This window comes from Acinetobacter sp. TSRC1-2 (assembly GCF_049895885.1).
Taxonomy (GTDB): Bacteria; Pseudomonadota; Gammaproteobacteria; order Pseudomonadales; family Moraxellaceae; genus Acinetobacter.
In genome coordinates this window covers 502,780-560,450 of sequence record NZ_JAFCTF010000001.1, presented here as the reverse complement: position 1 = coordinate 560,450, position 57,671 = coordinate 502,780, and the positions used below count along the sequence as shown (strand labels likewise).

Below are 57,671 nucleotides of genomic sequence, written 5' to 3'. Positions count from 1 at the left end.
AAATTTTTTCTACAAAAAAGCGCATTGTTCTGTTGTCAGTTTGGTCAATCGCAGTTAATCTAAAATTAATCTTTTTAAGTATAAATGAATAATATATAAGGAAGGTCTTTGCGTGGGTCAGTTAACTGATGCATCGGTTGTTTTGCGATTGGGCTACCAAGCCATTCGTCGTTCAGGTTTGCCAACTGAAGAAATTTTAACCAAAGCTGGTGTGGCCTTAAATCAGGTCGAAACAAATGATCGTACTCCGCTCAGTGCTCAATATGCCTTTTGGGTAGCTGCTGAGGAGGTAAGTAAAGATCCTGACATTGGTTTGCATTTAGGTGAACACCTACCTTTATATCGCGGACAGGTGATTGAACATCTGTTTATTTCAAGTGAAAACTTTGGTGAAGGGCTAAAACGTGCCTTGGCCTATCAACGACTGATCAGTGATGCATTTCATGCAAAACTGATTATTGAAGATGATCGTTGCTATCTCACCAATGGTGAGCAGGGCGCTTGGGCGGACAACTTGGTCAATCGTCATTTTTCTGAATGTGCGATGTCTGGAATATTACGTTTTTTTAAATTTATTACCGAAGGTCGTTTTCAGCCTATTTACATCGACTTTAATTTTAACCAAGGTGCTTTTGACGAAGAGTATTTCCGGGTTTACGAATGTCCAGTGAGTTTAGGTCAAAAGGAAACACGTTTATATTTTGATCCTGCTATTTTGGATTACCAGTTATGGCAAGCTGAACCGGAGCTGTTGCAGTTGCATGAACAATTGGCGCTTGAAAAGCTGCAAGAGCTCGCGCGCTATGATTTGGTGGGTGAGGTTCGCCGTGCCATTGGTTCAACGCTAGAAAGTGGTGAAACCACTTTGGAAACCGTTGCAACGCATTTGAATATTACGCCACGCCGTTTACGTACCCAGCTCAGTGAAGCCCATACCAGTTTCCAACAGATTCTTTCAGATTATCGTTGTCGTTTGGCAAAAAAATTGTTGGCCAATACTGCGGAAAGTGTGGAACGGATTGTCTATCTCACCGGTTTTTCTGAGCCGAGTACTTTCTATCGTGCCTTTAAGCGTTGGACCAATGAAACGCCTGTAGAATATCGGAAGCGGAAGCAGCGTTAAGTTTTATAAAAGCACCTTCCTAAGTCCCTCCTGAAAGGAGGGATTTTTTCTCATCCATTTTACATGATAGTAAAATCCCCCCTCCTTTGAAAAAGGTGAGAAACACAGCTTCGCAAGAGGGGGAGAATTATAAAATTAAATTATTCCGGCATCTTTAACCAATGTGGGCCAAGCGGTGCTTTGGGTAAATCAAATTGTTCTGGATAATCAGCGTGAATAAAATACAAGCCATCGGGTGGAGCTGTGATGCCCGCCGCTTTACGGTCTTCGGCAGCAAAAATTTTGTCAATATGGTCAATTTCATACATACCCTGACCAATTTCAAGCAAGCATCCCATGATGTTGCGCACCATATGATGTAAAAAACCATCTGCCTGAATATCCAATACTAAATAACAGCCGTGACGGATTAAACGGCAATGGCTAACATGACGGACGGGCTGATTCGATTGACAGGAGGAGGCGCGAAAACTTTCGAAGTTATGTATGCCTTCAAATTTCTTTGCAGCCTCAATCATCTTGTCAGCATCAAGCGGATAATATACATGGGTGACTTGTTTATAAAGTAACGCAGGACGCACCGGATTGTTATACACCACGTAACGATAACGTCGTGCTTGTGCTTTGAAACGGGCATGGAATGCCATATCCATTTCTTTAATCCATTGTATTGAGATGTCTTTAGGGAGTTGGCTATTTGAGCCCATCAGCCAACCATCAATACTGCGGATGGCTTGAGTATCAAAATGCGCCACCATATTGGTAGCATGCACGCCGGCATCGGTACGACCTGCGCCATGTAACAAGATCGGTTCATTTGCTACTTTGGACAGTACTTTTTCGATGGTTTCCTGTAGGCTACGCACGCCGCTTTGCTGAGTTTGCCAACCTCGATACTCAACCCCAGAAAACTCAATACCGACCGCAAAACGCTGCATATTTACCTCTATTTACAATGAATCATGCCAGTGAGCATGCCACTGGTCTACGCTGTCGTATTGTAAATACATTTTCAGTGCTTTTGCATAAAGATCTGCATGTCCCAGGCAATCACTGATCAGGATGTTGGCATGGTGTATCCATTCGCTCACGGCATAGCGCTGGTCAATAATACCGAAAGGCACTTGAGTGGTGAGAATAATGGCACAGCCTTGTGCGCGTATATCTTGAAGTGTGGCAATGAATTCCTGATTCACCGCCAGGTTACCTATACCGAAGCCCTGCAAGATCAGAACATGAGGGAGATGTTGCTGTAAGTTTTTTAAGTTTTTAATTTGTTGCTCTATGGCTATGGGCTGTGCCATTAAACTTAAGCAGTTAAAGGATTGGGCCTTTTCAATATCATGCTCATGTACGACGTAGCTTTGCTGATGTGTTATCAGGTTCTCTTTGGCGTTTAATCCAGCGAATGCATCTAATTCAGTCGTATGTTGTTTTAACGCTGTTTGGGCGTGAATAAGCTGATGATGAAAAGCTAAATATACACCGACAGAACTTGTTGCTACCGCATCGAGGGCAAAATTAAGATTATCGATGGCGTCGGTAAATTCACGGGTATTGGTCCCGCTTATATTGAGTAGCGGATATTGGCTACCGGTCATGACCACATGTGCAGATTGTCCCAGAAATCGAGCAAGTGTTGCACTGGCATAGCTGAGGGTATCAGTGCCATGAATTACGACAAAATGTTGATAATTTTTAAGTTGTAAATTTTGAATTAACTGAATGAGTTGCAGCCAGTCAGTTGCTGTACTGGCACTGCTGTCTTTTATACTGGGTGCGACAAAACATTCGATATTAAGATGTAAAGGAAGAACGCGTTGTAACTGGGGAATAAAATTTTCAGCAGGCATGGGACTAAGTGGCTCGCCAATGCAACCAAATGTTCCCCCCATATAAATTAAAGCTATTTTTTTCATAATAAAAAAGCAGTCAATGATGACTGCTTTATAGTAGATCGAAATACCTTAAGAAGCTATCTGATTACGTAACTGATCCGCTTGTTGACGTTGTTCAGCCGTATATTCAGCTTCTTGCTCTGCTAATAATTCACGTGCCGATTCAAAAGCACCGAGTTGAATATATTGCTGTGCAAGATCTAAATTCAGGCTGATTTCATTGACTTCAATCAGTTCAGGGAAGGATTGAACCAACGGATCATTTTGATCTGCTTTAGATACCGATGAGCTGATATTGGTAATATCAAAATTCACACCTGAAGCTGGTTCTGCAGGCTGTTGTTCAGTTACTGTTACTGGTTCTAAATTGAAGTCTAAATCTAAACTTGGTTTGGTTTCTTCAACCGCAATTTTTACTTCAGTCGGTGTAACAGTTTCTGTCGCTGAGAAATCAAAATTAAATTCAGGTTTCTCATCAAGCACAGGTTCAGCAGTTATAGCAGGATTGGCTATTTGCTCTGTTGCTGGAGTATCCAAACTAAAAGAGAAATCTAAAGGTTTGATTTCTTCTGCTAAAGGAATTGCTTCTTGCTTCGGAGTGACTGCTACAGGACTCGGCTCTAAAGAAAGTGTACTGAAGTCTAAAGGTTTGATTTCTTCAACAGTAGCGGCGGGTACTTCTACTTTTTTTGTATCTAGGGCAAAGGTATTGAAATCTAAGGGCTGGATTTCTTCAACTGCTTCTGTTTGGGCCGAAAACGAGTCCTGCTGTAATTGATCGAAAGATTGATGAGGTGCTGTCGCAGAAGGTGCAGTAGGACTCATCAGTGCATCAAAATCAGCAATATTTTTTTGTTCAATCGTTGCTGTATGAGCAGGTGTTGGAACTGTAGATTCTAATTTGAAATCAATGGTATCTCTAGAACCTTCTGCTTCTTTTTCATGGGCGGATTTTTTAGCGAGCGCCTGTTCTAAAAATTCATCCAGTTCTAATGAACGTAGATGATTAATCAGTTGGCTAATTGCAAACTCATCTTTTTGTAAGATGTGAATATCCAGCAATAATAAATACAACTCATGCTGTGAATTGTCTTTGTTTAATGCTTGATTAATCTGTGCTTCAGCCGAGAAAAAGTTACGCTCACGGATGAGCGCTTCAATTTTATTGTGGACCTCAACAGATAAAGGGGTTGTTTTTTTCTTCTCAACAACAGTACTTGCCACAATTTGAGTTTTTTGCGAGGGCTTTTTTGTTGAGCTTACTTTTTTAGCTTTAGCCTTCGAGGCGGATGTTTGCTCTGCCTGTTTATTTGCGTCACGCTTTTTTAATACAACTGCGATCACTAATAATAATATAAACGGAATCACATAAAGCAGCATGTTGTTACCCCTTACAGGATTGAGTTTTTATCAATGAAACTCATCCAAAAAATCAAATTGTATAACACCTTAGTGTGTTGGCTTTTTCTCTACTTGTTGTGCTTTCAATTGTTGCTGCAATTGGGCAAGACGAGTATTTAATAATTGAATTCTGTGATCCTTGTGACGTAATGCCAATTCTAACTGTGTTACGTTTCTCTGTAATTTAACGGTTTTTTCACGAGATGTCATAACTTTTAATGATAACTCGTTCGATGTTTGATTTTTTTCTGTGTTGTTCTTAGCAGAACCACTGGCTGAATCTTGTTCTTTCTCTGCAACCAGACTCATCTCCGCTTGATTTAGACGGTATTTGGCTTTACCTGATTGGTTAGACGGTGTTTTTGCCAAGTTTGCAACACTGACTTTCTTATCTTCTTTTTGGCTATTGGTGGTGTTTAAATTTAATGCCACGCCACGACGTAAGCGATTCACATCACCTTGAATAAAGGCATGTTCATTATTCGCTTTGATCTGTTTCATGACCTCACCGACCGGGCGATTTTGCTCAGTTGCGACCTGTGAAGCAATGGTCCAAAGAGATTCATTGGATTGCACCACATGTTTGGTGGTTTGTGCGGTAGCCACACTCTCATTGTGTTGTTTGGGTGGCTTATGCGTAGGCGCAGGTACCTCGGGTTTGGTTTTTGCAGTAACTTGTTCTGCTGGTTTACTCGCTATTTTATTTTCGGTTACTTTTTGAGTGGGTGATGCTAGATATTTTTTCACTAATGGGTCTGCAGAAAAACTTGCATTGGATGCGGTTTTGTTCGAAGCAAGCGGAGTGTCTTTGCTCTCATTTTTTGTGGTAATTTGTTCTGGTGTAGGTGTTTTTATTTCAGCTAAAGCAGTTTTATTGGGTTGAGCTGCTGGCATACTCATTGATGAAATGACCACAGGCGCAGCAGTTATGGCATTTAAGCGCGGTGGCGCTGCTTTTTTTACCATTAACGGAGCTTCAAAGGCTTGATAAGCCGCTGGTGCTTTTGCAACCTGATATTGAGTGCTTTCCGGCAAGTGCAAGGCAATATCTTTTTCACTAACAATCGTGATAGGCGTTAAAGGTTTTTCATTGTTTGGAATACGGGCCTGAGTATTTGTGTTACCACGTGGTAGCGGTGTTTTAATATGTTTTAGATGCGTCGTATTGCCTTCTTGAATTTTAATAATAATATTCAGTTCTGCTTCAGTCAGTGGACGGGAAGAGGTAAGAGTAATCACCCCATTACCCGAGCTATCACGACGGATAAAAAAATTAAGATGACCAGGTGGTTGATGGACTACGCCTAAAGTGGTGATGTCCGCTGCACTGGCTAAGCTGGCCTGTATTTGCGAATTAGAATCCGCCTGACGGAAATTCATTTCTGCATAGAGTAATTCGCCCGGTGCAGATTGAATTTGAATAGGATCAATAGTAATCGCATGAATATTCTGTGAAGCAATAATAGCTAAAATGGCAATCTTTAATTTGTTATATGCAGTCATCTTAATTTTTAGCTCGGTCTTATATCGCATTGCGAAAGTTGTAGATTAACGAGATGTTGAATAATTGTAAAATACTAACATAAAGGATACATAAAAAAGCCGGTCAATTGTGACCGGCTTTTTGTTTTCTTAACTTTAAAAATTAAGAATTTTTATATTCAATGAGGATGCGAAGCATACGGCGTAAAGGTTCTGCAGCACCCCAGAGTAATTGGTCACCTACAGTGAAGGCGCCTAAGTATTCTTTGCCCATATTCAATTTACGCAAACGACCCACAGGAACAGTTAAGGTACCTGTTACCGCGACAGGAGTCAGGTCCGTCATTGACGCTTCACGTGTATTTGGAACCACTTTCGCCCATGGGTTAGATTGACGAATCATATCTTCGATTTCATCAAGTGGTACGTCTTTCTTAAGCTTCAAAGTTAAAGCTTGAGAGTGACAACGCATTGCGCCAATACGCACGCAGTGACCATCAATCGGAACGATTTGCTGGTTGCCTAAAATCTTGTTGGTTTCAACTTGCGCTTTCCACTCTTCTTTGGACTGACCATTATCAAGTTGTTTGTCGATATATGGAATCAAAGAACCTGCTAAAGGCACACCAAAGTTGGCAGCAGGGAAGCCTTCACCACGTTGCAAGTCCGCAATTTTAGAGTCGATATCTAGAATTGGGGAACGGGGATCATCTAGCAAGTCTTTGGTATTGTTATATAAATAACCCATACCTGTGATCAGTTCACGCATATTTTGCGCCCCTGCACCCGATGCTGCCTGATACGTCATTGCAGTCATCCACTCGACCAAATTGTTTTGGTAAAGCGCGCCCATGCTCATCAACATCAAGGAAACGGTACAGTTACCGCCCACAAATGTTTTAGTCCCATTGACTAAGCCATCTTTAATCACTTTCATGTTGACTGGATCAAGTACAATGATGGCTTCATCATCCATACGCAGGGTAGATGCTGCATCAATCCAGTAACCGTTCCAATTTTCCGCTTTTAGTTTAGGGAAAACGTCAGAGGTATAATCACCACCTTGGCAGGTAATAATGACATCCATTTGCTTCAGACTGTTAATATCTGATGCATCCATAAGTGCTGGGGCAGTCTTACCACCAAACGCAGGGGCTTCACCACCGGCATTACTGGTAGAAAAATAGAATGGCTCAAAATGAGCAAAATCATTCTCTTCAACCATACGTTGCATGAGGACAGAACCAACCATCCCGCGCCAACCGACCAGACCTACTTTCATGTCACTTTGCCTCGGTGCGTAAAAAAATAAAAGGGGGCTTGAGTGTATCAAAAGAGACCACAACTGCAAGTGCTACATAATCAAAACATCAATATTATTGAGCGGAATATCTTGTTTATGTTACATACAAAATTGATAAACTTTTTTAAATCTAAATAAATTAAAAACATACAAAAGAGTAAATGGCTATGGTTTGGGTGGAAATAATCGCAGTCATTGTGGTTTGGCTGACCTTTTGGTCGCTGATCCCCCGTGATGAATGGTGGATTCGAGGTGCGGATTTTCCACGCTTGCAAATTTTGGTTTTGGGACTGATCGCTTTTGTACTGTTAGTGGTCTGGGATCAGCCGTGGGATTTATGGCGTGAAATCATCTTTATTGCATTGATTGCGGCATTGGCTTATCAACTGAAAATGGTATTGCCTTATACTTTTATTTGGAAAAAGCAGGTCAAAAAAGTTCGTAAGAATCAGCTCAATCCAGAGAAGCAAATCTCTTTGATTGTTTGCAATGTATTGACTCCAAATCATAAATACCACTTGTTGATTGAGCAGATTCAAAAGCATCAACCGGATTTGGTGTTGACATTAGAATCAGATGAGGTCTGGCAAAATGCACTTTCAGTGATTGAAAAAGATTATCCATACCGTGTACCGGTACCATTGGATAATTTATATGGTATGCATCTGTATAGCCGTCTTAAGTTGAAAAATCCCGAAGTGAAATTCATTCTAAGTGATGAAACTCCTTCTATTTATACCACAGTGATTTTACCTTCGGGCCAACCTGTTCAACTCTACTGCTTGCACCCTAAACCGCCCAGCCCAACCGAAGCCAAAGATTCGACCCTCCGAGATGCGGAACTTTTAATGGTGGGTGATCAAATTAAAGGCTTGGATGAAAGCTGTATTGTGATGGGGGATTTGAATGACGTCGCATGGTCAAGAACCACACGATTATTTCAGCGGATTAGTGGTCTGCTTGATCCGCGTGTAGGGCGGCATTATATCAATACTTTCCATGCAGATTATTCGTTGTTACGCTGGTCACTAGATCATGTATTTCATAGTGATGATTTTGCCTTGGTTCATATGGAACGATTGCCTCATGTCGGTTCAGATCATTTTCCTGTATATGTCGTACTACAAACCGGTCGTGTTTTTGAAAAAGTGCAACAAGAATTAGAACAAACCGATGTAGATGAACAGGAAGCCCAAGAGGCGATTCAGGAAGGGATTGAAAAAGCAGAAAAAGAAGAAAAATTAGTCACCGATGAAATTGCACAGGACTATAAAAAAGGCGCGAAAGTGGCTCAAGGTAATTAAAGGAAAAGTGTACGAAATGGCTTACATAGATATAGGTGAATTGCGAATAGTTCTTTTTTCTATTTTTACTTAATCTAGACTCATCAGCCAAGGAGCTGGGAACGGAAAATCCCATTATGGAAGACGATGTTAGGCTGATAGTGAGTCATCATGGACATGATGCAGCAATGGATCGCAATAATATAATAAAAAGATGATTTGAAAAGCACAACCTTATACACCCGAGTTTTGCAGGATGCAGAACTCGGGTTATGCCTTTATAGCAGGTCTTAAAAATAAAAATTCAGCTACGGATTTATCCCAATTCCAAGAATTTAAAATATATATCGTTAACTCTACTGATTTAACACGTGATGCTTTACATCTCTATAGCGTGCTATGACTTTTGAAATATCCACGCATGATCAGGTTCATGAAGCAGAAGTCTTGAAATTTATTGAGCGAATCATGGGTCATCAGCGCAAAAGCCAGTTCAGCTGATGGCAGCATTATATCATTGGCATAGTCTGGTTACAGCCAGGACAGGATGGAGTATTCATTGGTTTGGGAAATATAATCTCTGATGGACATCTATTGGTGTATTTTCCACATTCGTTGGTACATCCCGATTTTCAATATTTAGGGAGGGCGATTAATGATGGAAGCAATGTTATTAAAATATAAAAAATTTTATTAATAGGTTTTGTTGGAGCAGGACAAACCGAGCCGATGTGGATGTATGCAGGAATAGAACATTAATCATTTTTTTGATTGATTTAATTTTATATTTTACCCAGCCCACTTTTATCTTTAACGAAGAAATTAAAAGCGACTGGGATAAATAAACTTAAGTTTATTTCAAAAGCTGTTTATACAAGTTAAGCGTCTGATCACACATCTCTTTTAAACTAAACATCGTGACCGGCTTAACTTTCTGAGGTTCTTCAATATGCTGCTTGACTGCATTTAAAAGCGCAGTTTGATCATCTACTTCAATTAAACCTTGCGGATAAATATTGGATAAAATCTCTGCCACACCGCCACGATTCCAGCCAATCACGGGTGTACCCACCGATAATGCTTCTAATGCCGTACGACCAAAAGTTTCTGCCTGATTGGACAGCGAAAGCACCACATCGCTGAATGCTAGCCATTCCCGAATGTCAGAACGATGTCCAACAAAAGTGATCTTTTCTCTTAAACCCTGGGTTCGAATGCTGTTTTCTAATTCTTCCAAATAAGCCTGTTTTTTCGCATCTGCGCCACCGACCACCACAGCATGTACATGTGGGTACTGCTGTAGGAGCTTGCCCATCAAATCAATCAAGGTTTCATGACCTTTTAAGCGAGTAATTCGTCCAGGAAGGCAAACTAAAAACTTATTTTCCAGTTGAGGAAAATCTTTAAAGGTTTGATTGATCCATTGTGCAGAAGGTTGATAGCCGTGAGGAAATTCTTGCGGTGAAATACCACGATAAATGCGCACAATATTTTCAGGCGGACAGTTTTTATAATGCTCAGTAATGTATTGCACCACACTGTCCGAGACGGCAATGACTTTTTCAGCTTGCGTCATAATGGCACTATAACGATTGGTTGAATAAAAGCCATGTACCGTTGAAATGAGATGTGGACGTTTATCTGCCGGGATGCCTTTTAATGCAAAATGAGTCAGCCATGCAGGGACACGTGAACGAACATGTACGATGTCTGGTTGATGTTGCTCAATCAGTTTACGCAAAGGACGTATTTGCCAAAGACTGGATAATGATTTTTTATGAATAGCTAAAGTGAGATGCTGTGAACCTTCTGCTTCAAGTTGTGCAACCAAACGTCCACCATTTGAAACCACTAACGATTCATGACCATCTGCAATAAGCGCACGGGCAATTTCCAGGGTGCCACGTTCAACACCACCACTGTTCAATTCAGGAAGAAGCTGCATAATTTTCATCGGTATTATCTTCATTATTTTAAAGGGTGGGATGGACTAATAAATCTCGTGATAGCCTTTAGGGCGAGTTTTAAAGCGACGGTGAAACCACATATATTGAGTGGGTGCAATCCGTAGCTGATTTTCAATGATCTTGTTGACGCGAGTGGCATCATCGACTTCATCTTCGCTCGGTAGATTTTCCACCGGGGCTTCAAGCAGTACTTTATATTGTGGATTGGCAATATCACCATCACGATAGAAATACAGCGGAATCGCGGCAGCATGAGTCATTTTTATTAAACGACGATGTGCAGTGACCGTTGCAGCAGGCGTACCAAAAAAGGGTGCCATCACGCCTTGTTTTAGGCCATAGTCTTGGTCAGGACTGTACCAAATAGCACGCCCATTTTTTAAATGACGAATTAAACCGCGCATATCATCATGATCAATTTGATGGGTATAAATAGTGGCGCGGCAGCGGTAGATCAGCATGTCCAGCAGTGGATTATTCTGCGGACGGTAGACCACATCTGGCTCAAAATATTGGGCACACAAATAACCACCGGCATCCAATAATGTGGAATGCGTGCCTAACAGTAAAACGCCTTTTCCGTCAGCTTGTGCTTTTTGGAGATGTTCTAGGCCTTCAATACTGACACGCCCTTTAAACCATTGTGGGCAATACCAGGCATTTAAAGTTTCAAAAATCCCAATCATCTGGTCGACAAAAACTTGTCGGGTATTTTGCTGAACTTGTTCGGCTGTCCATTCTGGAAAACAGAGTTCTAAATTCCGAATCGCTGTGTTACGACGCGATTTAAGCTGATTGAATGCGATATTGCCTAAAAAAGTGGCTAAACGATGCTGAATTGCCCATGGTAAAATTGCCAGAATCATTAAAAATATGATTCCAATCCAAATGCCCCAATATTGTGGAAGAAGGAAAGACCATTGAAACTCGCCCGGTTTGTAGTCTGGCTTTTTACTCATAATGACCGTTTATACCTAAAGTTATTTGCAGTTTAACATGAAGTTATTTTTTAAATAAAAAAGCACCTGCAAAATACTTTACAGGTGCTTTTATAACGCGGCTAAATTAATCGCCTTTGCTAAGATTGTCTAATTCTTCCCAACGTTCTAATTTTTCAAGCAATTGCTCGTCAATTTCCGTAAGGCGATTAGAAAGTTTCATCGCTTGATCAGCATCTGAAGTAAATAAAGAACCATCGGCAAGTTGTGCATTGATGTGGGCTTGTTCTTTCTCAAGTGCTTCCATTTCAGCGGGCAACTGCTCTAAAGCACGTTGATCTTTATAGCTGAGTTTCACTTTTTTCGGTGCTGCCGCGGCAGCCGCTGCATCAGCTTTCGCCAAGGCTTTTTTCACATCACTTTTTTGATCTACAGCAGTTTGATCAGGACGTTGTTCTAGATAATCCTGATAACCGCCGATGTATTCGTCGATATGACCTTTACCATCAAATACCCATGTTGATGTTACGACATTGTCCATAAATGCACGGTCATGCGAGATTAAAAGTAATGTACCGGTATATCCACCCAACATTTCTTCTAATAGCTCTAGGGTCACCATATCCAAGTCATTGGTGGGCTCATCCATAACGATTAAATTCGATGGTTTAAGGAGTAGTTTTGCCAGCAGAATCCGGTTACGCTCACCACCCGACAATGCTTTGACTGGCGTACGTGCACGTTCCGGAGAGAACAGGAAATCCTGAAGATAACTGTAGATATGACGACGACCACCGTTAACATCAACAAAGTCCGAACCTTCAGACACGTTGTCTTTAACCGATTTCTCCAGATCAAGTGCATTACGCAATTGATCGAAATAAGCCACTTCCAGCTGTGTACCGGTTTTTACTGTGCCGCCATGCTCAAGCTCACCCAAAATGGCTTTGATTAAGGTGGTTTTACCGACACCATTATCACCGACCAAGCCAATACGATCACCTCGAAGTACCAAAGCAGAGAAATCTTTGATGATCGGTTCCTGATTGCCGAAAGCAACACTTAAATGTTCAATATCAAAGACAAGCTTGCCAGAGCGATTGGCGTCTTGCGTTGCCATGCTGACTTTGCCCTGTTGCGAGCGACGAGCTTTTGATTCTTCACGTAAATCTTTCAGCGCACGAACACGACCTTCGTTACGGGTACGGCGGGCTTTAATGCCTTGACGAATCCAGACTTCTTCCTCTGCTAGGCGTTTATCAAACAACGCATTTTGCTTTTCTTCCGCTTCCATTTGCTGAGCTTTAAGGTCAAGGTAACGTGTGTAGTTACCTTCATAGCTGCGCAAAGTACCGCGATCAAGTTCAACAATACGCGTGGCAATGCTGTCGACAAATGAACGGTCATGCGAAATAAATAATAAGGTTAAATTATTTTGATCGAGCAGGAATTTTTCTAACCACTCAATACTTTCAACGTCCAAGTGGTTCGTTGGTTCGTCAAGAAGTAATACGTCAGGTTGTGTTAAAAGCGCACGTGCCAAAAGAACACGACGTTTACGACCACCCGATAAGTCGGCTAAATCAGCATCTGGGTCTAACCCCATTTTGCTTAAAATAGAATTTACTTTGGTTTCTAAAGCCCAACCATCGACTTGATCGAGTTTGTGCTGTAGGTTACCCATGCGGTCACAGGCTTCCATATCACCGAGTACGCAAGCATTACTGGCTTCGTGATAGGCTTTGAGTACAGCAGCAGCTTCACCTGCACCATCGGCTACAATGTCAGCGACTTTACCGGAATCCATGGGTACATCTTGAGCAAGCATGGAAATGGTGATGCCATTTTGAATAGAAACTTCACCACGATCTGGCAGTAAACTTCCCTCAATGAGTTTAAGTAAAGTAGACTTACCTTCACCGTTACGGCCAATCAAACACACTCGTTCACCGCGTTCTAAATTGAAGTTCGCGCCGTCGAGCAGGGAAGGTCCGCCAAACGCGAGTTGGACATCCCTTAACGTAATATAGGCCATACTGTTTCCTGAAATCCAAAATGAGGACTTAAAATGACTAAACAAAAAAATCTTAATGATCAGGCGTCATTTTCCGCACCCATAGAAGATTTGCAAGTGCGAATTACATTTTTAGATGATTTAGTTGAACAATTAAATGAACAGGTATCTCTGCAACATGCCGAAATAGCTGATTTGAAAAAACAAATGCAGTTTTTGTATCAACGGATTGAGTCTTCCGATTTATCCGATGGAATTGCCACTTTTGATCCAATAACCAATCGACCACCGCATTATTGAGTCAATGTTCACCGGTCTTTTTACTGAATTGATTTGACCTTTTCATCCATGCTCGTTCTAATGCGGGTTCAAAGTTCCCTTACTTGTCTATTGAGATTATGTCCAACAAAGTCGTTCTTCTTGATCTTGAAAAGAATATGCCCACCGCACAATTGTTGCGTGACATCATTCAACACTACGCTGTAATTTACTTATTTAACTGCCAAGGAAAGTTTGAATACTCACTTGAAGATTTAACCGAGTTTTCAAGTTGGGTCAGTAGTGGACAAGTAGTGATTTTAGAAACCGCAGAGGTCGATCAAAAAGAATTTGAATATGCAGTTGTAGTTGGACAATTGATTGCATTGCTAGACCCTGAAACGACGATTGAAGTCATTTCTGCCATGCCAAGCAGTGAAATCCTGCTCGAGATGATGCAATCCTCAGACATGAACTGTCACTGGATTCAAATTCAGCCGGAAGGCTCTTCTTTAAATTCAAAATATAAACTTCCAAGTGTTGAAACTATTAAGCAAAAACCAGAGTTGTTATTGGTTAAAAAATATTGTGATGTTTTGGGTAAAATGAAGGGTAAACCGAACTCGATTGAGAAACTTAAAAACTCGATCAGTAATATTTTGCAAGTCGAAAGTGATCAGGCACAGCAGCTGATTGGTTTACTGATCAATCTAAAAATTGTGAAACGTTATGATGAGCAAATTAACTTCCGTAAAAAACTGTTGAAACAATGGGTGGAACTTGATTTAGAGCAAGCAATGCCTTTAGAAACAGCAGACAACATTTCCCCATTTTTTGCCCAACTACAAACAGAACCTCCCTTAGATGAAGAACCGGAGCAGTCAAATCCGATTCATCAGGCACAAAAAGATTTATTTAAAAACTTCTCTAAAATTGATCCGGTGCAGGTCATTGTTGCGCGTAAATTGCGTGAATTAAAATCGGACAAACCTAAAGATATTTATGCCTTGCGCGATTTGCTGGAGCAAATGTTCCCGAAATCGGATGTCAGATTATTGCTTAAAGAATTGATTGAAAAGGGATATATTTACTGGAATGGCAGTGAAGTACTGTATAGTCACGAGATGTTCCTGAATTAATTTAATCGTTGCAACTTGCGTTTTATATTCAGCTTATGCAACTCTAATAAAGGAACAGACAAGGTTGTACTATGGAAAATACCGGTATTTGGGTCATTGGCTTCATCATTCTATTTGTTTTGGGTTCAATTATGGGCCTTCGCGTCAGTCCGCGAGAAAAAGCATTAGGCATGATGCGTGAGAAGGCACGCAAGATGGCATTGCACCCGCGTTTGGTGGCAGCTCCCGATTGGACCAAAATTCCTATGGCAACAGAAAGCCGTGCCAGCATGGTGGCCTATTACAGCGTACTTATTCCAGATGCACGCCTGCCTTTAATGCGTGCGCGTGTAGAAGATCAAAAGCTAAAACTTGTGCAGGGCGATGATAAGTTTAACGATTTTCCCATTGCATTAAAGGGCATTTATGCTATTGATATGCAGGCAAACTGTGTAGGACTCTATTGGGATGAAGAATCTGACCTTCGAGCAACACAGTTAGATGACATCAAAACCTATTTACAGTCTTTGGCTGAACTTTAATTTATAAACGAAACAAACAGGATTAACGGTTAACTATGGCGAACGCTCCTCGGTCTACATCCAAAAGCACCACAGCAAAATCACCGAGTGCTGCGAAAAAGCGTGCCTTAGTGATTGTGGAGTCGCCTGCAAAAGCGAAAACAATCAATAAATACCTTGGTTCGGATTACATTGTGAAATCATCCGTCGGTCATGTCCGTGACTTACCGACCGGTGGTTCTAAAAGTACAGAAAAAAAACCTGTATCACGTGCCAAACTCACCGATGAGCAAAAAGCTGAAAAAGCACAGACAGCCTTGGTTAATCGTATGGGCGTCGACCCTGAACACGATTGGAATGCTCACTATGAAGTACTTCCGGGTAAAGAGCATATCGTTGCTGAACTGAAAAAACTGGCATCACAAGTCGATGAAATCTATCTCGCAACGGATATGGACCGTGAAGGGGAAGCCATTGCCTGGCATTTAAAAGAAGTGATTGGTGGAGATGATTCACGTTACCAACGTGTAGTCTTTAACGAAATTACCAAAAATGCGATTCAGGAAGCTTTTAAACAGCCTTCACGTTTAGATATTGATAAGGTCAATGCCCAGCAAGCACGCCGTTTCTTGGACCGTGTGGTGGGCTTTATGATTTCGCCATTGCTGTGGGAAAAAATTGCCCGCGGTTTATCGGCAGGTCGTGTGCAATCGGTTGCCGTAAAACTGGTGGTGGAACGCGAACGTGAGATTCGCGCTTTTATTCCTGAAGAATACTGGCAAGTGTTTGCAGATACCCAATCTTCAAGCGACGACATTCGTTTAGAAGCAGTCAAACAAGCTGGCAAAACCTTAAAACTGCAAAATAAGGCACAAACGGATGCTTTATTAAAAGTCTTGAATAATGCCGAATATAAAGTGTCGACGCGTGAAGATAAGCCGACCAAGGTTAATCCAAGCGCACCTTATATCACCTCGACCTTGCAACAAGCCGCAAGTACCCGTTTAGGTTTTTCTGTAAAGAAAACCATGACGATGGCGCAGCGTCTATATGAAGCAGGTTTTATTACCTATATGCGTACTGACTCAACCTTCTTAAGTGATGATGCAGTCAATATGGTTCGTGGTCATATCGAATCAGAGTTCGGTGGAAAGTACTTGCCTGCTAAGCCAAACCGTTATGGTAATAAAGCCGGTGCGCAAGAAGCCCACGAAGCGATTCGCCCTTCAAATGTGGCGCTGAAAGGTGATCAGTTAGTCGGTGTCGATCGTGATGCACAACGTTTGTATGACCTGATTTGGCGTCAGTTTGTTGCGTGTCAAATGACACCGGCAGAATACCTGTCTTCAACCATTCTAGTTGATGCCAATGGGGTGGAACTTAAAGCCAAAGGTCGTACTTTAGTTTTTGACGGTTTTACCAAAGTCCGCGGTGCCAACAAAGCCGATGATGATATTTTGTTACCGGCAGTTAAAGTGGGTGAAATTCTCCAACTTGAGAAGCTCGATCCATCTCAACATTTCACCAAGCCACCGGCTCGTTTTACTGAAGCTTCACTGGTTAAAGAACTAGAGAAAAAAGGCATCGGTCGTCCATCAACTTATGCAGCAATTATTTCAACCATTCAAGATCGTGGTTATGTAAAGCTCGACAATCGTCGTCTATATGCTGAGAAGATGGGTGAAATCGTGACGGATCGTCTCGATGAAAACTTCAACAACCTGATGAATTACGCTTTTACCGCAGATCTTGAGGGTCAGCTGGATAAAGTGGCTGACGGGCAGCGTAACTGGAAGGAATTACTGGATAACTTCTACGGTGACTTTAAAAACCGCTTAACCACAGCACAGGGTGAAAACGGCATGCGTCGTAATCAACCGATTGAAGTTGAAGCAGTACATTGTCCTGAATGTTCCCGTCCAATGCAGATCCGTACCGGTACCACGGGCGTGTTTTTAGGGTGTTCAGGTTATAACTTGCCGCCAAAAGAGCGTTGCAAGGGAACCTTGAACTTGACGCCTGTAGAGTCACTTGCGGCCTTGTCTGACGATGAGGGAGCAGAAACAGCTGATCTCATGTCGAAAAAACGTTGCCCGATTTGTGAAACGGCAATGGACAGTTATGTGATTGATGGCGGGCGCAAACTGCATGTCTGTGGCAATAATCCAGACTGTGCCGGTTTTGAGCTTGAAGAAGGCGAGTTCAAGATTAAAGGATACGATGGTCCAACCATTCCATGTGACAAATGTGATGGTGAAATGCAACTTAAGACCGGTCGTTTTGGCCCTTACTTTTCATGTACCAGCTGTGACAATACGCGTAAAGTATTAAAGAGTGGCCAGCCTGCACCTCCGCGTGTCGATCCAATCCGAATGGAACATTTACGTTCAACCAAACACGATGACTTCTTTGTCCTTCGTGATGGTGCAGCAGGCTTATTCCTGGCAGCAAGCAAGTTCCCGAAAGTTCGTGAAACGCGTGCACCGAAAGTCGCTGAACTACGTTCTGTAGCTGAACAGCTTGACCCGAAATACCAGTTTATATTGAAAGCACCAGATACAGATCCTGAAGGTAATCCAGCATTGGTGAAATTCAGTCGTAAGAACCAAGCGCAGTATATTGGTTCTGAAAATGCTGAAGGGAAACAAACCAAGTGGAGCCTAGTTTACCAAGATGGGAAATGGGTTGAAGCCTAATTTTAAGAAGTGAAAATAAGACGTGAAAAAATGCTGACGAAAGTCGGCATTTTTTATTTGTTGATATTACGTAGTTCAGCGGAGTCTTCTCGGTATTCAATTTAATGCTTGAAGCTCATCTGTTACTTTGGTTTCGCCCAAATGAGAAGCTTCAAATATATTTTGAGTTCGCAAGAAAGGCATTTGTCATCCGCAAAACTCGTCAGATTCCTTATTTTATCTAAAAATTCGCAGAAACATTATCTATAATAATGCAGTCTGCCTCGGACAGTTGCGGATGACTTTTTGTGTATCCAGTTTTTGGATGGATTTTGAAAATGTTATTGCTTAATAATGAGAAAAATTAATGTGGAAAAAAATTCGAGTACTGTGTTTACTCATCATTTTATTCATCGTGGCAGTCAATGCTTACCGTGATCAAAACCAGAATTGGTCTAAACCCATTATTGTCATGCTGCATCCCATCAATGCAGACGGACAGGCTGCTACCCAAAACTATATTCAATCTTTGAATTTGTCTGAGTTAACAGCTGCACAAGAATATCTCAAATATATGTCTGCACAATACCGCGGACAACCTATCTCTTTGTATTTTCAAATGGGGCGTGAACTCAAAAAAATGCCTCCAAAAGTACCTGAGCATGCAAGTATGCTGGATACTATTCTATGGAGTTTAAAGTTCCGTTTTTATGCATGGAAACAGCATGAAAGTGCAGATGGTTCACCCAGTGTGACGTTATTTTTAAATTATTATGATCCAAAGCACAGCAAAGAATTAAAGCATTCTACAGCCTTACAAAAAGGGCGGATTGGTTCGGTCAATTTATTTGCATCAAAAAAACAGTCGCAACAAAATAAAATTGTACTGGTACATGAATTACTCCATGCTTTCGGTGCGACGGATAAATATGATTTATCTACAGGACAGCCGCTGTATCCGGTGGGTTATGCTTATCCGAATCAACAGCCTTTATTTCCTCAAGCCAAAGCAGAGTTAATGGCAGGGCATCTTCCTGTTTCAAGCGATAAAAGTAAGATGCCGGATAGTTTGCAACAGACATTAATTAATGAAATTACCGCGATTGAATTGGGCTGGAAAAAGTAAAAGATCTGGATAACGTTTAATTTATCCACAGTTTAACGTGCTGATGTGGATAAAAATAACGCATATTCATAACAGAACTCTGTTTTAAAATATTGAAAAATAAACCTGTTCCTCAACAAAAGACTTGAGAAGAAACATGAAAACAGTAGGAAATGATTTAGTTCGACATCAACTGCATGAAAATCGAAAGTGGTATTTAGGGCTTGGCATTCTACTCATCCTATTTGGAATGGTGTTGCTGGCATCTTTACCATTTGCAACTTTGTCTGTGGTTTTCCTGTTTGGTGTACTGATGATGATAGGCGGTGTTCTACACTTCATTGCAGCATTTAAAATTTTTGATGGGGGATGTCGTTGGCTGTGGGCATTGTTCGGTGTGCTGTATCTTGTAGCTGGATATTATGCTTTTACCACTCCAGTAAAAACAGCAATTGTGTTGACCCATCTTTCTCACTTTAGCTTCTTATATCAAACACAATGTGCCCAAAAGTTCTGCTGATGTATAAAGCCCATTTCGACTAAAGAGCGCTATATGCGTTCTTTTTTTATTGTATAAAAGATTTATTCATTCCATTTTTTGAAGATCATGCCTAAAACTTTTGTTCTCGCTCCCGATTCCTTCAAAGAAAGCATGACTGCTGAACAAGCTTGTCAGGCAATGCAACGTGGTATTCAAAAGGTATTTCCAGATGCACATTTTATTCATGTGCCCATGGCAGATGGTGGCGAGGGGACAGTCGATGCGTTAGTTTCTTGCTTAAATGGACAAATAATCGATTGTGAAGTCACAGGACCTTTATCTACTCAAAAAGTAAAAACTTATTTTGGCTTAATTGATAATGGTCAAACTGCTGTGATTGAAATGGCAAAAGCCAATGGCATTCATTTGCTCAAGTCTTCTCAACGAAATCCTTTATTGACTAGCACTTTGGGTACAGGAGAGATGATTAAAGCTGCGCTGAATTTAGGCGTGTCTAACATCATTATTGGCTTGGGTGGCAGTATTACCAATGATGCAGGTGCAGGTATGGCACAAGCTTTAGGTGTAAAATTTTTAGATGAAAATAATAATGACGTTGCAGCAGGTGGCGGGCAACTCGATCAAATTCGAACGATTGATATTTCAGGTTTGGACGCACGTTTAAAGCAGACTGAAATCATGATTGCCAGTGATGTAAATAATCCGCTGACTGGAGTAAACGGGGCATCGTATGTGTTTGGTCCACAAAAAGGTGCAACAGCTGCAATGGTGCAACAGCTTGATCAGAACCTTACATATTTTGCACAACGGGTTGCTCAACAATTAAATATAGATGTTAAAGATATTGCGGGTGCAGGTGCCGCTGGTGGATTAGGTTTTGGCTTGATGGTATTTGCAGGAGCAAAAATTCGTTCAGGTGTAGAGCTTGTCATTGAACAGACCAAATTGACAGAGAAAATTGCTCAGGCGAATTATGTATTTACAGGGGAAGGCTGCATCGACTTTCAAACCAAATTTGGTAAAACGCCGTTTGGTGTGGCACAAGTGGCGAAGCGAATGAATAAGCCTGTGATTGCTTTTGCGGGTGTGATTGGGGATGATATTGATGAGCTTTGTGCGTTGGGATTTACTCAGATTATTGGCATTAACCCGTCAGATTGCACTTTAGAAGACGCGATGCAAAATGCGCAAAGGCATTTAGAGGATGCGGTAGTTACAATGTTAAATAAACTTGAAAAGTGATTATGCTAAATTCTAAAAGTAGAGATACTCATAGCCTTGAAAGGATGTGAATAGATAAATGCTAACGCGTAGGCAAAGTGTCACTTTGACAGGGCAAAGTAACCAAGCCCTCTGTTATTCAGATGATGCGGCCATGCATCACTGAATAACGGCAGCATCCATGCTGCCTGTCACGATGTAAACTCCTTCTAGAATTTTCATAGCAAGTTTTCTATGGAGAGCTCTGTTAAACTATTCGTCTACCGAACACGATGAGACACCATGAGTTTAGCCACCCTGATTGATGAATTAAACCCTCAACAAAAGCAAGCCGCAACCACCGAATCTAAGCATAGTTTGGTACTTGCAGGCGCAGGCTGTGGCAAAACCAAAACTATTGTGGCACGTGCAGCTTATTTGATTGATCAAGGTGTACCAGCCAATCAAATCCAGATTCTGACCTTTACCCGTCGTTCAGCCAGTGAAATTGTGGCACGTGTAGAACTGGCTTTAGGTGAACAGGCCAAAGGGCTTCGAGCATCAACCTTTCATACCTTCTGTATGTACTTGCTGCGCCGCATTCCGAAAGCGTTTGGCTTGGAACAATTCTCGATTATCGACCGTGATGATCAGTTGATGATGTTCCGTCTGATTCGCGGTAAAGACGATAAAAAGAATCCAAATGCCCTTCCAAAACCGAAAGAGTTATGTGATCTCTATTCTTTTGCCCGAAATACGCGGCAAAAATTAAGTCTGGCTTTAGAAAAGCAAATGCCAGAGTTTCTGGAATATAAAGATCAAATTGCAGATATCATGAAAGAGTACGAAGCCCGAAAACAGGCACGTAGCTTTCTGGATTATGACGATATCTTGGCCGTGGTGGCTTCAGCTCTGGCACAATCAGAAGGCTTGGTGGATTACGTTTCATCGATCTGTCAGCACATGCTGGTGGATGAAATGCAGGATACCAATCCTTTGCAATGGGCTTTGCTTGACCCCCTGAAAGATAAAACCAGTCTGTTCTGTGTTGGTGATGATGCGCAGTCCATTTACGGTTTTCGTGGTGCCGACTTTGAAAATATTCACCATTTTAAAGAACGTGTACCCAATGCACAGATCTTTAAACTGGAAAAAAATTACCGTTCTACGCAAGAAATTCTAGATCTATCCAACTGGTTGCTCGATCAAAGTCCGATTCAATATGACAAGCATTTAGAGGCTTATCGTGGTGATGGTGTTAAACCACGCATGCATATTTTCCCGAACGAATTTGATGAAGCCAAATGGATTGCCATCGACATTAAAGAGCGGCATTTACTGCAGGGTTCGGCATGGCATGAACACATGGTATTGGTGCGTTCGAGTTTTGCTGCACGGCATATTGAAGCGGCATTCATTCAGGCCAATGTGCCTTACCGTTTTATTGGTGGCATGAAGCTGCTTGAAACCGCGCATGTAAAAGATTTGCTGAGTCTATTACGTGTGATTGCCAATCCATTGGATGATATTGCCTGGATGCGCTTCCTGACACTTTGGAATGGTGTGGGTGATGTCGGCGCAAGTAAGCTGGCTCAACAGTTATTACTTGAACCTGAAACTGAGCATATTTTTGAAAAGTTAGAAAAATTTGGTCGTATTCCAGACAATACTTTGCTGATCATGAAGCAAATGCTGGTATTGAAAGATCAAGTACAAGCCTGTGTATCGCTGGGCATTGAAGCGCTAAAAGATCAGCTTGAAGAAAACTATGCCAAAAAGGACTGGTCAAAACGCTTGGGTGATTTTGATCTGGTCAAACAGTTGGCTTCGAAACATGATCAACTGAGTGAGTTTTTGGAAGAATATGTGCTCGATCCCGTGTCGATTAGTGAAATAGAACGTCAGTCGCAGGATGATGTAGTCACACTCATCACCATCCATTCTGCCAAAGGAACCGAACAGAAAGTCTGTTATGTGGCGAATGTCTCGGCGGGACAATATCCACATGCACGGGCGCAGGGTAATTTCGATGAAGTCGAGGAAGAACGTCGTGTGTTGTATGTGGCATTGACCCGTGCCAAAAATGAATTGATTTTAACCAAGCAGAATCTGACTTTATGGGCGCGCGATCAGGTTGATGATCAGGGTCGCAAGATTGAAAGTTATTTTCTCAATGAATTAACCCGTCATTTGTGTATTAGCGAAACCCATTACAAACAACGCCAGCAAACCGTAAAAAGCGCTTTAATTGAACGACAGTCGATTAATTTAGATTTTGGCATTGATCTCGATTAAACTATAGCAATTGCGTTATTTTGTTTTTTATTGCGAAGTTCAAAAAGTCGAGTAGGCGAGTGCTTTTTGATGATTTTGCCTATTTTAAGGTTGTAAGATGAAAATTTTAGTTCGTAGTTTAGAACGTACAGTAACAGAAGCTGAATTATTGAAGTTATTTCAAGACTTTGGCACAGTTGAGTCATGCAAGTTGGTGCTTGATGCGACTACAGGTAAATCGAAAGGTTTTGCCTTTGTTGAAATGCCACATGCTCGTGAAGCGATTAAAGCCATTAAAGGCTTAAATACCCTTCGTTTGCACGGACATGGTATTCGTGTAAAGCAGGCTGAAGATAATCCTGACACGACAAGTAAAACTGAAAACAAATAATTAAAGGAGCGAAAGCTCCTTTTTTATGGATAAAAGAAATGCGATGGATCATGCATAATTTTTATTGGGAATTGATCAAAATAAAGTTTAATCTTAGGCATGTAACAAACGCCAAAATTTAGGAATATCGCTATGTCCCGTGTTGCTCGTTTCCATGCTGACCGTACCAATCAGAAACTGTATTTTGCACGTCTTTCATGCCAACAAGCTGAGCAAACTGACAATATTCAACAGGCACAGGCAAATCGTGAAGCTGCCGTATTCCATTTGCATGGAGCAGTCTTGGCCTTTTTGCAGGAATTGGTTCGTTACTATCGTTTAAATGACTTTATGCCAACCCTCAAGTCGATTGAAGATAACATGGCGGAAAAGGGACAAGTGTCTCCTGAAGTGACCGTGCTGCAGCAATTATCGAAACAAGGTTTTATTGCTGAACTAAAACGTGCTTATCGTATGTGCCAATATGCACCTGAGCCAAGTGCACCTGAACCAGAACATGAAACATCATCTAACTTAATTATTAAAGTGACTCAAACACCTCAAGCATGGTTGCCGGATACAAAAATTTTGCGTGAATGGCATCGTGATTTAACTCAACTGATTGATGGCTTTCGTAACGAGATGGTTGAGTTTTAATCTTTTTTCTCAGCTCTTGAAGTTTTCATCATCGGCCTTATATAAATAGTCTACGTAATGCAAAGTGCAACTGCCTTTGCCACCATGTTGAACATGGAGGAACTATGTCTATAGAACAATTGAAAGAATTATTTGGTAATCAAGAAGCTATTTTAGAATTGGTTCAACTTGAAGGTGGTGAGTTGGCATTGCGAAATGCAGGCTCTCAAAAAGAACCCTTGGTTAAAATTCAGTTTAATGATGAAGTGAAGTTATTACTGGGTGATCAAATGCCTGAGATTGCACAACATATGGTGCAAGCCGCGTTGTTTGCCATGATGGAAAAGCAAGTCAATGAATGGCAGGCGGAAATTGTAGATGATCAACCTAAGTATCTGAGCTGATCGCTAATCTAAGAAATATAAAAAACGCACTCATGAGTGCGTTTTTTAAGCTACAAGATTAATGTGTCGGTTCTTGCTGATGAGCAATCTGGATTTGATTGAGTATATGATTGGTCATATTCTTCGCCATTTCTTCTTTGGCAAAATACACTTCACCAATATTATCACGACGAATCACTTCAGCTTCTTCCTTACTTTCTGCACAGACTAAAACCTGAATTTGAGGATTCAGTGTTTTGGCAATATCCACAATTTTATGAATATCTAAAATATCCATTGGGGACAGAACTAAAAGCCGCGCATGTTGAATATGCGCTTGAATTAACACACTCGGTTCGGTGGCATGACCGGAAACAGCTGCAATCCCTTTTTGTCGCAGTCTTTCTACGATTTCACGGTTTTCTTCGGCAATCACCACCTTAATATTTTGCGCCATTAACTCTTTCGTAATACGACGACCGACTTCGCCATGTCCCACAAGCACCACTTGATCACGTAAATACTCTTGAGATACTTCATCGGGTAGCATGGAAAGAGGGTCGCCGCTTCGTTCCAGCAAACGCGCCAGATGCGAGCGTTCACGAATCCAGTTTTGCACCGGTTCAATGGCAGAGAATATAAATGAATTCAGCGTAATTGAAATAAGCGCACCCGCTAGAATCAGGTTTTGTCCTTCTATTGAGAGTAAATTGAGTGAGAGACCCAAAGTTGCCAGAATAAAAGAAAACTCGCCAATTTGTGCAAGGCTTGCACCAACGGTTAACGCAGTGTTAATCGGGTAACGGAAAAATAAAACCAAAGCCATCGCTGCAATAGTCTTGCCAATCATGATAATGCCGACTACAGCAAGCACATGTAAGGGTTGCTCAATCAGGATGCGTGGATCGAACAGCATGCCGACAGAAACAAAGAATAGAATCGAGAAAATTTCACGTAGGGGTAAAGTTTCTTCTTCGGCACGGTGACTAAAGTCGGATTCTTTGACCACCATTCCGGCAAAGAATGCACCAAGTGCCATTGATACGCCAAAAACTTTATAGGCACCAAAGGCAATTGAAACCGCAGCTGCAACAACGGTTAAAGTAAACAGTTCACGCGAGCCCAAGCGTGCGACCATTTGCATGATCCAGGGAACCAGACGTTTACCGACAATCAACATAAAGGCAATAAAGCCTGCAACTTTAAGCAGAGTCACACCTAAAGTGAGCCAGATGTTTGCATCGAGATCTGTCCCGGCAATGGGTGTACCGCCAAATAAAACTGCTGTGGCAGGTAGTAAAACCAAGACCAGCACCATCACCAAGTCTTCAACCAGCAGCCAACCCACGGCAATTTTACCATTTACAGAATTCAGTAAACCGCGGTCACCCAAAGCTTTAAGTAGAACCACGGTACTGGCACAAGAAAGACTTAAACCAAACACCAGTGCAGAACCAAAACTCCAGCCCCACATCATGGAAACGCCTATACCCAATAAGGTCGCGACAGCAATTTGTAAAATAGCACCCGGTAAAGCGATTCGACGTACCTGCATTAAATCACTTAAGGAAAAATGCATCCCGACACCAAACATGAGGAACATTACCCCAAGTTCAGCCAGTTGATTGGCAAGTTGAATATCTCCGACCACACCGGGCGTGTTCGGACTAATGATGATACCGGCAATGAGATAGCCGATCAGAGGGGGGAGGCGTATACGAGCCGCAATATAGCCAAAGATAAGCGCCAGTCCAAAGCCAACTGCTAATAATATAATGAGATCTACGTCATGAGGCACTAAAAACTCCTTAAGCCTAGTTAAGGGTAAAAATACAAAAGCACAAACGGTGCCAAAAAATTAGTTAAAGTGTATCAAGGCGAATAAAAAAAATGCAAAAAAAACGACCCAGAAGGTCGTTTTTTTTAAGAAAGCAAAATTATTTAATTTTAGCTTCTTTGAAAATCACGTGTTGACGGATTTTTGGATCAAATTTTTTGATTTCCATTTTTTCCGGCATAGTACGTTTGTTCTTAGTCGTAGTATAGAAATAACCTGTACCAGCTGAAGAAACTAGACGAATTTTATCACGCATTGTACTGACTCCTTAGATCTTTTGACCTTGAGCACGAAGGTCAGCAACAACCTTTTCAATACCCAATTTGTCGATAATACGCATACCTTTAGTGGTTAAACGAAGACGTACGAAACGTTTTTCGGTTTCTAACCAGAAACGGTGGTGATGCAGGTTCGGCTCGAACCGGCGTTTGGTTTTGTTATTGGCGTGCGAGACGTTGTTGCCAACGACTGGACGCTTGCCGGTAACTTGGCAAACCTTAGACATGGTGAACTCCATTGCTAGACAGCATCGATTGTGCGGCTAGTCATTAAAAGTAAACGGATGAAATCATTCAAGGGGCGTTTTATACCAAAAATGCGCTTAAAAGACAAGCGAATTTAATAAAAACTCGGCATGAATACGTGCAATAGCTCATGCCTTGATCAGTTAGCGAAGAAGGATCTTCGAAATCAATTTATGAATCGGCTTGTTAAATGGTGGGAGAATGAATTTTAAGCTATAGAGCTTAGGATTCGACATCACCGACCGTTCATGAGACAAACTGAAGAAACCTTCTGGACCATGATATTTGCCCATACCTGAAGCACCTACGCCACCAAATGGTAAATCGTCCTGTGCAACATGGGTCAATACCGTATTTTGCCCGAAATGCCCTGAATGAGTATGCTGTGCGACATAGTCAGCACGCGCCTGATCAAAGTCGAAATAGTATAATGCAAGTGGACGCGGACGGCTATTAATAAAGTCAATAACATCGTCAATTTGATCATATTCTAGAATTGGCAGAATTGGTCCGAAGATTTCTTCTTTCATAATCCGCATTTCAGTGGTTACGCCGGTCAGTAAAGTCGGCGCAATTTTTCGAACGGCAGTTAAATCTTCATGTTCGGGATTGATTTCGATCATTTTGGCCCCCTGATTAATGGCATCTTCCAAATAACCTTGCAGGCGATTGTACTGTTTGTCATTAATAATCGAGGTGTAATCTTGATTATAGGCGAAATTTGGATACATCTCTTCCACACAAGCTCTAAACTGCTTGATAAATTCGGCCGTTTTTCCTTTAGGCAGGAACATATAGTCAGGTGCCACACAAGTTTGACCTGCATTCCACAGTTTACCTGCAGCCACACGTTGCGCGACATCTTCTAAATCAATCGATGGATGAACCAGAACAGGGGACTTTCCGCCCAATTCTAAAATCACAGGCACTAAATTTTCTGAGGCAGCTGCCATCACGGTTTTACCAACTTCAGTAGAACCGGTAAAAATGATTTTATCAAAAGCTAAATGGCTAAATGCATCAGAAATAGGACCGCCACCATTTATGACTGCAACCAATTCGATCGGAAAGGCTTCACTTAAGGCTTTTTCAAGCGCACGACCAAAATTGCTTGATGCACTGGAGATTTTGATCATGGCATTGTTGCCGGCAGCAATTGCACAAATTAGTGGACCAACCGACAATAATAAAGGATAGTTCCAAGGGGCAATAATTCCTACCACACCTAGTGGTTGATATTGAACCCAGGCCTTTGCCGGTTGATGAATAATTCCTACATGGCGTTTCGAAGGTTTCATCCAATGGGTCAAATGCTTGCTATAATATTTAATCTGTTCAAGACAGGTGAGTAATTCACCGATTTTGGTTTCGCCAATAGAACGGTTACCATAGTCCTGGTTAATTGCTTCGGCGAATTGATCTTGATATTTAACTAAGATACGCTTTAAACGTGCTAAACGATCAATACGTTCTTTTGCGCTTGGCAAAGAATGACGTTGATAGGCATGTTTTTGCTGTTCCAGCACATCATGTAAGTGCTGAATATCGAAAGAATGTGGTGTCATTGAAGTTGTTTTTGTTTGACTATTCATGACCTGCTACCATTAAATAAAAAGCGATTAATTTAATTTTTAGAGTAAAAGCTCTAAATAGTCAAGTTACTTTATGTGTTAGCTCGCTAACCTATTGAATAAATGGTCACTTCAGGATGTCTCACTCCAAAACGGTGAAAACCAAAGAACGTATTTTACAGCTCAGCTTACAGTTATTTAATGAGCGCGGTGAGCGTTCAGTTACAACCAATCATATTGCAGCTGAACTGAGTATGAGTCCGGGTAATTTGTATTACCATTTCCGTAATAAAAACGAAATTATCAAAGAGTTGATGGAGCAGTATCAAAAAGAAACTCTGGAAATGCTTGCATTGCCGGATGATCGCTTGCTCGATGCCAATGATAAGATTCGTTATTTTCAAGTGCTGAGCAGCCAGCTTTGGGCTTATCGCTTTTTGCATCGCGATGTTTATCATTTGGTTGAAAATAATGATGATTTTCGAAAAATGTATCCACGTTTTGCCGGTCAGGTGATGCAGCAGGGGCAAAAAATTTATAAAGCCTTTGTCAATGCAGGGTTAATGCAAATGACGGACTCGGAAATTGAGGCCCTGATTATTAACTTGTGGATTGTTTTGACCAACTGGACCAACTTCTTATATATGTCGGGTCATATTACCGACTCCAATACTTTAGAAGAAAAGTGGGTTTGGCAGGCATTACGTCAAATGGTGTTCCTGGAAGGGGCGTATTTGCGTGGTGAAAGTCGTCAAACGTATGAACATTTGCTTGAAACGCTGGGGCCTTCAGAACTTTTTGAGAGTCTATCTTCAAGTAAAAATCACGATGCCACATAGCCTATTTAGAAAGCCTTAAAAAAGCGTTAGAATGCTCGGCTTGTTTTTCAATTTAACTGATTAGTGATATAAACCGACATGAATATGACCACTGCTAACACAGCACGTTTACTGATTACTTGCGAGGATAAACCGGGAATCGTGCAAGCTGTATCGAGCTTTTTGTATCATCAGGGAGCAAATATTACCGCACTTGATCAATACGCGACTGAAGCTCAGGGCGGGCGTTATTTCATGCGTGTTGAGTTTGAACTGGATAACTTGCAAAGCCGTAAAGAAAATTTGACTCAAACTTTTGCGACCAATGTTGCTGAGCGCTATAACATGAATTGGCGTTTGGCTTTGGTCAGCGACGTCAAAAAAGTCGGCATTTTAGTCTCTAAAGTCGATCATGCCTTGCTTGAGCTTTTATGGCGTCATGCACGTGGTGGTTTACCTTGTGAAATTACTAAAGTGGTGTCCAACCATGAAGATTTACGCGAGTCAGTTGAAAACTTCGGTATTCCATTTGAAGTCGTGCCGGTCAATAAAGAAAACAAACGTGAAGCCTATGCAAAAATTGATGAATTGATGCAAGGTAATGATTTGTTAGTTCTTGCACGTTATATGCAAATTTTGGATGAAGAATTTGTCAAAAAATGGGAAATGAAAGTGATCAACATTCACCATTCATTCTTGCCTGCCTTTGTGGGTGCAAACCCTTATAAGCAAGCTTATGAAAAAGGTGTGAAACTGATTGGTGCTACAGCGCATTATGTGACTGCGGATCTCGATCAGGGGCCGATCATTGAGCAAGATGTAGAACGGGTAAATCACGATTTTACAGTCGATCAACTTCGTGAACTTGGACAAGACGTCGAACGAAACGTGTTGGCTCGCGCGGTAAAATGGCATCTTGAAGATCGTATTATTGTAGATGGTAACAAAACGGTTGTTTTTCAATAATAATTGTTAAAATAATTCATTTAAAAGGTGTGCTTTAGGCATGCCTTTTTTGTTTTCGATTCAAAAAACTCATCAAAACTTACGATTTAATAGTTGCAAATGAAAACACTTCTCATTTATTATTGCGTTGCTTTAATTGTACTAACCGATGAGCTTGATTGCTTAAATCTGTATGGATCTACAATCGCTTTAATTAGGTAACTGATTTTAATGAGTCAAACTCCCGCTCTAAATATGCAAACCCCCAATCCGATGAAAAAGAAAATTATCACAGCGCTTATAGCCGTTGTGATCGGTCATATGGGTGTGTTGTGGGCGGTAGGGCAAATGAAAACCCCAGAACTCAAACCGATTGAAAAAGAGCCTTTAAAAGTTCGTTTTGTTAAAATTCAAGAGCCTCCAAAACCTTTGCTACCGAAGCCAAAAGCTGAACCGAAAAAAGAGCAGCCCAAGCCTAAAGAAGTGAAAAAAGTTGAAATTGTAGAAAAACAACTTCCACCACCGCCGAAAAAGGTAGAGAAGGTTCAACAAGTTAAGAAAGCAGAAACACCAAAACCTGTAATAAAACCGGTTGAAGCACCGCCTAAACCGACTGTGACAACAACGATTTCTGAAACTAGAGTTGTGAAACCGGCACCGGTAGCGCCACCCGCACCGCCAGCGCCAGTAACACCCCCGGCACCTGCTGCACCACCATCGCCAAAAAGTGTTTCTATTGGTGGCTCGGGCGTACAATGGAGTCGATCGCCAAAACCTTCTTATAATAACAATGATTTAGAAGGCCAAACGCGAACCATCGTGGTTCATATTGAAGCGAATGAAAAAGGGGTGATCACTTCTGCCCGTATTTCACGTTCGAGTGGTGTTCCTGCTTTAGATGACAAGATTTTACGCTCAGTGCGTAGTTCCAAATTCAAACCGTACAAAGAAAATGGCGTGGCTTATCCAATTAGTGCTGACCAACCATTTGAATTGACATTGAATCCACACGGCTAACATTTTTTAGGAGTTCGAGTATGAACTTTTCAGTTTATTGGCAACACGCCGATGCAGTGAGTAAGACTTTGTATTTCGTGTTATTGGCAATGTCGATTACGACATGGACAATCTTCGTTTTACGTTTAATGGGGACTCGCCAACTGAAGCAACAAGCTTATGCTCAACTTTCTCAAGCGTTAAGCAAGTTAAAAGCGAAATTTGCCCCGCTCAGTTTTGAACAGCGTAAGGCAGTGGCAGAACAAGCTTTATTGCGTCAAATTTCTGCTGAAAAATCGAGTGCAGAAAAAGGTGTTGCAGTTCTAGGTACCATTGCTTCACTTGCACCATTTGTGGGTTTGTTCGGTACAGTTTGGGGTATTTTCCATGCCTTGGTCGCAGTCGGTAAAAGTGGTCAAGCCGGTTTGGCACAAGTTGCGACACCTGTGGGTGAAGCCTTGATCATGACCGGTTTAGGTTTAGCCGTGGCGATTCCAGCAGTATTGGCTTATAACATTTGTACCCGTGTAAACCGTGGTTTATCGCATGAGTTACAAGACCAGGCGCACAGTCTGTTAATTGACACCATGTTGCAACAAGATAGCGCGGCTCAAGTGACTGAAGCTAAAGCAACATCGAATCATTTGGTGGGAGGTCAAGCTTAATGGGCTTTCAATTGGGCGAAGACAACGATGTAGGCATGAATGAGATGAATCTTATTCCGCTGATCGATATTATGTTGGTATTGATGATCATCTTCTTGGTGACAGCAACCGTTGCTAACCCATCAATTCCATTAACCTTACCAAAGACCACGGCAGATATTATTGATTTGCCCCCTAAAAATGTCACCATCAGTATTAACGCGGGTGGAGAAGTTGCCTGGAATGGCAATGTGCTCACGCTTGATGAGTTACAGACAAAATTTAATGCAGCTAGTCAGGAAGAGCGTCAGCCGACCATTGTACTGAAAGCAGATAAAGAATCACGTTATGACGCTGTTGCGCAAGTGATGTCTCGTGCGAGCGAAGCCGGGCTCAGCGATATTGCTTTTGCGACTGATAACTAAGCAAAAATATAAAAAAGCGACCACTTCGGTCGCTTTTTTATGTCTGAAATTCGCTAAAAAGTGCTGCTATTCAGCTTTAAGTAAGTCATGGAACTTACTGCGTAATTTCATTAATTTTGGTGGAATGGAAAAATTACAGTAGCCTTGAGATGGATTCCGGGCAAAGAAATTCTGGTGATATTCTTCAGCAGGGTAGAACTTGGGTACAGGACTCAGTTCAGTCACAATATTCAGGCCTTCTGCTTTTAATTTATCAATCGCTTGTTGTGCCTGCTGTTGCTGTTCATCATTCAGGTAATAAATCACGGAACGATATTGAGTGCCGATGTCATTGCCTTGGCGGTTTAACGTCGTTGGGTCATGCGTGGTAAAAAACACATCCAAAAGCTGGGTAAAGCTAATTTGTGTTTCATCATAATCAATCAAAATTACTTCTGCATGGTTGGTGTCTCCACGACAGATATCGTCATAACCTGGATTGTCGGTGTGACCACCTGCATAACCGCTGACCACTTTTGCTACGCCTTTCAGCTGTAAAAATACGGCTTCAACACACCAAAAACATCCACCACCAAATAATGCCTGTTGCATGGTTTTATCCTATATTTGTTTATTATTTTTAATATATGGGTTTTTTATGAAGCTACAATGTATTTATTTATGTATTTTAAATACAAAAGCCTGAGACTTCAGGCTTTTTATCTGCATTATTTAACGTGGTTGCACCGGAATGGTAAATTGGATCAGAAGATTTCCATGGCGATCAAGCAGTTTTAGTGTTTTGCCAAAGACTTGATAGTTTGCCACTTTAGTCAGTGCTTCATTAAATTGTCGCGATACATTTTGGCTATCTAGACATGCCATTTTGGTGCCTGCCATTGGGCCAAGGACTAAAGTATCTCGACCTGCTTCATAGCTGCCCATAATACGGTTACAACCATCGGCACCACTGACGCGTTTCGTTGCAGCATCAAACTGTAAGCTTGGAATATTATGCGCAGTTGGGGCTGTTTTTATTTCAGTATTGCCAATATGTGTTGCAATCCAGGTGCGGTTTTGCAGTTGCACTAAATTTGCAGTTTCAATCGTGGTAGAGGCACTTGGTGTAGTTTGACAACCGCTAAAAGCAATAGCAGCACCCAGTATGCCAACAGCAAATAATTTTTTTAACATATTGGAATTCTCGTTGTTGATTTAACTTATGTTCTATATAAACAAAAAAATAGCCAATTAACTAGCGTTAAATGTATGTTTTATATATTTTTTAGATTACTTTTTATGGTGGATCTACAGGTGTAGGGTGTGGCAAACCCTGACGAATAAGGGATGAATATTGAGTGCTGGAGAGATGCTTTAATTTACTGACCCGTGGGTTGATATAAGCAACCTCATACCACTGTTGCAGGCTTAAATCGTGTGAAATGGCATTTAAGTCATACAGGTAATTGGGCAGGTATCCTGAAGCCAGCAGGCGGTAATCAGTCGGTAAGTGTCTTTTAGATACTGCTTGTACCATATCAAAAACCAGTGTGGTGCAGTTACTGGTCAGGCTGTTATACCATTTCGGCTGATTTTTTAATTCATGGGCTTTACGCAGATATTCTTCAAACAAGGCACGTCTTTCAGTTTTGGACATATTGACCGGAAAGAAATAGACATGTTCACCACGGACATTACTGCGGGTATAAATCAGATCCTTTTCATCTGCTGCGATCAGGCTGAGTTCGTATTTTCTAAAAAAACCACCATAAGTCGAAAATTCTTCATTTTTTTGTTTGCGAACTTCAATCGAGAAGGTCAGTGGCTTGCTATTGGTAAAATCAAAACTGACCAAGGTATGTGCAATTTGTGGTCCCATCCAATAGGAGGTAATAATATTCACACCGGTGATTTCGTTTAAATCAAAATCACGCGTTTCCCAGCGTTCATCATAACTGCCATCAGCATGCCAATTAAAATTACGCACGTTGTGCAAGGTGATCTTGTCATCCTCTTGTTCAAAGGACAGCACTTGGGCAACTTCGGGATTCCATTCCCGATCTTGTTTGGCTTCCAGGTTAAAATACCAAAATAAGCCCAGCAGAAAACCCAGCATATAAATCAGGACATCTATGTGGCGGTTAAAGAAATGCTGGGTGATATAAATGCCAAGAATGCTTAAAGCAAAGACAATCCAAAGGCCAATCAGTACGCGGGTGACTAACCAGCCAAAAGGTTCTTGAAACCATAAAGCAAGACACAGCCAAATAGAGGACAAAATAACGAAGAGACTGAACACGGAATGGAGTAAAGCCATGCCCAGCGCAGCGAAAAATTCCCTTTTTCCAATATTATGCATATTTGACTGTTATAAATAATTATTATCTTTATTTTCGGTAAGTTGCGAACTCAAAAGCAATCCCAGTTTTGTCGTCAATATGTTGTTCAGACGCGACCTTTTTAAATTCAGCTGGAATTTCCGGATAATAGGCATCGCCTTGAACATCAAGCTCGACATGGGTCAACTCCAAACGGTCGGCAATGTTCATAGTCTGTTTAAAGATTTCACCGCCACCAATCACAAAGATTGCATCTGGTTTTTCTGAAGCTTGCACATCGGCCACAGCTTGAGCCAAAGCATCTTCAATAGAATAGGCTACTTTAGTCCCTTCAAATGACCAATTCGTGTCCCGGGTAATGACCCAATTGATACGTTTCGGCAAGGTGCGTCCCATAGACTCTAAAGTCTTACGACCCATGACCACAACACCGCCTTGGGTGATTTCTTTAAAGTGCTTGAGGTCAGCAGAAATGTGCCAAGGCAAGTCATTATTTTTACCAATGCAGCGCTGTTGATCCATTGCTACAACATGCACAACTTCTAAATTTTGGAAGCTCATAAAATTTTCCCTGTATTTTTTATACTCAGATAAGTTTTCCCCCTTTGAAAAAGGGGGAATTAAAGGGGGATTTTAGAAATTAAACCGCAACCGGTGCTTTAATTCCTGGATGTGATTCATAACCGACAATTTCAATATCTTCAAACTTAAACTCGAAGATGTCTTTAATTTCTGGATTCAGTTTTAATTGGCAAAGCGGTAATGGTTCACGACTGAGTTGCAATTTTGCCTGTTCAAAGTGGTTGGTATATAAATGGGTATCACCACCGGTCCAGATAAAGTCGCCTACACCTAAACCACACACTTGCGCGATCATATGCGTGAGCAGGGCATAACTGGCAATGTTAAATGGAACACCCAGAAATACGTCCGCACTGCGTTGATACAATTGGCAAGACAGCTTGCCGTTTTGAACAAAAAACTGGAACAGGGTATGGCAAGGCGGAAGGGCAACATTTCCCGCTTCATTCGGGTTCCAGCCCGAAACGATTAAACGGCGTGAATTTGGATTGGTTTTAATTTCGTTGATCAGCCATTGAATCTGGTCAAAACCATCTTGCTCATATAAGCCATTTTCTTTTTTGGTTGCGCCAAAGTTACGCCATTGATGACCATAAACTGGACCCAATTCCCCTTCAGGACGACCAAAACGTGCAGTTTGTTCCGCGGTTGACCATTCATCCCAGATTGAAACTTTGTTGTCCTGTAGATATTTAACGTTGGTATCACCTTTTAAGAACCAGAGCAGTTCAATCACGATGGAGCGAAAATGAACTTTTTTGGTGGTCAATAAAGGGAAGCCTTTAGAAAGATCAAAGCGCATTTGATGACCAAATACAGAACGTGTACCTGTTCCAGTGCGATCACCTTTGTCGCCACCGTTGTCGAGGATGTGTTGTAAAAGGTCTAAATACTGACGCATGTCTCTCTCATAATATTGTGAATTTCTTGTGGCACATATTAGCCTTTTTTTAACGGTGATGAAACCACACCTTTTGAATGCCCAAGGAGCTGAATGAGTAGGGTTTTTATTTATAAATAAATGAAATTATTGATATTAATTTGGATTTTATGTTAGTTAACTGTGTATAAATCTTTATGGTGAAAGTGTTTGACTAAAAATTATAGCGAACAATAAAAATCAATAAAAATTTCTGCGGATTATATTTCAGCAGGCTATTTTTAAGTGCGAGCGAGAAGAATCCTTTGAAAGAGAAACTGAAACATAGGTATCAGGAAATGGATTATCTGAATACAGAAATGAATTCATAGGTGAGCATACTCATAGTTCTTATTTTATCGTTGCCTAAAGTGCAATGTGGCTAAACAGAAGATGAACGTAATCTAGAACTATAGGGATGATAAAAGGATTTTAAATGGATCATTTTTTTATTTTAAGATTCATTAAAGTTTGAATGATTTAAATATGACTTTAAATTACGGGGGAGAATTACAAATATAAAAATTAACAAAAAATAATCAGTTAAGTGGATTTAAAGAGATTTATTTGAATTTAATTACATTTATTGCATGAAAAATCACATTTGACAAGGTACTATCTTTGCCGTCGAAATGAGTGAAAAGCCCGAATTGTAAGGGTTAGGAGTAGTTGTAAAGAATGGTTTATGATCATAATGTAAACATGAGTGAAGTGTATGCTCCTGTCCAGACAAACATCGTAATTCGTTCCGAATCTGGTAAGAATTCTAATAAAAATACAGAGTCCAAGTCTGTTCAAGCCTTCCCAAAAAAGAACATCATTGCCAGCAATGGACAGCGAATTGATGTTGATAAATTCACGAATTTCTTGCAGGGGATTAGTTCATATAGCAGTTCACAAAAATGTGCCAAAAGTATCCGACTTGCTTTGGAGTCAGCAGGGGCACGGTTTCAAAGTCATCCTGTAGCTGCGGCAGACTGGGGCAATACTTTAATGAAAATTGGCTATCGACAAATTAATCCTAAATTTGATGCCCCGAAAGAAGGCGATATTTATATTATTGATCGAACCGGTAAACATATTTATGGACATATTGCAGGGTTTAATGGCACGCAATGGGTATCTGACTTTAAGCAAAAAAGTTATGACGTTTATAATGAAAAAGGTCTGACCTATAAATATTATCGTCCGAGTTTTTAAATTTTTTTTTAAAACTGCTGAAATAGAAAAGCCTCCGTAGGAGAATGTTGAGGAGTTAATATTCTAAAATATAAATATCTTTATATTTGAAAATATTATGCTGGAGTCTTTTCTTTATTAAGTCAAATGTTTGGAGCTCAAATGCTACTTTTCTTTCGGGATGAGCAACATTGTTGTGCAAGGCCAAACCATCTTGCGAATAGGCGAAAAATGTTCTCGGCTATTCTCACCGTCAAAACTTTTCCACTACCATCTTATGACAAATCTATTGCAGAAACAGTTTCTTTTAAGATATTCCTGACTCAAACAGTTGCGGATGACCTTTCCGCGTATCAAATAACATTTCAAGTTTAAAAACAGAAAATGCCGGTCAATTTTTCAATTGACCGGCATTATTTCATAGAGGCTTTTTTATGGTCTGAATTAAGGTAGCTGTTTGATTGGACTACCACCCAAAGCTTGCATCAAGGTGACATAGGCATTGTATTGGCTTTGCTTGGTTTGCACCAAAGACAAACGGGCATTACGTGTGGTTTCCTGGGCATCTAACAGGTTTTTAAGTGCAATTGCGCCGTTACGGTATCGTACTTCAGTTAATCGCTCGGTTTTCTCGGCCAGTTGTACATTATGCTCTTGTAAAGCCACTTGTTTGTTTAATTCGGTACGTGCCGAGAGTGCATTTTCAACATCTGCAAAAGCCTGATACAGGGTTTGACGGTATTGAATAATCGATTTTTCATAATCCAGATCGCTAATCGCTAAATCTTTCTTCATATCGTTATATTGCAAGAAAGGTAAGCTGAGACTGGCACCTAAAGTTAAAGCCGGATTCTGCAATAGATTGCTTAAAGAGGTACTTGAAGCGCCTAAATTTCCGGTTAGATTAATCGAAGGGTAATAACTGGCTTTGGTGGCATCTTTGCTGGCCAAAGCCTTGCGCAAACGTAATTCAGAGGCCTGTAAGTCTGGGCGACGTGACAGCAAGTCTGCTGGTAAGCCGGCTGCAATGCTCGGCAAAGCTATACGCGGTAAGCGCTGCGGTTCGGCTATATTCAGTTGCTGTACAGGTTGATGCATCAAAACAGCTAAAGCCGTTCTGGTTTCCACTTTTTGCTGCTCAATCTGGCTTAACGTCGCTCTCTGGCTTTGAACAGACTGTTCAGCTGAAGTTAAATCCAGACCAGAAACTGCCCCGGCACGATACTGTGTGCGTACCAGTTCATATGTCTTTTGTGTACTGGCCAGGTTTTGCTGTGCCACGCTATAACGCTCATTCAGATAACCTAGCTGCCAATATAAATTCGCAGTCGTCGCCACCAAGCTTTGTGCGGTACTTTGCAAGTCCTGTTCAGTCGCTAAAGCTTCCCATTTAGTTGCTTCAGTTTGGCGGGCCAGTTTGCCGAACAAGTCCAGTTCATAACTCACACCCCCACTTAAAGACAAGCCACGTGACGAATCATCCCTTGAATTTAAGTCAATCGTATGTCCGGTCGAAACGCTGGAGCTGACCCGTGGACCTTGCTTGTTTTGTGCCAAACCGGCTTGTAAACGAGCTTGCTGCAAGTTAATACCAGCCACTGCTAAATCGGTATTGGTCGTTAAAACCTGATTGACCAATTGATTTAGCTGGGCATCGCCAAACAAGGTCCACCATTGATCTGCATAGACATCGGCATGAACTTGCTGACTGAGCGCTTTACTGTTTTGGAAACTGCCTGGAATATTTACGGCAGGTTGCTCATACGGCGTTTTCACCACCGCAGCACAACCGACTAAGGATCCAGTTAAAATAAGACTAGCGACAAGTTTGGTAAAATTCATTTGCATTTTCAGTATCCTTATTCGCGAGAAAGTGCATCGACAGGATTAAGCTGTGCTGCATTACGGGCCGGGATAAAGCCGAAGATAATCCCGATCATGCTGGAACAGACAAAGGCTGCAATAATTGAGGTGGTTGAGTAGGCCATCTGGAAAGTACCTCCAGCAAAATGACCAATCAATTGTCCAATGCCTAAGGATAAAAGTACCCCTAAGATACCGCCTAAAATACAGACCAATACCGCTTCAATCAGGAACTGCTGCAAGATGTCACTTTGACGTGCACCAACGGCCATACGTACCCCAATTTCCTGGGTTCGTTCAGTTACCGAAACCAGCATGATATTCATGACCCCGATACCGCCGACAATCAGGGAAATTACCGCAATCGCAGAAACAAGGAGTGTCATGGTCTGGGTGGTTTGCTGAATGGTTTCACGAATACTGTCCGAGTTTTGGGTAAATACATCTTGCGCACCGTGACGTTGCACCAACAGGTTCAAAATTGCATTTTCAGCGGTAGCACTCGGATATTCATCTTTAATCCGGACGATGATGTTACGCACATTGGATTGGCCCAGCATGCGACTCATCACGGTGGAGTAGGGCAGATAAACATTCAGGCTATCAGAATTACCCATCATCGATTTTTGCGCTTCAATCACGCCAATAATACGACTCGGTACACTGCCCAATAAAATGACCTGACCCACCGGATTGGTGCCATCGCTAAAGAAGGTGTTCTTGGTGTTGCTGTCAATTACGACATCTTGGGCACGTTCAGTGACTCCTTCTTTGTCAAAAGGTTGCCCAGATTCGAAGGTCATGCCTTTTACATAGAAGAAATCTTCACTGACGCCATTCACTGTGGCAGAAGCTTCGGTATCTTTAAACCGAGCAGTAACACTGCTGGTTACCGACGGACTGACCCCGTCGACATAGGGTTGTTTAGCCAAAGCTTCAGCATCGGCAGGAACCAAGGTTTTGACTTGTGCTGTTTTGGAATTGTCACCAAAGCCACGTCCTTGGAATACGGTAATGGTATTGGTGCCAAGGCTACTGATATTTTCCAGAATCTGTTTCTGCGAGCCATTTCCTAGCGCCACCACTGAAACCACCGATGCAATCCCGATAATAATCCCGAGCATGGTCAGGAAGGTACGCATACGATGGGCATTCATGGCAAGCAGTGCCATGCGGAAGGCTTCGGCCAGTCGGTCGGCAGCAGAACGCCATGAGGGTGTTTTCTTTTGCGGGGTGCGGTCAAGCTGCTGCTTTTCCAACACTTCGCCGTCCGTTTCAGGCACATTGGCCTGATCCGAAATAATATTCCCGTCACTGATTTCAATAATGCGCGAGGCATTTTTGGCGACGTTATGATCGTGGGTGACTAAAATAATGGTATGACCTTTGGCATTCAGTTCACGTAAAATACGCATCACTTCAATACCGCTGTTTTTATCCAATGCACCTGTTGGTTCATCGGCCAGAATCACATCTCCGCCGTTCATTAGGGCACGTGCAATCGAGACACGTTGTTGCTGACCACCGGAAAGCTGGCTGGGACGGTTCTGGGTTTTTTCAGCCAAACCTAGGTCCGAGAGCAGTTCGGTTGAACGTTGCTGACGGGCTGAAGCATCTACACCGGCATAAATGGCCGGAACTTCAACGTTACCTGCTGCAGTTAAATCACCGAGTAAATGATAGCGCTGGAAGATAAAACCGAAGTATTCACGGCGCAGTTGTGCCAGTTCATCTGGTTCTAATTTACGTGTTTCCCGCCCTTTGACCTGATAGCTACCCGCAGTTGGTTGATCTAGACAACCGAGGATGTTCATGAGGGTTGATTTCCCCGAACCGGATTGCCCGACAATGGCCACCAGTTCTCCCGGGTAAATCTCTAAATTGATGCCCTTCAGAATCTGAATGGTGTTTTCCCCGGCAGGGAATTCACGAGTCAGATCTGTGACCTTGAGCAAAGGTTGTTGATCTTGACTCATCATTACATTCTCATTGGACCAGCACCACCGCCAGCACGGTTACTACGTTTTGCAGAATCATTCGAGGTATCGGAAGCATCTGCAATCACCACTTTGTCACCTTGTTTCAAGCCTTTAATTACTTGAGCGGTTACACGGTTATTTAAACCGACCAAGACAGGTTGCGGTTTTGCAGTACCATCGGCCTGAATTACGCGAACCATTGACATAGAGGCTTTACCTTGTTCAATCAGTGATTTTTCTTCAGCAGACAGTTCCAGACGTTTTGGACGTTCAGTTTTAGCTTGATCTGTATCCGTTGGTTTTTGTTCTTTGGCTTTGTCTGCATTACGGTCACCGCGTTTACCTTGAGGATGGTTTGAGCTTTGTAAGGCCGCTGCAGGAACTGTTAAGGTGTTTTTTGCTTCACTGAGCACGATATAAACCTGTGCCGTCATATCAATACGTAACTTGCCATCTTCATTCGGTACATCAAATAAGGCGTTGTAATACACCGCAGAACTTGAAGACGAAGTTGAGCTGTTATTGGTTTCAGTATTAATTGAATTCGGTGCAGGTTCTACCTGGCGTAGTTTTGCATAATGTTTTTTGTCGCTATTTCCCAAGGTGGTGAAATAAACGGTTTGTCCTTCTTCAACTTTCATCACGTCGGCTTCTGAAATTTCAGCCTTAATGGTCATAGTGTCGAGTTTGGCCAATTTAACAATGGTCGGTGCACTTTGGTTGGCATTTACGGTCTGACCTTCTTCGGTCACAATCGCCACAATGGTGCCATCCATAGGCGCAACAATCTGGGTATAGCCCAAATCTTCTTTGGCGGTAGCCAAGGTTAAGCGAGATTGTTCAATTTGTGCATTAATCGCCAGAATGTCAGCTTGAGCTGTTTTATAGCTTGCCAATGCTGATTCGAGTTCAGCGCGTGAAGTTGCATCTTGTGCATACATGGCTTGCTGGCGTTGATATTCAGCTTGAACTTTCGCCAAATTAGCCTGCTTGACTGCGAGTTGTGCTTGTTGATTTTTAATACTCGCTTCAGCCGTTTTAAGATCATTTTCCTGACGAATTGAATCAATTCGAGCAATCAGTTGACCTTGTTTCACTTGGTCGCCCAATTTCACATACATTTTTTTCACCTGACCGGAAACCTGCGCACCAACGCTAACCATTTTGGTGGCTTCAAGTACACCTGTTGCAAGTACTGAGTCTTCAATGTCGCCGCGGCTGACTTCGCTAGTAATGTATTGCGGCGGTTGCTCTTTTGGTTTTAAGAAAAACCAGGCGGTGACTGCAATAGCAAGAATACAGACCACCGCTACAACTATTTTGGACGGTTTTATTTTTGGCATAGTGAGCGTGTAAATTGAGAGAATTGAATGGATTATAAAAGCTAAAAGAGGATAAAACGTGAATTTTTTAATAATAAATGAGAATTGTTATTGATTCCTTGGACAAATTTTTATGTGTAGACTCAATTTTTTTGATTGCACAAGATCTTAAAAGTTAAGCATTAAGTCTGAAAACAACCAGCCAAACAGTCAGCATTTGGCTTTATTCTGCAAATAAACTTTGACCACACATGCTGCTAATGGCCTGCAAGACCAGATGTTCGGGATTCTCTTTTCCCAGGCCTTTAATGGATGCATCAATACGTAATAGCAACGAAGGCCAAGTTAAAAAGTTATTTGGGTTCAGTCGTCTTAAAGCCTGTTGATATTGGCTGACTTTATTTTTCCAAATCCCGAGTTGCAAGGCATTTTGCGGTTGTTCAAACAGCTGCATCAGTAAGCGCATTTCTTTACTGATGCTCCATAAAATCAGACTCATCGGCTCACCTGAAGCAATTAAATATTGAAAAATTTTAATTGCCTGAGCCAGATTTCCGGCAAGCAAGGCATCATTTAAGTCGTAGGTGGTATAGCGGGATTGATCCTGTAAACATGAATACAAATGCTCAATCTGGATAATATCGACATCGGCAAAAGTATCACTGACGCGCATTAAACTATTTTTGGCTGCGAGCAAGTTGTGCTCATGATGCTGTTCAAGCCACTGCCACGCATCATTGGCGAGTTTAATCCCGAGCTTTTCTGCCTCAATTCCTAAAATTCGTTGTCGGTCTTGTGAATAATTGGCTGTGAGGGGAACAGTGACACCGTTGGCATCTACCACTTGGAAGAAACTCGATTTTAAGCTGCTGCTGTCCTGTTTGGGCATGACCACAAGCAACAGGTTTTGTTCATTGTGCTGAATATAGCTTTTCAGTTGCTTGATGCCATTCGCATCCGGCTTGATGTTGCCATGCACTTCAATGGCAAGTTGATTAGAAAAAAGCGATAAGCTATTTAAAGCATTAAAGACAGTTTTCCAGTCGCTGACATTGTTAATGTCATAGCGTTGACGTTCAATTTCCTGTTTATGCCAGCTTTTTCGAAAAGCATCCAGTAAGTTTTGCTCAAGCAATGGCTCTTGACCATACATAATCCAGGCACCGCGAGCTTCATCAACACGTTTTAATGCTTGAGGGTAGTCAAGTTTCATAGCGCTTAATTTCTATTTTTAAGGTTGGGTGGTTGAAGCTGCTGGTTTGGTCACGACTTTCGGTAAACGATTGGATGAAATCTGACGCACAATTTGTTGTGCAATATCATCAACAATAACTTGATTGAGATATTTTTGTTCTTGGTCATCGGTGTTTACGGTTGCGACGTCATATTGATAGCTGCGTGAAGCGGTCAGGGTACGTGGTTCAGTAACAGGATTACCTTGCGCATCTTCAATACGGAAAGTCACAGTTAAGCGAAGCAAGGTTTCAACCAATTTACCGTTTAGTTCATGACGTTGAGGCGTGTACTCGAGTACATGTAGCACATAAGCATCTGGATTATTGCTGAGTTGTATACCGGTTGCACCCAAGTAAATGGCAAGTTTTTCGTGTAATTCTTCTGTGTTATTTGGAAGGACTAAACTCATTTTTGAGTATGCAACAGGGACCGTGGTCGGGTTAGTCCCTTTTAGATGAAAACCACACCCGACTAAGCTGGCACTTAGACTCAAAGTTAATACAACCGCTGCAACACGTTGAACTAAATGCATGCTTATTCCTCTGTTTATCCCAAAGATGGGTAAATGAATTTCTGAGTTGATTGTAAAGTCAAAGCCCGTTGGCTGGCAACGGGCTTTGTTTGGGAATTGTTTAATCCTTAAGAAAAGTTCCTTCTCTTGCGCCATATATGGTTCAGGGATGAGGAATATATTCCGCAAGAGGACGAGGGGTTTTTAAAATAAGTACCTCTCCCCTTGCGAAGCAATGCTTCTCATCTCCTGAGAGGAGGGGGAACCTAAGGAATCTAAACCACCAAATTCACTAACTTATTTGGAATAACAATTTCTTTCTTGGTTGGACCGGTCAAGAATTGTTGAACTTCTGGTAATGCTTTTGCTTGCGCCAAGATGTCATCTTTCGATGCATCGACAGACACTTCTAATTTACCACGAAGTTTACCATTTACTTGAACCACAATCGTTTGGGTATTGCGGGTTAACGCAGATTCATCCACGATCGGGAATAAAGCAGTGGTTAACTCAATGCCAAATTCAGTCAATAAGGTTTGACTTAAATGAGGTGCAAATGGCGCTAACAAAGTCAGAAGAGTAGTGATGGATTCACGTGCTACAGCAGCATCATTATCATCTTTCGCTTCAAACTTGTTATTGGCATTTAATAATTCCATCATCGCTGCAATAGCCGTATTAAATGCATGACGACGTTCTAGGTCATCACCGACTTTTTGGATGGTTTCATGCGTTTTACGACGTAAATCTTGCGCATCTTTTGATAAATTTGCTTTATCAATAGCTGCAGCGCTATTGCCTTTTTCAAGGAAGCCTGTCGCCAAACGCCATACACGTTTCAAGAAACGGTTTGCACCTTCAACACCAGCATCAGACCACTCTAAAGATTGATCAGGCGGGGCAGCAAACATCATGAATACACGTGCAGTATCTGCGCCGTATTGGTCAATAATCGCTTGCGGGTCGATACCGTTGTTTTTCGATTTCGACATTTTCTCTTGACCGCCAACCACAACTTCTTGACCGTCACCTTTATATTTTGCTGAAAGAACGCGACCTTTTTCGTCTTTTTCTAACTCGATGTCCGCTGGGTTAAACCAGGTTTTCTTACCTGAATCCGCTTCACGGTAGAAGGTATCTGCAAGTACCATCCCTTGAGTAAGCAAGTTGGTAAATGGTTCGTTGCCTTGTACCACGCCTTCATCGCGCATTAACTTGTGGAAGAAACGTGCATATAACAAGTGCAGAATCGCGTGTTCAACGCCACCAATATATTGGTTCACCGGAAGCCAAGATTGTGCAGCCTCGGGTTTAACCATACCGCCAGTAAAATCTGGAGAGGCATAACGCGCGTAGTACCAAGAAGATTCTACAAAAGTATCCAAGGTATCTGTTTCGCGACGAGCGTCTGCGCCACAGCATGGGCAAGTCGTTTCATAGAATTCAGGCATTTTGTTCAGCGGGTTACCTGAACCATCAGGAACCACGTCAGTCGGAAGAATCACTGGAAGTTGTTCTTCAGGTACAGGCACCTGACCACAAGTTTCACAGTTAATCATTGGAATTGGACAACCCCAATAACGCTGACGCGAAACACCCCAGTCACGTAGGCGGAACTGAACTCTGGTATTTGCCAGATTTTGTGGTTCTAATTTTGCAATGAACGCATCAAATGCACCCTGGAAATCTAAACCGTCAAACTCACCCGAGTTGACCAATTTACCTTCTTTCGAGCCGTACCATTCTTGCCATTGGGTTGAGTCAAAGTCTGCATCATCTGCGCCTTTGGCATCAATCACTTGCTTGATGGTTAAACCGTATTTGTTGGCAAATTCGAAGTCACGTTCATCGTGTGATGGAACTGCCATCACCGCACCTGAACCGTAAGACATCAATACGTAGTTGGCAATCCAGACTGGAACAGCTTCACCAGTCACCGGATGCTTAACAGAAAGACCTGTTGCCATGCCTTTCTTTTCAGCAGTCGCAAGATCCGCTTCGGCAACAGAACCCATACGGCATTCTTCAATGAATGCAGCCAATTCAGGGTTGCCTGCTTCTGATTGGAGGGCAGCAGCTTTCAGTGCCATTGGATGTTCAGCCGCAACCGCAACATAAGTTACACCCATCAAGGTATCACCACGTGTGGTATAAACCGTTAAATCATCGGCATAGATTTCTGGATTTGCTGAAGGGAAAGTAATTTCCATACCTTGTGAACGACCAATCCAGTTACGCTGCATGGTCAACACTTGTTGCGGCCAGCCGTCTTTCAATGAATCTAGATCGTCGAGTAATTCTTGTGCATAGTCAGTGATGCGGAAGTAATACATTGGAATATCACGTTTTTCAACCAATGCACCTGAACGCCAACCGCGACCATTTTCAACCTGTTCATTTGCCAGAACGGTTTGATCAACTGGATCCCAGTTCACTGTTGAAAGTTTGCGATAAATCAAACCTTTCTTATAGAGTTGTACGAATAACCATTGTTCCCAGTGGTAATACTCTGGCGTGCAGGTTGCAAATTCGCGATCCCAATCGACTGAAAGACCAAGCTTTTTCAATTGATCGCGCATGTATGCAATATTTTCAAAAGTCCATTTTGCAGGAGCAACTTGATGGGCAATCGCTGCATTTTCTGCAGGAAGACCGAACGCATCCCAACCCATAGGTTGCAGTACAGTTTCACCTTTTAAACGGTGGAAACGGCTGATCACGTCACCAATCGTATAGTTACGCACATGACCCATATGCAGCTTGCCACTTGGGTAAGGGAACATCGAGAGGATATAACGATGTGGACCTTCTACAGTATCGGCAACTTTAAAGGCTTTGCGAGTTTCCCAGTCTTGTTGGACATTTGGCTCAATCGCACTAGCTTGATATTCAGGGTCAATGTGAGTAGTCATAAACGTAATTAAGAACAACGGTTAAAAGTTTGTTGCACAGCATAGCGCAAAATGCACCTAAAAGTGAATTTTGCGGCAATGGATAAATAAGAAAAATATCGAAGTTTTTGGATAAATATTAGCAGTTGAATTTATATAGCCAAATCGGTCATCGTGCGGCAGGTGCTGAAGTATCCGTATCAGGTTGTGCTGGGATAACTGGCGCTGTAGTGGGTGGCGGTAAAACAATAACTTTTTCGCCTGACACTATGGTGGTATTTTGAGTCGGCTGTTCTATGGTCTTGATATTTTCAGGTGCCGGTTGGCTAGGCGTTGAAGAACGAGTAACACCATAGGTATCAACTTTCCCTTTTTTCTTAGCCGATTTTGGCGGGGGAGTGCTGGTATAATGCGTAGAACCTTTTGCATCGACCCATTTATAATATTCTTTGGCAAAGCCAGTAGTTGAACTTAGACTGAAGGTAACGCATGCAGCCATGAATCCAGTTTTAATGAAAGATGATGACATAATGAACAAGTTCCTATAATAATCAGTCAGTTGTAAAGTGTAAAATATAGTCACATTCTATGTTTTCTATTTTATATGATTTTCATTTATTTGCAGAAAAAAAGATAAGCTGACGAATGATATGGTTAGTTGAGTTCTACACGAACATATTTCATTTTGGCAGTACTTTTCTAAATATAAGCTTTTCTGTGTTGATTGATTTATGATCTTTTGAGTAGTGCAGCTAATCTGAAAATAAAGACAAAATATTGGGCAAATGACAGCATCATTTTAAATTTTTATTGTGAAAGATAAATCTGAAAAACCGCAATACATTAAAATTATTTATTTAATTTATAATATTTTTTTATTACTAAATTGTCAGGTGTAGTGAAGTGACTGGTTTTTCTCATTAAATCCTCAATAAACAAATAAACTGTAAAATCACTTATAAAGCTTAAAAAACAGACGGTCTGTAAATAATCAGGAAAAAGCTAATTTTTAAACTTGACTTTAATAGTCGAAACCACAAAAATGCTGACTGTAGTTTTATATGCGTTGATTTGATCACCCTTCGAATCAGCGTCATTTTAGCAATGGACTTCTTCTCTAGCCGAGAAGCTGAACAAAGCCAACAAAATGTGTTTATCCCAACATGTTTTAGACCTCATATTGCTCAAACAGCAGTCAGGTCAGATTTTTTTCCTATTGCTATGAAAACTATGAAATTTGTGTGCTATAACAGTGCAGACAGTTAATGAATTAACCACTACAAATGCCCTCCATTTGTTAGTGAAAAGATTAGGGTGAATCACGTTGGAACTTTTATCTGGTGGTGAAATGCTCGTTCGCGCATTGGCGGACGAAGGCGTTGAACATTTATTTGGATACCCAGGCGGCGCAGTACTACATATTTATGATGCGCTCTTTCAACAAGACAAAATCAATCATTACCTCGTGCGTCATGAGCAAGCTGCTGGTCATATGGCAGATGCCTATTCACGCGTAACAGGTAAGACGGGCGTCGTTCTCGTCACATCAGGTCCAGGTGCAACCAATACAGTAACGCCTATTGCAACCGCATATATGGACTCAATCCCAATGGTGATTTTGTCGGGTCAGGTTGCAACACATTTAATTGGCGAAGATGCATTCCAAGAAACAGACATGGTTGGCGTTTCTCGTCCAATCGTGAAACATAGTTTCCAAGTGCGTCATGCCAGTGAAATTCCTGGAATTATTAAAAAAGCATTTTATATTGCGTCTTCAGGTCGTCCAGGCCCTGTGGTTGTCGATATTCCTAAGGATGCAACCAATCCTGCAGAAAAATTCGCTTACGAATATCCTGAAAAAGTGAAAATGCGTTCGTATCAGCCACCGCATCGTGGTCACTCAGGTCAAATCCGTAAAGCAATTGAAGAATTGGTTAGTGCTGAACGTCCAGTCATCTATAGTGGTGGTGGTGTAGTTCAGGGTAATGCATCTGAGTTACTGACAGAGCTTGCACATCTTCTCAATTTCCCAGTAACCAATACCCTTATGGGCTTAGGTGCGTTCCCGGGTAATGATGAGCAGTTTATTGGTATGTTGGGTATGCATGGTACTTATGAAGCCAACATGACCATGCACAATGCAGACGTGATTTTGTGTATCGGTGCGCGTTTCGATGACCGTGTAACCAACAATCCAGCAAAATTCTGTCCAAATGCCAAAGTAATTCATATTGATATCGACCCAGCGACGATTTCAAAAACCATCATGGCGCATATTCCAATCGTGGGTGCAGTAGAACCTGTACTACAAGAGATGTTGGTTCAATTGAAACAAATGAATGTTTCTAAGCCAAATCCTGAAGCGATTGCTGCATGGTGGTCTCAAATCAATGAATGGCGCAAAGTACATGGCTTGCGTTATGAAGCAGGCGTTGATGGTGTAATGAAACCACAACAGGTGGTTGAAGCACTTGATCGCATCACCAACAGTGAAGCCATCATTACTTCAGACGTAGGTCAGCATCAAATGTTTGGTGCAAACTATTATACATACAAACGTCCACGTCAATGGATCAACTCAGGCGGTTTAGGCACTATGGGGGTGGGCTTGCCTTATGCCATGGCAGCGAAACTCGCATTCCCGGATCAGCAAGTGGTGTGTATTACCGGTGAAGCATCGATTCAGATGTGTATCCAAGAATTATCGACATGTAAGCAATATGGCTTAAATGTAAAAATTCTCTGCTTGAATAACCGTGCTCTAGGTATGGTTAAACAGTGGCAGGATATGAACTACGAAGGCCGTCATTCAAGTTCTTATGTAGATTCATTGCCAGATTTTTCCAAATTGATGGAAGCATACGGTCACGTCGGTATTCAAATTGACCATGCAGATGAGCTTGAGTCTAAGCTTGCAGAAGCAATGGCAATCAATGATAAATGCGTATTCATCAATGTCATGGTTGATCGTTCAGAGCATGTGTATCCAATGCTGGTTGCTGGTCAGTCTATGAAAGATATGTGGTTAGGAAAAGGAGAGCGCACAAAATGAGACACATAATTTCTGTACTCGTTGAAAACGAAGCGGGTGCGCTTTCTCGCTTGGTGGGTTTATTTTCTCAACGTGGTTATAACATTGAGACTTTGAACGTGGCACCGACTGAAGATCCAACCATGTCGCGTTTGACCCTGACCACTTATGGTGATGATCATAAAATTGAACAAATCACCAAACAGCTCAACAAGCTGGTTGAGGTTGTAAAGGTTGTAGATTTGTCGGAAGGTGCGCATATTGAGCGTGAACTGATGTTGATTAAAGTGAAATCACTTGGATCAGCACGTGCAGAGATCAAACGTACGGCAGATATTTTTCGCGCTCAAGTTGTCGATGTAACACCGACCACCTATACCATTCAAATTGCCGGAACCACTGAAAAGCTAGATGGTTTTATTGATGCTCTAGCGGAAAATACCATTCTTGAAGTGGTACGCTCTGGTGTTTCAGGCATCGCACGCGGCGAAAAAGTTTTAACCGTCTAACAGATTTTAATTTTATTCACACATTCTGCTCATCTTGTAGGTGAGTTTCCAAGTCAATGAATACTAATAAAATCATAGACTTGGATAAAAGGAAACAAAAGCATTTAAGCGGAGACAGCAATGCAAATTTTTTACGATAAAGACTGTGACTTATCTATCATCCAAGGCAAAAAAGTAGCGATCATCGGTTACGGTTCACAAGGTCATGCACATGCGCTTAACCTTAAAGACTCTGGCGTTGACGTAACTGTAGGCTTACGTGCTAATTCTACTTCTTGGAAAAAAGCTGAGAATTCAGGTCTTAAAGTTGCTGAAGTTCCTGCTGCAGTTGCTCAAGCTGACGTAGTAATGATCTTGACTCCAGACGAATTCCAATCTTCACTTTACCGTGACGTGATTGAGCCAAACATCAAGCAAGGCGCAACTTTAGCGTTTGCGCATGGTTTCTCTATTCTTTATAACCAGGTTGTACCACGTGCTGACTTAGACGTAATCATGGTTGCGCCTAAAGCACCAGGTCATACAGTACGTTCTGAATACCAACGTGGTTCAGGTGTGCCGGACTTAATCGCGATTCACCAAGATGCGTCTGGTAATGCACGTAACGTTGCGCTTTCTTACGCTTCAGGCGTAGGTGGTGGTCGTACAGGTATCATCGAAACTTCATTCCGTGAAGAAACTGAAACTGACCTTTTTGGTGAGCAAGCAGTACTTTGTGGTGGTGCGGTTGAATTGGTTAAAATGGGCTTCGAAACTTTGGTTGAAGCAGGTTATGCACCTGAAATGGCTTACTTTGAATGTCTGCACGAACTTAAATTGATCGTTGACTTGATGTTCGAAGGCGGTATCGCTGACATGAACTACTCTGTATCGAATAACGCTGAATACGGCGAATATGTAACCGGTACTGAAGTAATCAATGAACAGTCTCGTGAAGCGATGCGTAATGCCCTTAAACGTATCCAGTCTGGTGAATATGCGAAAATGTTCATCCAAGAAGGTGCGTTGAACTACCCATCTATGACTGCACGTCGCCGTCAAAATGCTGCACATGGTATCGAAGTAACAGGTAACAAACTTCGTTCTATGATGCCTTGGATTCAAGCGAACAAAATCGTAGACAAAGAAAAGAACTAAGTTCCAATTTCTAAGTCAAAAAGCCTTTGTTTTATAACAGAGGCTTTTTTTATACAAAGTTGTGCTTTTCCTCCTTGCGCTTCATTCAAAGCAGTGCTTTGAATTCGCTCATACCTTGAATTCAAGCAAAAAAATCCTAGACAAAGAGAAAAACTAAATTTTCTTTTTGCTTTTAGGATACAAAAAGGCCGCTCAATTGAGCGGTTTTTTTGTGATACAGTACTCATAATTTTCCGCATTAATGAGTGTGCTGAACAATGAAAACTAAATTATTGATTTGTATTGCTGCGTTGGCTTTTTCTAACTTAAGTACTGCTGAAACAGTTTTACACACTCCAGAATACAAACCACTCAATAATGTTCGTGTTTCCATGCAACGCATGTTGCGTTCGAGTGATGGAAGATATTTCCTCAGCTTATATGCAGGTATTTGGAATCCACATGCCACGCTATATGATCTTGTTGAAGAGCAGACAATCAATTTAAAAGGATTGCAAAAAGGGGATCAGCTGAATTTAAAATCTGTTGATGCTGATTCTGGAAATATAACAAATAAGACTTATCAATTATCAGGGATACTTAATGCCAATAGTGGTGATCTTAAGGCGATGTTTACTGAAGGTGATGGTACTTTAGGAAAATCTATTCAGTTTGAGCCTGCGATAAAAGTTTCTGATAAACCAAATTTCATTTTTAAATTTTATGGTCTAGAAGATATTAACCAGCCCTATGGTTCGTTACTCAAACGCTTAGATATAGTGAATAAAAATAATAATAATGTTGTACAAACTCTGACAGGATTTACCGCATTTCCGAAAAGTATCGGTTATATGGATGTTAATTTCGATGGATATTATGACATTGTGTTGTCAGATATTTCAGAGGAACACACTATTCAAGATAAGCGTTATATTTACTGGATGTATAATCCTAAAACTCAACAGTTTCAACGCTCACCACAACTTGAAAAGATCGTGGGATTTCCAAAATTACATGGAGAAAAACAACAAATTGATTTTGGAGATGGTCAGTTATATCAAGTGAAAAATGGCTTGTTGAATCGGATGGAGTAAATATTAAATGTTAATAAAATTATTATGGTATAGGTGCGATTGAATCAAACTATAGGTTTGATATTTTAAGATTAAATTTTTTATGTATAAAAAATAAATACAACTCAAAAATATTCAATTTCACATAAATTGTTTTTTGGTTTTTACATATTTAATATGAGTTTTATTTAATATACACTTTTTAAGTAGAGACTTAAAACTTAAAACTTAAAATTAAATTACTATTTGTTTTATATTTTTTTTAATTAATTTACTAATTGAGATCGCAGAATGATTTATAAAAAATCATTCTCAAAATATTACATACTGAATTAAAGTAAGTACATTTACTTACGGTGAAGAAAATCTTTGAATTAAATAAACACAATAAAATAAATAACAGTTATGCCAATATTTTTATTATAAGAAAGCCATATAAATTTGTTTTTTAATATTTATTTTATTTTTTCAAATGTTTAGCAGGTATTGGATTTAATATTTATATTCTAGCTATGATTTTTTATTAGTGTTTCATTGTTTGAAAGAGAACGTAAAATTGAAAAATAAATCACATATTTGTTAAAAAATAAGAAATAAATTAAAATCTTTTGTAAATTACGTAAATTTATTTTATTTTTATGTAAAGTTGTAATAAATTAAAAAATATATATAAATTAATTATTTAATTATTTAATTTTTTATTAATTAATATTAAGAAATATTTGGTTGCTTATTGAAATGATTAGAAATAAGTTTAAATTGTATCTTATTGTTTAATTGGTTAAATGCTAAAAAAAATAACATTATAGCGGCGAATATGTATAAAAAATTAAAATATAAAACAATATTGTGAATAATAACGTTTATAAATTTTTTATATTAAAAGTAATAAGATGAGTTAACGATTACGAAATCTTACTGATAATAAGAAGAGTTACAAACGTAATTGTTGATGTTAAATATATATACATTCTTATTACATTCTTTTAAAAAAAAAGAAATGGAGAAAGTTATGAATAAAACAATACAAGTAGCATTAGCAGCATTAGCAGCATTAGCAGCATTAGCCTTTGGTGTGTGTGCAACAAGCGTGTATGCAGGAGATGAAGATCGTGGAGGTGGACCACATAAACCAGGAAAATCTGGTTGTGGTCATGATTGTAAAGGAAAAATTGATATTGTATTAGAAGTGCCAAAACATTGTGATCTTGATATTGAAGATTCAACTTTAGTACTTACAGAACAAAATCGTTATACTGATTCCACAACTTTTGGTGTGCGTACAAATGCTGATTATAGTTTAGCTATTACCCCGCCTGGAACATTGGCGAATGGTACCCGAACTGTACCGGTAGATGTAGTAACTAGCCGAGGCAGAGCTGAATATACCAGCGGTTCTACAGTAAGTTGGGATGGACGAGAGCATACTTATGGTGTGAGAGCTCAAGCTCGCAACATCGGTATCGGGACATATGCTGGTACTTATCGCGGAACTTATGGTGTAGAAATTAAATTCTAGATTATAAGTATTCTCTATTTTAAAAAATGTCATATAGGAGATGCATTTCAGTATCTCCTATTTTTAACCTTTAAAGCAAAAAAAATAATTTTTATATTTGGGGTAAATAACGATGAAAAAAATAATAGGTTTTTTCGGATTACTTTTGTTGAGTCTTTCTGTGTCAGCAGGAATAAAATTTAACCCTATACAATTATATATCCAGGATTCTATTCGGCAAAGAAGTACGACTGTAAGTATCGAAAGCACAGGATTAAAAAAATCAAGAATATTTGAAATTTCAGCATTAAAATGGAAGCAAAATCAGAAAGGTGAAGATATTTTAGAGGAAGATAAAACACTTTTATTTAATCCTAAAACTTTCGAATTGAAACCTGAAAGTAAACAGATTGTACGTGTGGGTTTTAGTCAGCCCTTATCAAATATAGATCAAGAACAAACCTGGCGTATCATTTTTAAAGAAGTGACACCCATTGAAGAAGATAGCTCTTCAATTAATTTTTTATTTAATTTTTCCTTACCATTATTTGCTGGAAAACAAGCTAATCCAAAACTAAATCTAAAGTTAGAAAAACATGAGAATCAAGCTTATTTAAATATTGATAATTTAGCCAAATCACATATAAAAATTGTTGAAATACTTGTAACAGATAATAAAAATAAAGAAATTTTGAAAAAAAAATTAGCTCAGTATGTTTTGGGGGGGAATAGAATCAAGCTTGAGCTTGGAGAAATTACAAATAATAATGAGTTAAAAATTAAAATTAAAACAGATAAGGATGAGAAGTATTTGGAATACTCTGTAAAAGGATAGTGCTATGAAGGCCACTAAAATTCTTACAATGATAGTTTGTAGTATGGGTTTTACATATGTAAATGCGGATATTAATCAGAAGGTAAATCAACAACAAGAAATGGATATGGTCATTGTAAATATTTGGATCAATGGCCTTGATTATAAAACAGAAGCAGTAACTTTTTCGAGAGATGCGAAAAAATTTATTGAATGTCAGGCATTAAAAAATGTAGGGGTACGGATTGAGAAGTTGAGTAGAGACGCAATTAAAAAAGATTTTTGTTTATTGAGTTTGTCTGAAGTGAAAGTTGAAGATGATCAGGCTTTACAAGCAATAAAACTACATTTTCCACCAGATTATTTTGAAGATACTCAATATGATTTAGATTCCACTACACCTCCAGAAAAGGCAAGTTTTGGTGGTTTTTTGAATTATAGTCTTTTTTATAGTAAAGATGATTATGAGCAGGATTTTAATACTTTTTCTGAATTAGGAATATTTAAAGATTATTGGTTATTAAAAAACTCTTTTTTATACAGAAATAATCCTAATGAAATAGAAAAAAAATTGCTTCGAGTAAACAGTACCTTTGATATTGAATTTCCTGAAAAATTTTTAATATTAACTTTAGGAGACACAACCAGCAATTACAATAGCCTAAATAATTCATTCCGGTTTGGAGGGGTTAGTATTGGGACAAATTATACAGATCGTCCAGATTTTATTTATTGGAATGCACCTACTTTAAGTGGGAGTGCTACTCTACCTTCTACAGTTGATTTATATCTGAATGGCGTTCAATTATATAAAAACTCTGTAACTCCTGGTAATTATTCATTGCCTACGGGTGCGCTTATTAACCAAGCAGGGAATGCTCAAATTGTTGTGGAAGATATCTTGGGAAATAGAACTGTTCAGAGTTTTCCTATTTATATCAATAATCAATTACTAAAACCTAAATTAAATGAATATAATTTTTCTTTAGGAAAATTAAGATATAACTATGATGAGGTTGATGATGATTACCGAGATTTTTTCTCAAAGTTCTATTTTAGACGCGGAATAACTTCATCCACCACTCTGGGAACAGATATTTTATATAGTGAAGAGGCAAGCAATGTCAGTTTATTATGGACTCAAGCACTAAGTAAATATGTACTTTTAGATACTTCTCTTGCAGGAAGTGATGCTGAAAATGAGCAAGGCTATGGAGCTTCTATATCTCTTAGTCGAGATTTTTTAAATTGGTCATTTGGGATTAATAGTCGTTTTTTTTCTCAAGAATATAAATATATTGCTGATGAAGAATTTAATTCTAATATTAAAACATCCAATCTCATCTATTTTAATTTTTATAATATGAAATATATAGAGGGACTTAATATAAGTTATATTGATCAGACAAATTATTCTTCTAATAATATTAACTATTTAGACCGAAAAATTTTTGATATGAGGGTAAGGAAAATTTTAACTAAAAATCTATATTCAACTATCGGTTTTTCCAGAGATTTTGGTGATGAAGAAGACTATGGGTTTAATGTTGCCTTTACTTATAATTGGGCGGAAAAAGGACAAATTAATTTAACCCATGATACTGAAAATGATGAAACCCGACTAAATTTTAGTAAAACCTCTATTACACAAAATGGATTTGATTATGTAGTTGGTGTGAACAGAATAGAAGATGAAATAAATTACAATGCTTATGGTTTATGGAAAACTGACATAGGTAATTTGCGAGTTTCTCATGATGAGTATGAAAATAATCGTGTTTCACAGGCAATGTTTGAGGGTTCGGTAGTTTGGTTGGGTAATAAAGCTGCATTAACTAAATATGCAGATAATGCTTTTGCCCTTGTTAAAGTGAATAATCATCCAGATTTGGATATTTATAGGTCCTCCTCTTTGGTCGGTAGTACCAATGATAAAGGCTATATGTTTGTACATAATATTATTCCTTATATAAATTATGATATTTCTTTTGATCATAATCAGTTAGCTATGGAAGAAACTTTTCCATATTCTTCTAAAAAGTTAGTTGGACTGGATCAACGTGGTTATAAAATTGATTTTCCAATTAATAAGACAAAACGTATTGCTATCAATGTTAAAGATATCAATGGAAATAACTTATTAGCAGGATCAGAGGTTCTGATAGAGGGTGTTTCAAATGAGCCATATTTTGTTGATAGTGACGGAGTGGTTTATCTATATTTATTTAAACCTGGTCATTATAAACTTCAGATAAAAACCCAGAATAACGGACAGTGTCAGGCCCAGATTGTCGTGAATGAAGGTCAATTCCAAAATTCCGCAAATCAGGTTTTGCAGGCCGTATGTAAAGAGGTGATAAAATGAAAAAAATAATTTTAATATGGATTGGTACATTGATCAGTAGTGGAGTCGCTGCTCAGCAATGTTCAATTGATGGATTTACGAGTGCTGAGATGCGTTTAACAAGTTATCAGCGTAGTCAGTCTGCTACTTCTTTTAATATTTCATGTGATAGTGGCTATTCAATTTTATTTAATAGTCAAAATTTAATAACGCCAAACGGAGTAAGCTTTGTTTCAAATGGTCCTTATAAATTACGTACAAGGTTGAATTTGACC

Annotated in this window: 51 protein-coding genes and 1 pseudogene (1 of these 52 running past the window's edge); 27 read left to right on the top strand and 25 right to left on the bottom strand. The window is 40.4% G+C overall.

The window, feature by feature from the left end:
* Positions 1–112: 112 nt before the first annotated feature.
* Positions 113–1,123, top strand: a complete 1,011-nt coding sequence (locus ACP69Y_RS02620; RefSeq protein WP_425915897.1) for an AraC family transcriptional regulator — start codon at positions 113–115, stop codon at positions 1,121–1,123.
* A gap of 140 nt (positions 1,124–1,263) precedes the next feature.
* Here the strand turns inward: ACP69Y_RS02620 and truA are convergent, their stop codons facing one another.
* From truA to asd, 5 genes are all read right to left on the bottom strand, one after another.
* The gene (truA, locus tag ACP69Y_RS02615; RefSeq protein WP_425915895.1) at positions 1,264–2,061 is read right to left on the bottom strand and encodes a tRNA pseudouridine(38-40) synthase TruA; all 798 of its coding nucleotides are present in this window, start codon (positions 2,059–2,061) and stop codon (positions 1,264–1,266) included.
* 12 nt (positions 2,062–2,073) lie between these two features.
* Entirely contained in the window at positions 2,074–3,042 is a 969-nt protein-coding gene (locus ACP69Y_RS02610) for an asparaginase (RefSeq protein WP_425915894.1), read from the bottom strand.
* Positions 3,043–3,090: 48 nt separating this feature from the next.
* Positions 3,091–4,401 carry a hypothetical protein gene (locus tag ACP69Y_RS02605; protein WP_425915892.1) on the bottom strand — a complete coding sequence of 437 codons (1,311 nt, stop codon included), beginning with the start codon at positions 4,399–4,401 and terminating at the stop codon, positions 3,091–3,093.
* Between the two features lie 69 nt (positions 4,402–4,470).
* Complete coding sequence (locus ACP69Y_RS02600) at positions 4,471–5,925, bottom strand: type IV pilus assembly protein FimV (RefSeq protein ID WP_425915890.1); 1,455 nt, start codon at positions 5,923–5,925, stop codon at positions 4,471–4,473.
* Between the two features lie 142 nt (positions 5,926–6,067).
* Complete coding sequence (gene asd / locus ACP69Y_RS02595; protein ID WP_425915889.1) at positions 6,068–7,186, bottom strand: aspartate-semialdehyde dehydrogenase; 1,119 nt, start codon at positions 7,184–7,186, stop codon at positions 6,068–6,070.
* 188 nt (positions 7,187–7,374) lie between these two features.
* On the opposite strand from asd, the gene ACP69Y_RS02590 reads away from it, so the two are divergent.
* Positions 7,375–8,511, top strand: coding sequence for an endonuclease/exonuclease/phosphatase family protein (locus ACP69Y_RS02590; protein ID WP_425916072.1), 1,137 nt, complete (start codon positions 7,375–7,377; stop codon positions 8,509–8,511).
* A gap of 832 nt (positions 8,512–9,343) precedes the next feature.
* Here the strand turns inward: ACP69Y_RS02590 and ACP69Y_RS02585 are convergent.
* The 3 genes from ACP69Y_RS02585 to ACP69Y_RS02575 all read right to left on the bottom strand — a co-directional run bounded on the left by ACP69Y_RS02585 (position 9,344) and on the right by ACP69Y_RS02575 (position 13,430).
* Positions 9,344–10,444: a glycosyltransferase family 4 protein gene (locus ACP69Y_RS02585; protein ID WP_425915887.1), complete on the bottom strand. Its 1,101-nt coding sequence runs from the start codon at positions 10,442–10,444 to the stop codon at positions 9,344–9,346.
* Between the two features lie 36 nt (positions 10,445–10,480).
* Positions 10,481–11,416, bottom strand: a complete 936-nt coding sequence (gene lpxL, locus ACP69Y_RS02580) for an LpxL/LpxP family Kdo(2)-lipid IV(A) lauroyl/palmitoleoyl acyltransferase (protein WP_425915885.1) — start codon at positions 11,414–11,416, stop codon at positions 10,481–10,483.
* 106 nt (positions 11,417–11,522) lie between these two features.
* Complete coding sequence (locus ACP69Y_RS02575; RefSeq protein ID WP_425915883.1) at positions 11,523–13,430, bottom strand: ATP-binding cassette domain-containing protein; 1,908 nt, start codon at positions 13,428–13,430, stop codon at positions 11,523–11,525.
* A gap of 33 nt (positions 13,431–13,463) precedes the next feature.
* Between ACP69Y_RS02575 and ACP69Y_RS02570 the strand changes: the two genes are divergently transcribed.
* The 11 genes and pseudogenes from ACP69Y_RS02570 (at position 13,464) to ACP69Y_RS02520 (ending at position 24,472) form a co-directional block, all read left to right on the top strand.
* Entirely contained in the window at positions 13,464–13,709 is a 246-nt protein-coding gene (locus ACP69Y_RS02570; protein ID WP_425915881.1) for a SlyX family protein, read from the top strand.
* Between the two features lie 98 nt (positions 13,710–13,807).
* Complete coding sequence (locus ACP69Y_RS02565; RefSeq protein ID WP_425915879.1) at positions 13,808–14,806, top strand: hypothetical protein; 999 nt, start codon at positions 13,808–13,810, stop codon at positions 14,804–14,806.
* A 71-nt stretch (positions 14,807–14,877) separates the two neighbouring features.
* Positions 14,878–15,327, top strand: a complete 450-nt coding sequence (locus ACP69Y_RS02560) for an ammonium transporter (RefSeq protein ID WP_425915877.1) — start codon at positions 14,878–14,880, stop codon at positions 15,325–15,327.
* 35 nt (positions 15,328–15,362) lie between these two features.
* Positions 15,363–18,002 carry a type I DNA topoisomerase gene (gene topA, locus ACP69Y_RS02555; RefSeq protein ID WP_425915875.1) on the top strand — a complete coding sequence of 880 codons (2,640 nt, stop codon included), beginning with the start codon at positions 15,363–15,365 and terminating at the stop codon, positions 18,000–18,002.
* A 346-nt stretch (positions 18,003–18,348) separates the two neighbouring features.
* Positions 18,349–19,107 (top strand): hypothetical protein, encoded by a 759-nt coding sequence (locus ACP69Y_RS02550; RefSeq protein ID WP_425915873.1) that lies wholly within the window; start codon positions 18,349–18,351, stop codon positions 19,105–19,107.
* A 136-nt stretch (positions 19,108–19,243) separates the two neighbouring features.
* A pseudogene (locus tag ACP69Y_RS02545) lies at positions 19,244–19,555 on the top strand (HdeD family acid-resistance protein); the annotation flags it as partial.
* Positions 19,556–19,693: 138 nt separating this feature from the next.
* Positions 19,694–20,830 carry a glycerate kinase gene (locus ACP69Y_RS02540; RefSeq protein WP_425915871.1) on the top strand — a complete coding sequence of 379 codons (1,137 nt, stop codon included), beginning with the start codon at positions 19,694–19,696 and terminating at the stop codon, positions 20,828–20,830.
* A gap of 261 nt (positions 20,831–21,091) precedes the next feature.
* Complete coding sequence (locus ACP69Y_RS02535) at positions 21,092–23,083, top strand: ATP-dependent helicase (protein ID WP_425915869.1); 1,992 nt, start codon at positions 21,092–21,094, stop codon at positions 23,081–23,083.
* A 97-nt stretch (positions 23,084–23,180) separates the two neighbouring features.
* Entirely contained in the window at positions 23,181–23,453 is a 273-nt protein-coding gene (locus ACP69Y_RS02530; RefSeq protein ID WP_425915867.1) for an RNA recognition motif domain-containing protein, read from the top strand.
* Positions 23,454–23,585: 132 nt separating this feature from the next.
* Positions 23,586–24,089, top strand: coding sequence for a DUF6586 family protein (locus tag ACP69Y_RS02525; protein ID WP_425915866.1), 504 nt, complete (start codon positions 23,586–23,588; stop codon positions 24,087–24,089).
* A gap of 104 nt (positions 24,090–24,193) precedes the next feature.
* Positions 24,194–24,472 carry a hypothetical protein gene (locus ACP69Y_RS02520; RefSeq protein ID WP_425915864.1) on the top strand — a complete coding sequence of 93 codons (279 nt, stop codon included), beginning with the start codon at positions 24,194–24,196 and terminating at the stop codon, positions 24,470–24,472.
* 58 nt (positions 24,473–24,530) lie between these two features.
* Here ACP69Y_RS02520 and ACP69Y_RS02515 read toward each other — a convergent pair whose 3' ends face one another.
* The 4 genes from ACP69Y_RS02515 to ACP69Y_RS02500 form a co-directional block, all read right to left on the bottom strand.
* On the bottom strand, positions 24,531–26,249 hold the full coding sequence (locus tag ACP69Y_RS02515) for a cation:proton antiporter (protein ID WP_425915862.1): 1,719 nt from the start codon (positions 26,247–26,249) through the stop codon (positions 24,531–24,533).
* Between the two features lie 139 nt (positions 26,250–26,388).
* Positions 26,389–26,544, bottom strand: a complete 156-nt coding sequence (gene rpmG / locus ACP69Y_RS02510) for a 50S ribosomal protein L33 (RefSeq protein WP_001205031.1) — start codon at positions 26,542–26,544, stop codon at positions 26,389–26,391.
* Between the two features lie 12 nt (positions 26,545–26,556).
* Positions 26,557–26,793, bottom strand: a complete 237-nt coding sequence (gene rpmB / locus ACP69Y_RS02505; protein WP_053578814.1) for a 50S ribosomal protein L28 — start codon at positions 26,791–26,793, stop codon at positions 26,557–26,559.
* A gap of 162 nt (positions 26,794–26,955) precedes the next feature.
* Positions 26,956–28,404, bottom strand: a complete 1,449-nt coding sequence (locus ACP69Y_RS02500; protein ID WP_425915860.1) for a coniferyl aldehyde dehydrogenase — start codon at positions 28,402–28,404, stop codon at positions 26,956–26,958.
* Positions 28,405–28,520: 116 nt separating this feature from the next.
* Here ACP69Y_RS02500 and ACP69Y_RS02495 point away from each other — a divergent pair, with 116 nt between their 5' ends.
* The 5 genes from ACP69Y_RS02495 to ACP69Y_RS02475 all read left to right on the top strand — a co-directional run bounded on the left by ACP69Y_RS02495 (position 28,521) and on the right by ACP69Y_RS02475 (position 32,211).
* On the top strand, positions 28,521–29,222 hold the full coding sequence (locus tag ACP69Y_RS02495; RefSeq protein ID WP_131216260.1) for a TetR/AcrR family transcriptional regulator: 702 nt from the start codon (positions 28,521–28,523) through the stop codon (positions 29,220–29,222).
* Positions 29,223–29,300: 78 nt separating this feature from the next.
* The gene (purU, locus tag ACP69Y_RS02490; RefSeq protein WP_425915858.1) at positions 29,301–30,167 is read left to right on the top strand and encodes a formyltetrahydrofolate deformylase; all 867 of its coding nucleotides are present in this window, start codon (positions 29,301–29,303) and stop codon (positions 30,165–30,167) included.
* 210 nt (positions 30,168–30,377) lie between these two features.
* Positions 30,378–31,163, top strand: coding sequence for a TonB family protein (locus ACP69Y_RS02485; RefSeq protein ID WP_425915856.1), 786 nt, complete (start codon positions 30,378–30,380; stop codon positions 31,161–31,163).
* A 20-nt stretch (positions 31,164–31,183) separates the two neighbouring features.
* Positions 31,184–31,807, top strand: coding sequence for a MotA/TolQ/ExbB proton channel family protein (locus ACP69Y_RS02480; protein WP_425915854.1), 624 nt, complete (start codon positions 31,184–31,186; stop codon positions 31,805–31,807).
* Positions 31,807–32,211, top strand: coding sequence for an ExbD/TolR family protein (locus tag ACP69Y_RS02475; RefSeq protein WP_425915852.1), 405 nt, complete (start codon positions 31,807–31,809; stop codon positions 32,209–32,211). The genes ACP69Y_RS02480 and ACP69Y_RS02475 overlap by 1 nt, the downstream gene beginning before the upstream one ends.
* A 66-nt stretch (positions 32,212–32,277) precedes the next feature.
* On the opposite strand, the gene msrA is transcribed toward ACP69Y_RS02475, so the two are convergent.
* From msrA to thyA, 5 genes are all read right to left on the bottom strand, one after another.
* Positions 32,278–32,802, bottom strand: a complete 525-nt coding sequence (msrA, locus tag ACP69Y_RS02470) for a peptide-methionine (S)-S-oxide reductase MsrA (RefSeq protein ID WP_425915850.1) — start codon at positions 32,800–32,802, stop codon at positions 32,278–32,280.
* A gap of 120 nt (positions 32,803–32,922) precedes the next feature.
* On the bottom strand, positions 32,923–33,384 hold the full coding sequence (locus tag ACP69Y_RS02465; RefSeq protein ID WP_425915848.1) for an META domain-containing protein: 462 nt from the start codon (positions 33,382–33,384) through the stop codon (positions 32,923–32,925).
* 103 nt (positions 33,385–33,487) lie between these two features.
* Entirely contained in the window at positions 33,488–34,549 is a 1,062-nt protein-coding gene (locus ACP69Y_RS02460) for a DUF4105 domain-containing protein (protein ID WP_425915846.1), read from the bottom strand.
* A 28-nt stretch (positions 34,550–34,577) separates the two neighbouring features.
* Positions 34,578–35,090: a dihydrofolate reductase gene (locus ACP69Y_RS02455; protein ID WP_425915844.1), complete on the bottom strand. Its 513-nt coding sequence runs from the start codon at positions 35,088–35,090 to the stop codon at positions 34,578–34,580.
* 79 nt (positions 35,091–35,169) lie between these two features.
* Complete coding sequence (gene thyA / locus ACP69Y_RS02450; RefSeq protein ID WP_425915843.1) at positions 35,170–36,012, bottom strand: thymidylate synthase; 843 nt, start codon at positions 36,010–36,012, stop codon at positions 35,170–35,172.
* Positions 36,013–36,708: 696 nt separating this feature from the next.
* On the opposite strand from thyA, the gene ACP69Y_RS02445 reads away from it, so the two are divergent.
* Positions 36,709–37,230, top strand: coding sequence for a CHAP domain-containing protein (locus ACP69Y_RS02445; protein WP_425915841.1), 522 nt, complete (start codon positions 36,709–36,711; stop codon positions 37,228–37,230).
* Positions 37,231–37,653: 423 nt separating this feature from the next.
* Here ACP69Y_RS02445 and ACP69Y_RS02440 read toward each other — a convergent pair whose 3' ends face one another.
* From ACP69Y_RS02440 to ACP69Y_RS02410, 7 genes are all read right to left on the bottom strand, one after another.
* On the bottom strand, positions 37,654–39,057 hold the full coding sequence (locus ACP69Y_RS02440; protein ID WP_425915839.1) for an efflux transporter outer membrane subunit: 1,404 nt from the start codon (positions 39,055–39,057) through the stop codon (positions 37,654–37,656).
* Positions 39,058–39,068: 11 nt separating this feature from the next.
* Positions 39,069–41,048: a MacB family efflux pump subunit gene (locus tag ACP69Y_RS02435; protein WP_425916070.1), complete on the bottom strand. Its 1,980-nt coding sequence runs from the start codon at positions 41,046–41,048 to the stop codon at positions 39,069–39,071.
* A gap of 2 nt (positions 41,049–41,050) precedes the next feature.
* A complete protein-coding gene (locus ACP69Y_RS02430; RefSeq protein WP_425915837.1) occupies positions 41,051–42,394 on the bottom strand; it encodes a MacA family efflux pump subunit in 1,344 nt (447 codons plus the stop codon).
* Between the two features lie 202 nt (positions 42,395–42,596).
* Positions 42,597–43,586, bottom strand: a complete 990-nt coding sequence (gene holA / locus ACP69Y_RS02425; protein ID WP_425915835.1) for a DNA polymerase III subunit delta — start codon at positions 43,584–43,586, stop codon at positions 42,597–42,599.
* Between the two features lie 18 nt (positions 43,587–43,604).
* Positions 43,605–44,141, bottom strand: a complete 537-nt coding sequence (gene lptE, locus ACP69Y_RS02420) for an LPS assembly lipoprotein LptE (RefSeq protein ID WP_425915833.1) — start codon at positions 44,139–44,141, stop codon at positions 43,605–43,607.
* Between the two features lie 254 nt (positions 44,142–44,395).
* On the bottom strand, positions 44,396–47,032 hold the full coding sequence (gene leuS / locus ACP69Y_RS02415; protein WP_425915831.1) for a leucine--tRNA ligase: 2,637 nt from the start codon (positions 47,030–47,032) through the stop codon (positions 44,396–44,398).
* Between the two features lie 148 nt (positions 47,033–47,180).
* On the bottom strand, positions 47,181–47,540 hold the full coding sequence (locus tag ACP69Y_RS02410) for a DUF4124 domain-containing protein (protein ID WP_425915830.1): 360 nt from the start codon (positions 47,538–47,540) through the stop codon (positions 47,181–47,183).
* 795 nt (positions 47,541–48,335) lie between these two features.
* On the opposite strand from ACP69Y_RS02410, the gene ACP69Y_RS02405 reads away from it, so the two are divergent.
* From ACP69Y_RS02405 to ilvC, 3 genes are all read left to right on the top strand, one after another.
* Positions 48,336–50,063 (top strand): acetolactate synthase 3 large subunit, encoded by a 1,728-nt coding sequence (locus tag ACP69Y_RS02405; RefSeq protein WP_425915828.1) that lies wholly within the window; start codon positions 48,336–48,338, stop codon positions 50,061–50,063.
* Entirely contained in the window at positions 50,060–50,551 is a 492-nt protein-coding gene (ilvN, locus tag ACP69Y_RS02400) for an acetolactate synthase small subunit (RefSeq protein WP_425915826.1), read from the top strand. Before ACP69Y_RS02405 ends, ilvN begins: the two co-directional genes overlap by 4 nt.
* A 120-nt stretch (positions 50,552–50,671) precedes the next feature.
* Entirely contained in the window at positions 50,672–51,688 is a 1,017-nt protein-coding gene (ilvC, locus tag ACP69Y_RS02395) for a ketol-acid reductoisomerase (protein WP_425915824.1), read from the top strand.
* Here the strand turns inward: ilvC and ACP69Y_RS02390 are convergent.
* On the bottom strand, positions 51,685–51,915 hold the full coding sequence (locus ACP69Y_RS02390) for a hypothetical protein (protein WP_425915822.1): 231 nt from the start codon (positions 51,913–51,915) through the stop codon (positions 51,685–51,687). The two genes, ilvC and ACP69Y_RS02390, sit on opposite strands and share 4 nt — an antisense overlap.
* Positions 51,916–51,945: 30 nt before the next feature.
* On the opposite strand from ACP69Y_RS02390, the gene ACP69Y_RS02385 reads away from it, so the two are divergent.
* From ACP69Y_RS02385 to ACP69Y_RS02365, 5 genes are all read left to right on the top strand, one after another.
* Positions 51,946–52,761: an XAC2610-related protein gene (locus ACP69Y_RS02385; protein WP_425915820.1), complete on the top strand. Its 816-nt coding sequence runs from the start codon at positions 51,946–51,948 to the stop codon at positions 52,759–52,761.
* Positions 52,762–53,752: 991 nt separating this feature from the next.
* Entirely contained in the window at positions 53,753–54,259 is a 507-nt protein-coding gene (locus tag ACP69Y_RS02380; protein WP_425915818.1) for a hypothetical protein, read from the top strand.
* A 112-nt stretch (positions 54,260–54,371) separates the two neighbouring features.
* A complete protein-coding gene (locus ACP69Y_RS02375) occupies positions 54,372–55,073 on the top strand; it encodes a fimbrial biogenesis chaperone (protein WP_425915816.1) in 702 nt (233 codons plus the stop codon).
* A 4-nt stretch (positions 55,074–55,077) separates the two neighbouring features.
* Positions 55,078–57,417 carry a fimbria/pilus outer membrane usher protein gene (locus ACP69Y_RS02370; protein ID WP_425915815.1) on the top strand — a complete coding sequence of 780 codons (2,340 nt, stop codon included), beginning with the start codon at positions 55,078–55,080 and terminating at the stop codon, positions 57,415–57,417.
* Positions 57,414–57,671 carry the 5' portion of a hypothetical protein gene (locus ACP69Y_RS02365; protein ID WP_425915814.1) on the top strand. 153 nt of this gene lie beyond the right edge of the window, so only the first 258 of its 411 coding nucleotides appear in the window; the start codon lies at positions 57,414–57,416; its stop codon lies off the right edge, out of view. The genes ACP69Y_RS02370 and ACP69Y_RS02365 overlap by 4 nt, the downstream gene beginning before the upstream one ends.

Excerpts from the sequence above, each read along its gene's own strand:
- asd (WP_425915889.1), bottom strand. The coding sequence starts at position 7,186 with ATGAAAGTAGGTCTGGTCGGTTGGCGCGGGATGGTTGGTTCTGTCCTC.
- ACP69Y_RS02535 (WP_425915869.1), top strand. The coding sequence starts at position 21,092 with ATGAGTTTAGCCACCCTGATTGATGAATTAAACCCTCAACAAAAGCAA.
- ACP69Y_RS02575 (WP_425915883.1), bottom strand. The coding sequence starts at position 13,430 with ATGGCCTATATTACGTTAAGGGATGTCCAACTCGCGTTTGGCGGACCT.
- ACP69Y_RS02465 (WP_425915848.1), bottom strand. The coding sequence starts at position 33,384 with ATGTTAAAAAAATTATTTGCTGTTGGCATACTGGGTGCTGCTATTGCT.
- ACP69Y_RS02390 (WP_425915822.1), bottom strand. The coding sequence starts at position 51,915 with ATGAGTACTGTATCACAAAAAAACCGCTCAATTGAGCGGCCTTTTTGT.
- ACP69Y_RS02540 (WP_425915871.1), top strand. The coding sequence starts at position 19,694 with ATGCCTAAAACTTTTGTTCTCGCTCCCGATTCCTTCAAAGAAAGCATG.
- leuS (WP_425915831.1), bottom strand. The coding sequence starts at position 47,032 with ATGACTACTCACATTGACCCTGAATATCAAGCTAGTGCGATTGAGCCA.
- lpxL (WP_425915885.1), bottom strand. The coding sequence starts at position 11,416 with ATGAGTAAAAAGCCAGACTACAAACCGGGCGAGTTTCAATGGTCTTTC.
- ACP69Y_RS02565 (WP_425915879.1), top strand. The coding sequence starts at position 13,808 with ATGTCCAACAAAGTCGTTCTTCTTGATCTTGAAAAGAATATGCCCACC.
- ACP69Y_RS02550 (WP_425915873.1), top strand. The coding sequence starts at position 18,349 with ATGTGGAAAAAAATTCGAGTACTGTGTTTACTCATCATTTTATTCATC.
- ACP69Y_RS02570 (WP_425915881.1), top strand. The coding sequence starts at position 13,464 with ATGACTAAACAAAAAAATCTTAATGATCAGGCGTCATTTTCCGCACCC.
- purU (WP_425915858.1), top strand. The coding sequence starts at position 29,301 with ATGAATATGACCACTGCTAACACAGCACGTTTACTGATTACTTGCGAG.
- ACP69Y_RS02385 (WP_425915820.1), top strand. The coding sequence starts at position 51,946 with ATGAAAACTAAATTATTGATTTGTATTGCTGCGTTGGCTTTTTCTAAC.
- thyA (WP_425915843.1), bottom strand. The coding sequence starts at position 36,012 with ATGCGTCAGTATTTAGACCTTTTACAACACATCCTCGACAACGGTGGC.
- ACP69Y_RS02435 (WP_425916070.1), bottom strand. The coding sequence starts at position 41,048 with ATGAGTCAAGATCAACAACCTTTGCTCAAGGTCACAGATCTGACTCGT.
- ACP69Y_RS02530 (WP_425915867.1), top strand. The coding sequence starts at position 23,181 with ATGAAAATTTTAGTTCGTAGTTTAGAACGTACAGTAACAGAAGCTGAA.
- ACP69Y_RS02440 (WP_425915839.1), bottom strand. The coding sequence starts at position 39,057 with ATGCAAATGAATTTTACCAAACTTGTCGCTAGTCTTATTTTAACTGGA.
- ACP69Y_RS02500 (WP_425915860.1), bottom strand. The coding sequence starts at position 28,404 with ATGAATAGTCAAACAAAAACAACTTCAATGACACCACATTCTTTCGAT.
- ACP69Y_RS02375 (WP_425915816.1), top strand. The coding sequence starts at position 54,372 with ATGAAAAAAATAATAGGTTTTTTCGGATTACTTTTGTTGAGTCTTTCT.
- ilvN (WP_425915826.1), top strand. The coding sequence starts at position 50,060 with ATGAGACACATAATTTCTGTACTCGTTGAAAACGAAGCGGGTGCGCTT.
- ACP69Y_RS02455 (WP_425915844.1), bottom strand. The coding sequence starts at position 35,090 with ATGAGCTTCCAAAATTTAGAAGTTGTGCATGTTGTAGCAATGGATCAA.
- topA (WP_425915875.1), top strand. The coding sequence starts at position 15,363 with ATGGCGAACGCTCCTCGGTCTACATCCAAAAGCACCACAGCAAAATCA.
- ACP69Y_RS02380 (WP_425915818.1), top strand. The coding sequence starts at position 53,753 with ATGAATAAAACAATACAAGTAGCATTAGCAGCATTAGCAGCATTAGCA.
- ACP69Y_RS02460 (WP_425915846.1), bottom strand. The coding sequence starts at position 34,549 with ATGCATAATATTGGAAAAAGGGAATTTTTCGCTGCGCTGGGCATGGCT.
- ACP69Y_RS02495 (WP_131216260.1), top strand. The coding sequence starts at position 28,521 with ATGTCTCACTCCAAAACGGTGAAAACCAAAGAACGTATTTTACAGCTC.
- holA (WP_425915835.1), bottom strand. The coding sequence starts at position 43,586 with ATGAAACTTGACTACCCTCAAGCATTAAAACGTGTTGATGAAGCTCGC.
- ACP69Y_RS02485 (WP_425915856.1), top strand. The coding sequence starts at position 30,378 with ATGAGTCAAACTCCCGCTCTAAATATGCAAACCCCCAATCCGATGAAA.
- ACP69Y_RS02585 (WP_425915887.1), bottom strand. The coding sequence starts at position 10,444 with ATGAAAATTATGCAGCTTCTTCCTGAATTGAACAGTGGTGGTGTTGAA.
- ACP69Y_RS02560 (WP_425915877.1), top strand. The coding sequence starts at position 14,878 with ATGGAAAATACCGGTATTTGGGTCATTGGCTTCATCATTCTATTTGTT.
- ACP69Y_RS02605 (WP_425915892.1), bottom strand. The coding sequence starts at position 4,401 with ATGCTGCTTTATGTGATTCCGTTTATATTATTATTAGTGATCGCAGTT.
- ACP69Y_RS02480 (WP_425915854.1), top strand. The coding sequence starts at position 31,184 with ATGAACTTTTCAGTTTATTGGCAACACGCCGATGCAGTGAGTAAGACT.
- ACP69Y_RS02430 (WP_425915837.1), bottom strand. The coding sequence starts at position 42,394 with ATGCCAAAAATAAAACCGTCCAAAATAGTTGTAGCGGTGGTCTGTATT.
- ACP69Y_RS02410 (WP_425915830.1), bottom strand. The coding sequence starts at position 47,540 with ATGTCATCATCTTTCATTAAAACTGGATTCATGGCTGCATGCGTTACC.
- rpmB (WP_053578814.1), bottom strand. The coding sequence starts at position 26,793 with ATGTCTAAGGTTTGCCAAGTTACCGGCAAGCGTCCAGTCGTTGGCAAC.
- ACP69Y_RS02370 (WP_425915815.1), top strand. The coding sequence starts at position 55,078 with ATGAAGGCCACTAAAATTCTTACAATGATAGTTTGTAGTATGGGTTTT.
- ACP69Y_RS02520 (WP_425915864.1), top strand. The coding sequence starts at position 24,194 with ATGTCTATAGAACAATTGAAAGAATTATTTGGTAATCAAGAAGCTATT.
- ACP69Y_RS02475 (WP_425915852.1), top strand. The coding sequence starts at position 31,807 with ATGGGCTTTCAATTGGGCGAAGACAACGATGTAGGCATGAATGAGATG.
- ilvC (WP_425915824.1), top strand. The coding sequence starts at position 50,672 with ATGCAAATTTTTTACGATAAAGACTGTGACTTATCTATCATCCAAGGC.
- ACP69Y_RS02610 (WP_425915894.1), bottom strand. The coding sequence starts at position 3,042 with ATGAAAAAAATAGCTTTAATTTATATGGGGGGAACATTTGGTTGCATT.
- ACP69Y_RS02600 (WP_425915890.1), bottom strand. The coding sequence starts at position 5,925 with ATGACTGCATATAACAAATTAAAGATTGCCATTTTAGCTATTATTGCT.
- ACP69Y_RS02525 (WP_425915866.1), top strand. The coding sequence starts at position 23,586 with ATGTCCCGTGTTGCTCGTTTCCATGCTGACCGTACCAATCAGAAACTG.
- rpmG (WP_001205031.1), bottom strand. The coding sequence starts at position 26,544 with ATGCGTGATAAAATTCGTCTAGTTTCTTCAGCTGGTACAGGTTATTTC.
- ACP69Y_RS02445 (WP_425915841.1), top strand. The coding sequence starts at position 36,709 with ATGGTTTATGATCATAATGTAAACATGAGTGAAGTGTATGCTCCTGTC.
- ACP69Y_RS02590 (WP_425916072.1), top strand. The coding sequence starts at position 7,375 with ATGGTTTGGGTGGAAATAATCGCAGTCATTGTGGTTTGGCTGACCTTT.
- lptE (WP_425915833.1), bottom strand. The coding sequence starts at position 44,141 with ATGCATTTAGTTCAACGTGTTGCAGCGGTTGTATTAACTTTGAGTCTA.
- truA (WP_425915895.1), bottom strand. The coding sequence starts at position 2,061 with ATGCAGCGTTTTGCGGTCGGTATTGAGTTTTCTGGGGTTGAGTATCGA.
- msrA (WP_425915850.1), bottom strand. The coding sequence starts at position 32,802 with ATGCAACAGGCATTATTTGGTGGTGGATGTTTTTGGTGTGTTGAAGCC.